The sequence below is a fragment of the Oceanisphaera submarina genome, assembly GCF_046521305.1.
GTDB classification, from domain to species: domain Bacteria; phylum Pseudomonadota; class Gammaproteobacteria; order Enterobacterales; family Aeromonadaceae; genus Oceanimonas; species Oceanimonas submarina.
On sequence record NZ_JBKGFN010000011.1, the window covers coordinates 113,748 to 156,840 of the forward strand.

General features: G+C 56.8%; 36 protein-coding genes and 8 tRNA genes (1 of these 44 running past the window's edge). 22 read left to right on the plus strand and 22 right to left on the minus strand.

Going from position 1 to position 43,093, the window contains the following annotated elements:
- Positions 1–761: the 3' portion of an LPS export ABC transporter permease LptG gene (gene lptG / locus ACLEIV_RS11930; protein ID WP_410456866.1), read on the plus strand. Its footprint begins 310 nt before the window's first position; 761 of the gene's 1,071 nt are visible here — the last part of the coding sequence; its start codon lies beyond the left edge, outside the window; it ends in the stop codon at positions 759–761.
- Between the two features lie 59 nt (positions 762–820).
- Here the strand turns inward: lptG and ACLEIV_RS11935 are convergent, their stop codons facing one another.
- Positions 821–1,318, minus strand: coding sequence for an RDD family protein (locus tag ACLEIV_RS11935; RefSeq protein ID WP_410456867.1), 498 nt, complete (start codon positions 1,316–1,318; stop codon positions 821–823).
- 173 nt (positions 1,319–1,491) lie between these two features.
- Here ACLEIV_RS11935 and ACLEIV_RS11940 point away from each other — a divergent pair.
- The 3 genes from ACLEIV_RS11940 (at position 1,492) to ACLEIV_RS11950 (ending at position 3,300) form a co-directional block, all read left to right on the plus strand.
- Positions 1,492–1,576 (plus strand) — tRNA-Leu (locus ACLEIV_RS11940).
- Positions 1,577–1,690: 114 nt separating this feature from the next.
- The gene (rlmD, locus tag ACLEIV_RS11945; protein WP_410456868.1) at positions 1,691–3,028 is read left to right on the plus strand and encodes a 23S rRNA (uracil(1939)-C(5))-methyltransferase RlmD; all 1,338 of its coding nucleotides are present in this window, start codon (positions 1,691–1,693) and stop codon (positions 3,026–3,028) included.
- Between the two features lie 71 nt (positions 3,029–3,099).
- Positions 3,100–3,300 carry a hypothetical protein gene (locus tag ACLEIV_RS11950; RefSeq protein ID WP_410456869.1) on the plus strand — a complete coding sequence of 67 codons (201 nt, stop codon included), beginning with the start codon at positions 3,100–3,102 and terminating at the stop codon, positions 3,298–3,300.
- Between the two features lie 39 nt (positions 3,301–3,339).
- Here ACLEIV_RS11950 and ACLEIV_RS11955 read toward each other — a convergent pair whose 3' ends face one another.
- The 6 genes from ACLEIV_RS11955 to rsmC all read right to left on the minus strand — a co-directional run bounded on the left by ACLEIV_RS11955 (position 3,340) and on the right by rsmC (position 6,074).
- Entirely contained in the window at positions 3,340–3,900 is a 561-nt protein-coding gene (locus tag ACLEIV_RS11955) for a CBS domain-containing protein (protein ID WP_410456870.1), read from the minus strand.
- 97 nt (positions 3,901–3,997) lie between these two features.
- On the minus strand, positions 3,998–4,291 hold the full coding sequence (locus tag ACLEIV_RS11960; RefSeq protein ID WP_410456871.1) for a hypothetical protein: 294 nt from the start codon (positions 4,289–4,291) through the stop codon (positions 3,998–4,000).
- Positions 4,292–4,452: 161 nt separating this feature from the next.
- Positions 4,453–4,538 (minus strand) — tRNA-Leu (locus ACLEIV_RS11965).
- Between the two features lie 73 nt (positions 4,539–4,611).
- Positions 4,612–4,697: transfer RNA gene (locus ACLEIV_RS11970), tRNA-Leu, on the minus strand.
- Between the two features lie 71 nt (positions 4,698–4,768).
- Positions 4,769–4,854 (minus strand) — tRNA-Leu (locus tag ACLEIV_RS11975).
- Between the two features lie 200 nt (positions 4,855–5,054).
- On the minus strand, positions 5,055–6,074 hold the full coding sequence (gene rsmC, locus ACLEIV_RS11980; RefSeq protein WP_410456872.1) for a 16S rRNA (guanine(1207)-N(2))-methyltransferase RsmC: 1,020 nt from the start codon (positions 6,072–6,074) through the stop codon (positions 5,055–5,057).
- Between the two features lie 293 nt (positions 6,075–6,367).
- On the opposite strand from rsmC, the gene dapA reads away from it, so the two are divergent.
- Entirely contained in the window at positions 6,368–7,240 is an 873-nt protein-coding gene (gene dapA, locus ACLEIV_RS11985) for a 4-hydroxy-tetrahydrodipicolinate synthase (protein WP_410456873.1), read from the plus strand.
- A gap of 126 nt (positions 7,241–7,366) precedes the next feature.
- Here the strand turns inward: dapA and hfq are convergent, their stop codons facing one another.
- Positions 7,367–7,744 (minus strand): RNA chaperone Hfq, encoded by a 378-nt coding sequence (hfq, locus tag ACLEIV_RS11990; protein WP_410456874.1) that lies wholly within the window; start codon positions 7,742–7,744, stop codon positions 7,367–7,369.
- 144 nt (positions 7,745–7,888) lie between these two features.
- On the opposite strand from hfq, the gene ACLEIV_RS11995 reads away from it, so the two are divergent.
- A complete protein-coding gene (locus ACLEIV_RS11995) occupies positions 7,889–9,061 on the plus strand; it encodes a Bcr/CflA family efflux MFS transporter (RefSeq protein WP_410456875.1) in 1,173 nt (390 codons plus the stop codon).
- A 164-nt stretch (positions 9,062–9,225) separates the two neighbouring features.
- On the opposite strand, the gene ACLEIV_RS12000 is transcribed toward ACLEIV_RS11995, so the two are convergent.
- Positions 9,226–9,435, minus strand: a complete 210-nt coding sequence (locus tag ACLEIV_RS12000) for a cold-shock protein (RefSeq protein ID WP_071472183.1) — start codon at positions 9,433–9,435, stop codon at positions 9,226–9,228.
- Positions 9,436–9,728: 293 nt separating this feature from the next.
- On the opposite strand from ACLEIV_RS12000, the gene ACLEIV_RS12005 reads away from it, so the two are divergent.
- Positions 9,729–10,040, plus strand: a complete 312-nt coding sequence (locus ACLEIV_RS12005; protein ID WP_410456876.1) for a putative quinol monooxygenase — start codon at positions 9,729–9,731, stop codon at positions 10,038–10,040.
- Positions 10,041–10,052: 12 nt separating this feature from the next.
- On the opposite strand, the gene ACLEIV_RS12010 is transcribed toward ACLEIV_RS12005, so the two are convergent.
- From ACLEIV_RS12010 to mutY, 7 genes are all read right to left on the minus strand, one after another.
- Positions 10,053–11,039, minus strand: coding sequence for a hypothetical protein (locus tag ACLEIV_RS12010; protein WP_410456877.1), 987 nt, complete (start codon positions 11,037–11,039; stop codon positions 10,053–10,055).
- 207 nt (positions 11,040–11,246) lie between these two features.
- Positions 11,247–11,322: transfer RNA gene (locus ACLEIV_RS12015), tRNA-Thr, on the minus strand.
- 20 nt (positions 11,323–11,342) lie between these two features.
- Positions 11,343–11,418, minus strand: a tRNA-Phe gene (locus tag ACLEIV_RS12020).
- 29 nt (positions 11,419–11,447) lie between these two features.
- Positions 11,448–11,523 (minus strand) — tRNA-Phe (locus tag ACLEIV_RS12025).
- A gap of 59 nt (positions 11,524–11,582) precedes the next feature.
- Positions 11,583–11,658: transfer RNA gene (locus tag ACLEIV_RS12030), tRNA-Phe, on the minus strand.
- Positions 11,659–11,752: 94 nt separating this feature from the next.
- Positions 11,753–12,028, minus strand: coding sequence for an oxidative damage protection protein (locus tag ACLEIV_RS12035; protein ID WP_204795295.1), 276 nt, complete (start codon positions 12,026–12,028; stop codon positions 11,753–11,755).
- The gene (gene mutY / locus ACLEIV_RS12040) at positions 12,025–13,083 is read right to left on the minus strand and encodes an A/G-specific adenine glycosylase (RefSeq protein ID WP_410456878.1); all 1,059 of its coding nucleotides are present in this window, start codon (positions 13,081–13,083) and stop codon (positions 12,025–12,027) included. Before mutY ends, ACLEIV_RS12035 begins: the two co-directional genes overlap by 4 nt.
- 206 nt (positions 13,084–13,289) lie before the next feature.
- On the opposite strand from mutY, the gene ACLEIV_RS12045 reads away from it, so the two are divergent.
- From ACLEIV_RS12045 to ACLEIV_RS12070, 6 genes are all read left to right on the plus strand, one after another.
- Positions 13,290–14,468, plus strand: a complete 1,179-nt coding sequence (locus tag ACLEIV_RS12045; protein ID WP_410456879.1) for an aminotransferase-like domain-containing protein — start codon at positions 13,290–13,292, stop codon at positions 14,466–14,468.
- A gap of 416 nt (positions 14,469–14,884) precedes the next feature.
- The gene (gene trmB, locus ACLEIV_RS12050) at positions 14,885–15,601 is read left to right on the plus strand and encodes a tRNA (guanosine(46)-N7)-methyltransferase TrmB (RefSeq protein WP_410456880.1); all 717 of its coding nucleotides are present in this window, start codon (positions 14,885–14,887) and stop codon (positions 15,599–15,601) included.
- Positions 15,602–15,857: 256 nt separating this feature from the next.
- The gene (locus tag ACLEIV_RS12055) at positions 15,858–17,228 is read left to right on the plus strand and encodes a COG3014 family protein (protein ID WP_410456881.1); all 1,371 of its coding nucleotides are present in this window, start codon (positions 15,858–15,860) and stop codon (positions 17,226–17,228) included.
- A gap of 11 nt (positions 17,229–17,239) precedes the next feature.
- A complete protein-coding gene (gene lpoB, locus ACLEIV_RS12060) occupies positions 17,240–17,851 on the plus strand; it encodes a penicillin-binding protein activator LpoB (RefSeq protein WP_410456882.1) in 612 nt (203 codons plus the stop codon).
- A gap of 49 nt (positions 17,852–17,900) precedes the next feature.
- Positions 17,901–19,316, plus strand: coding sequence for a DUF6844 domain-containing protein (locus tag ACLEIV_RS12065; RefSeq protein ID WP_410456883.1), 1,416 nt, complete (start codon positions 17,901–17,903; stop codon positions 19,314–19,316).
- A gap of 10 nt (positions 19,317–19,326) precedes the next feature.
- Positions 19,327–20,511 carry a CsgG/HfaB family protein gene (locus tag ACLEIV_RS12070; protein WP_410456884.1) on the plus strand — a complete coding sequence of 395 codons (1,185 nt, stop codon included), beginning with the start codon at positions 19,327–19,329 and terminating at the stop codon, positions 20,509–20,511.
- 69 nt (positions 20,512–20,580) lie between these two features.
- Here ACLEIV_RS12070 and coaE read toward each other — a convergent pair whose 3' ends face one another.
- From coaE to ampD, 6 genes are all read right to left on the minus strand, one after another.
- Positions 20,581–21,183: a dephospho-CoA kinase gene (coaE, locus tag ACLEIV_RS12075; RefSeq protein WP_410456885.1), complete on the minus strand. Its 603-nt coding sequence runs from the start codon at positions 21,181–21,183 to the stop codon at positions 20,581–20,583.
- Positions 21,180–22,046 carry a prepilin peptidase gene (locus tag ACLEIV_RS12080; RefSeq protein ID WP_410456886.1) on the minus strand — a complete coding sequence of 289 codons (867 nt, stop codon included), beginning with the start codon at positions 22,044–22,046 and terminating at the stop codon, positions 21,180–21,182. The genes coaE and ACLEIV_RS12080 overlap by 4 nt, the downstream gene beginning before the upstream one ends.
- A gap of 47 nt (positions 22,047–22,093) precedes the next feature.
- Positions 22,094–23,320 (minus strand): type II secretion system F family protein, encoded by a 1,227-nt coding sequence (locus ACLEIV_RS12085; protein WP_410456887.1) that lies wholly within the window; start codon positions 23,318–23,320, stop codon positions 22,094–22,096.
- A gap of 38 nt (positions 23,321–23,358) precedes the next feature.
- On the minus strand, positions 23,359–25,071 hold the full coding sequence (pilB, locus tag ACLEIV_RS12090; protein ID WP_410456902.1) for a type IV-A pilus assembly ATPase PilB: 1,713 nt from the start codon (positions 25,069–25,071) through the stop codon (positions 23,359–23,361).
- Between the two features lie 7 nt (positions 25,072–25,078).
- Positions 25,079–25,522: a pilin gene (locus ACLEIV_RS12095; protein ID WP_410456888.1), complete on the minus strand. Its 444-nt coding sequence runs from the start codon at positions 25,520–25,522 to the stop codon at positions 25,079–25,081.
- Between the two features lie 207 nt (positions 25,523–25,729).
- Positions 25,730–26,332 (minus strand): 1,6-anhydro-N-acetylmuramyl-L-alanine amidase AmpD, encoded by a 603-nt coding sequence (ampD, locus tag ACLEIV_RS12100; RefSeq protein ID WP_410456889.1) that lies wholly within the window; start codon positions 26,330–26,332, stop codon positions 25,730–25,732.
- Between the two features lie 77 nt (positions 26,333–26,409).
- Here ampD and ACLEIV_RS12105 point away from each other — a divergent pair, with 77 nt between their 5' ends.
- The 9 genes from ACLEIV_RS12105 (at position 26,410) to acnB (ending at position 42,867) form a co-directional block, all read left to right on the plus strand.
- Positions 26,410–26,913 (plus strand): retropepsin-like aspartic protease family protein, encoded by a 504-nt coding sequence (locus tag ACLEIV_RS12105; RefSeq protein ID WP_410456890.1) that lies wholly within the window; start codon positions 26,410–26,412, stop codon positions 26,911–26,913.
- Between the two features lie 370 nt (positions 26,914–27,283).
- Positions 27,284–28,126: a carboxylating nicotinate-nucleotide diphosphorylase gene (nadC, locus tag ACLEIV_RS12110; protein ID WP_410456903.1), complete on the plus strand. Its 843-nt coding sequence runs from the start codon at positions 27,284–27,286 to the stop codon at positions 28,124–28,126.
- A 411-nt stretch (positions 28,127–28,537) separates the two neighbouring features.
- Positions 28,538–29,299, plus strand: a complete 762-nt coding sequence (gene pdhR, locus ACLEIV_RS12115; RefSeq protein ID WP_410456891.1) for a pyruvate dehydrogenase complex transcriptional repressor PdhR — start codon at positions 28,538–28,540, stop codon at positions 29,297–29,299.
- Positions 29,300–29,360: 61 nt separating this feature from the next.
- Positions 29,361–32,021 (plus strand): pyruvate dehydrogenase (acetyl-transferring), homodimeric type, encoded by a 2,661-nt coding sequence (gene aceE, locus ACLEIV_RS12120; RefSeq protein WP_410456892.1) that lies wholly within the window; start codon positions 29,361–29,363, stop codon positions 32,019–32,021.
- 10 nt (positions 32,022–32,031) lie between these two features.
- Positions 32,032–33,924, plus strand: a complete 1,893-nt coding sequence (gene aceF, locus ACLEIV_RS12125) for a pyruvate dehydrogenase complex dihydrolipoyllysine-residue acetyltransferase (protein ID WP_410456893.1) — start codon at positions 32,032–32,034, stop codon at positions 33,922–33,924.
- A 163-nt stretch (positions 33,925–34,087) separates the two neighbouring features.
- Positions 34,088–35,515 carry a dihydrolipoyl dehydrogenase gene (lpdA, locus tag ACLEIV_RS12130; RefSeq protein WP_410456894.1) on the plus strand — a complete coding sequence of 476 codons (1,428 nt, stop codon included), beginning with the start codon at positions 34,088–34,090 and terminating at the stop codon, positions 35,513–35,515.
- Between the two features lie 212 nt (positions 35,516–35,727).
- Positions 35,728–37,602: a methyl-accepting chemotaxis protein gene (locus ACLEIV_RS12135; RefSeq protein ID WP_410456895.1), complete on the plus strand. Its 1,875-nt coding sequence runs from the start codon at positions 35,728–35,730 to the stop codon at positions 37,600–37,602.
- 172 nt (positions 37,603–37,774) lie between these two features.
- A complete protein-coding gene (locus ACLEIV_RS12140; protein WP_410456896.1) occupies positions 37,775–40,042 on the plus strand; it encodes a patatin-like phospholipase family protein in 2,268 nt (755 codons plus the stop codon).
- A gap of 227 nt (positions 40,043–40,269) precedes the next feature.
- Positions 40,270–42,867, plus strand: a complete 2,598-nt coding sequence (acnB, locus tag ACLEIV_RS12145) for a bifunctional aconitate hydratase 2/2-methylisocitrate dehydratase (RefSeq protein ID WP_410456897.1) — start codon at positions 40,270–40,272, stop codon at positions 42,865–42,867.
- The last annotated feature ends 226 nt before the right edge of the window (positions 42,868–43,093 follow it).

Below are 43,093 nucleotides of genomic sequence, written 5' to 3' on the forward strand. Positions count from 1 at the left end.
CCCTTAAAACGGCCTTGCCGCTGATGCTGATCATCATGTTGATTGGTGAATATGCGGTGCCGGCCACCAAGCTGGCGGCAGACGATCTGCGGACCGAGTCCCGCTCCAATGGGCAGGTGGTGCTGTCGGTCAACGGCGTCTGGGCCAAGGACAACGAATCCTATATCAATATCGGACAGGCCCGGCGTGATGGCACCCTGAACAACATTACCCTCTATTACTTCGACGATGACATGCAGCTCAGCCGTATCACCCAGGCGGCCAGTGCCGAATACCGGGATCAGCAATGGCAGCTGAGCAATGTGACCGACACCCAGTTCACCCCCGGTGTATCCATCGAGACCGGACAGGAAGCCAGCCGAATCTGGCACTCCAGCCTGACCCCGGAAAAACTGGGGGTGGTGGCCATAGATCCGGACGAATTGTCGATGCGTGGCCTGTGGGAATACCGGGGCTATCTGAAAGATAACGGTCAGGACAGCAGCCTCTATGAACTGGCATTCTGGCGTAAGGCGCTGCAGCCGGTGATGGTGATTGCCATGATGTTGCTGGCCTCCTCCTTCGTGTTTGGCGCCCTGCGCAGCGTGACCATGGGAGCCCGCTTGTTGCTGGGTATTCTGTTTGGTTTCGGCTTTTATGTGGCCAACGAGGTCTTCGGTCCCATCAGCCTGGTCTATGAGGTGCCGCCGGTGCTGGGTGCCCTGGGCCCCAGCGGGCTGTTTATCGGCGTGGCGCTGTTCCTGCTTAATCGCAGGGCCTGAAAGTGGTGATTAGGGAGTGGGGAGTGGATGAATCCCGAGCCCCCAGTCCCGAATCCCGGTTACTGTTTATCCAGCAACCGCTTGTTCTGTTCTTTGCTCAGCACCACCATTTCGCAGTCGGCGATTTTATCCTGCAGCGCCAGCCTGGTGCGCGGATTCAGCCAGATCCAGACGTTGCCAAGCCCCAACAGGGCCGTAGCGGCGCGGATAATACACTGGGACAGTCTCAGGCGGCTGCCGTCGGTGTTCTGCACTCGCAGGCGCCAGGCACGCATACCTATGGTCTGGCCGCTGGTACGCCAGAACCAGCAATAAAAGCCAAGGGCCACCGTCAGCAGGCACAGTTGGTACAGTCGGTTGGCGCTGAGCAGCTCGGCGGTGTCCTGATAGGAGCCCAGCGTTATCCAGCCCTGGCTCAGGGCCAGCGCGGTCAGGCCGAAGAAGATAAACCCGGCCACCATCAGCAGTGATATCACCACCAGTAAATCATAAAGCCAGGCCCCCAGTCGCCGCATTACCCCAGCTCTGGGCAGCCCCGTATAAGAATTCACCAACATTATCCGCCGTTCACTGAAAAGTTGCCGTATTCTATCAAAAGCAGTGGCTCGGGGTAATCGCCATCCGGGTGTATGATTAATGCGCAGTCATCACGGCCGGTGTCATAATCTGCTTGCGGGGGGCGGAGGGATACGTATAATGCAAACCGCTCACCTAGGTGACGCTATCAAGTGGCAGTGTGATGGAATTGGTAGACATGAGTGATTCAAAATCACTTGCCTTCGGGCGTGCCGGTTCGAGTCCGGCCTCTGCTACCACTTGATAATCAAAACCACCCTCGAGGTGGTTTTTTGCTTTCTGGCTGTCGGCTTTCCCGCTCGATGCTTCTCAGAATGCCCTGTTTTTTGCTCCTTCGTATAGAGTGTATCCCCATGTTAAAACCCGGCCTGCTGGTTACCGTCTCCGTTCATAGCCTTACCGAGAAAGGAGATGGCATCGCCACTCTGGAAGGACGCCCCTTGTATATCGAAGGCGCCTTGCCCGACGAGCAGGTTGAGGTACAGCTGAACCTGGTCAAGCCCAATTTCTGTCAGGGTACTCTGGTACGGGTATTGCGCCCCTCGGCAGCTCGTCGTGAGGACTTTTGCCGTTATACCGCCTGTGGCGGCTGTCAGCTGCGGGTGATGAGTGACCAGGCCCAACTCGAACTGAAGCGCCAGTTGCTGGTCGATGTCTTGCAGGCGAGAGGGCTGGGCTGTCCGGTGGCGAATACCCTGGGTATGAATGAACCCTTCCATTATCGCAACAAGGCCCAGTATGCGGTAAAGCCCGGATCTGAAATCGGCTTTTATGCCAAGCACAGCCATCAGCTGGTGGAGGTCGACGAGTGTCGGGTACAGGCGCCGGCCACCACCGAGGTGGTGCAGCGGGTCAGAGCCTGGATGCGCCGCTGCACGGTGTCGGCCTATAACGAGATCACTCACAGCGGCAGCGTTCGCCATATCATGGTGCGTGACGGCATTCACAGCGGTGAACTGATGGTGGTGCTGGTGGTGGCCGAAGCTCCCTCGAATGAGGCGTTGGTCCAGCTGGTGGGCGAGTTCGAGTCCGTTGTCGGACTGGTCAGCCTGATGCTGAATATCAATGCCGCCATTGGCAATCGGGTGCTGGGGCCGGAAAGCCGGCTGCTGTGGGGTAAAGAGTTGATCGTCGATAGCCTGGACGGACTGGAGTTTGCCATTTCTCCGTTGTCTTTCTATCAGGTCAACCCCCGCCAGACCGAGGTGCTGTACCGGGAGGCGATGCGACTGGCCAACCTGCAGGGTCATGAGACGGTGTTTGACCTTTACTGCGGTATCGGCACCATCAGCCTGTTTATGGCCCGTCATGCCAGACAGGTGATCGGCATCGAGCTGGTGCCCGAGGCCATTGTCGACGCGCGCGCCAATGCCGAGCTGAACGGCATCACCAATATCGAATTCCATCAGGGGGCGGCAGAGCAGCTGGTGCCCCGGCTGTATGCCGAGGGTGTGACCGCCGATGTGGTGGTGGTGGACCCGCCGCGCAAGGGCTGTGATACGGCGTTGCTGGCGACTCTGGCCGAGATGCAGCCCGATCGACTGGTGTATGTTTCCTGCAACCCCAAGACACTGGCCCGGGACCTGGCCTGGTTGTGTGAGCATGGCTTCACGCTGGAGCAGGCCACGCCGGTGGACATGTTTCCCCATACCATGCATGTGGAAACGGTGGCGCTGCTGACCCGGGTGTAGAGCAAATAAGATATTGCAATCAACCTTAATGATAATTATTATCAATTTCGTGTTTGGAGGGAGGAAATCCCATGGTGTTGTTATTGGTATCGGCTTGGTTGTTGTTGCTGTGGTGGGTACCGAATTCGGCACTTACCCTGTGGCTTAGTGCAGGTTTTGCCCTGTTTGCGCTGCTGCTGGCGGTGCCCTCGGTCAGCCGTCACTGGTACTGGTTGCCTGTCGGCGGACTGGCCGGTTTGGGAGTGGTGCTGTTGCCGGCTTTCGGTGGGTGAAAATAGCCGGTCTCGTCAGGCAGGACCGGCTGTTCTGTATCAGGACGACAGAGAATCGAATATATTCAGAAACGTGGGCGCCTTGTTGATATTCAATGGTATATGTAATCGTTCGGCAATATCTTCGGCCGAGATCACTCCCCGGATCTGATGGCTGTGCCGTTCGACAATCAGACAATAAGACTCACCACTGTGTTGCAGGGTGGCAACCACATCGGCAATAGTACAATTCTGTAACTGTTGATAAGCCAGAGCCTTAAGCTGCTCACGGGGGCGCATCAGATCGGAAACCAGGATCTCGTGGCGCAGGTCGCCATTGGCTATCCTGCGCATAATGGTCTGACCGGACAACTGCTCAAGCCCGATTAATCCCACCAGTCCTCCTTTGTTATCCACCACCAGTTTCAGCCGACTGTGTTCGTGTTGCATCATGGTCAGCATATCGGATGCCGGCGTGTCGGCATCGATGATGGCGGGGGCACTATGTTTGAAATCATTCACCAGCTCAAGAGCCGGTGTATTCAGATTGGCACCGTTGAAGTCGCTTGGCAGTACCAGATGATCGGTGTTTTCAACCGCGTAGAGTGGCAGGGTTTTCATATTTATTCCTCGCTTTCACACAGGATTCGTTGTGTGCCTGATGAATTTCAATAAGTTACCGAAATAGACGGGCAGCAATAGCTGACGCCGGAATGGTTCAGGCGAAGAAGGTATAAGGAGGTCCACGAGGTTGGAAAGCTTGGTTGGCACCGAGAGGGAGAATGTAGTTCTTACTGTTGATCCTCTGTTCCCGAGCCGGTGATGAATGGCTGAGGGCGGGCAGCGGTTGCTCTGAGTCGGGATCGTCTTCAAGAGAAAACGATGGTGGCAGTCCTGTATCGCTGCTGTGGGGAGCCAGCATTGCCTGGATCTTGTCTGTGGCGGCAACATCGGCAGTGAAAGCCGTTTGCATCAACAGTAGCAGGCACATCACGCAGCACAGGTTACGCATAAACCACCAGAAACAATTCGTTAACATCTGGTGCGATAATGTCGCCGGCAGGGCAGTATTGCAATAGTGCAAGTATGGATTTTGTGATCGGTCGCAGAGAGTGAAGAAAATAAACTGAATAGAGATATAGAAGAGAAGTACTGGAGAAATATCAACAATCGTGGTGCGAAGGGGGGGACTTGAACCCCCACGTCCATAGGACACTAACACCTGAAGCTAGCGCGTCTACCAATTCCGCCACCCTCGCATACCTGATTGTTTGGCTATTTGAGATGAGCCACCATCTTTTTATTTGAGTATCTTATCAGACCTTGGGAGTCTGGTGCGAAGGGGGGGACTTGAACCCCCACATCCATAGGACACTAACACCTGAAGCTAGCGCGTCTACCAATTCCGCCACCCTCGCATACTCAAATTGTCCGGCTGTTTTAGATGAGGCCGTCATCGTTTCCTGGCGTCAGCTACTTTGCAGTAACTTGGTGCGAAGGGGGGGACTTGAACCCCCACATCCATAGGACACTAACACCTGAAGCTAGCGCGTCTACCAATTCCGCCACCCTCGCGTTGCCAAGGACTGCGAATTCTATAGATTTTTTGTCGTCCGTCAATATGCAGATTCCGAGAAAAGTTAAAAAAACCGGCGCTAATGGCCGGTCGGTTAAAAAAAGTGCTGAGCACTAGGGGCTATTGGCTTTTCGAGGTTAAATTTTGTTCGAGTTAAACGCGTTTTTATCGTGAAAGGTCAACAGACCCTAGAGTCTGATCAGCGTCTGGCCCGGTAGATCTTGAACTTGCCGGTGGCGGCGAGGGTCTCGCAATGGCCGAAACTCTTTTCTATCAGTTCCGGGTAGGGCAGGAAGGCGTTGGCCACCAGGATCAGGGATCCGCCCGGCAGCAGATAATCGGCGGCCGAGCTCAGCAGCGTTTCGGTGGTGTGATAGAAGGTTCTCAGGCCGGCATGAAAGGGCGGATTGGTGATGATGTGATTGAACTTGCCGCTCACCTGGCTCAGGCCATCGGAGGCATAGACCTTGGCCTCAAGCCGGTTTTCTGCCAGAGTCGTCCGGCTGGCTTCCAATGCCAGGGCGTTGATGTCGATGCATTCCAGCGTCATGTCGGGGTGACGCTTCAGCAGGCTGGCGCCGATGACACCGGCGCCGCAACCGAAGTCGAGCACTCGGCCCTTGAGAGAGGCAATGGTTTTCAGCAGCAGACGAGAGCCGGAGTCCAGATGTGCGGCACTGAATACGCCGGGCAGGGCGCAGATCTGCAGTTGTTCCTCTGCCAGCGGATAGCGGCTGATCCAGTCGGCCAGAGCAAAGGGAGCTGGCAAGGTGGTCAGTTCGGCCTGGTACAGGCTGGCGCGCCGTGCGCTGTCCAGCTTGTTGATCTGTGCGCAATAGGGTGCCAGCAATTTTGGGGCAGACTTGACGCCTCCCTTGTTGTCACCGGCGATAAAAACCGGGGCACCGGCCGCCAGCAGCGGCAGGCAGGCGGCCAGCAGGTACTCGGCCTCGGCCTTGGCCTTGGGCATCAGCAACAGCAGGCCGGCAGCTGTACGGGGAGCGGGGCTGGTACCAAATTCGATATCGGCAAGGCCCTGGTCCTGCTGCCACTGGAAGTAGCGAAAATCGGTGGTAAACACCCGGGGCGCAGGGCCGGCCTCGGCCAGCAGGCTTGGCAGCCTGTCTTCGAGCAGGCCGCATACCAGCAATGGCTGACGACTCAGAATATCCAGATTACGGGTCAGCATTTCGCTGACCGGGGTCAAGGCCTCAAACATCTCGGGCTCCGCGGTAAATAAATCAATTGGGCATTATACATGCCACCGGTACTCTTGACATTTGTCGGTCATTAGCAAAAGATGCTGTTCAAGGTCTTTTCAGGTGTAAATCATGATTTTTATCGTTAAACGTAAACCGGGAAAACCGCTTAAACGAAAAGCGGCAGCCTCTGTTGCGTGACCGACGCCTGATTCTCATCAAGACAAGATGTCCTCAAACCCCGGTGATGCAACAGCGACCGGGGTTTTTTATTTTAAATCTTTAAATCCTCTATCCAGGAGAAGGAGCTTCCATGTTTCGCGGTTCTTTAGTTGCCCTGCTGACCCCCTTTGACGGCGATCGACTCGACGAGGCGGCGTTGCGCCGGCTGGTTGACTGGCACATCGAGGAGGGTACCCATGGCATTGTACCGGTTGGTACCACCGGAGAAAGCCCGACCCTGACGCACGACGAGCATTGCCGCGTGATTGAAATTGTGGCGGAACAGGCCGCAGGGCGGGTACCGGTTATTGCCGGTGCCGGCTCCAATAACCCGGTAGAGGCCATAGAATACAGCAACTGTGCCCAGAAGGTGGGTGCCGACGCTACCCTGCATGTGGCCGGTTATTACAACAGGCCGAGTCAGGATGGTCTCTATGCGCATTTCAAGATGCTGCACGATGCCACCGAACTGCCGATTATTGTCTACAACATTCCGCCCCGGGCCGTGGTCGACATTCAGCCCGAGACAATGGCGCGCATCGCCGAGTTGCCGCGTATCGTCGGTGTTAAGGATGCCACCGGTGATCTGGTACGGCCCTGGGCCGAACGCCAGCTGATCAAGAAGCCGTTTGCCTGGTTGTCCGGTGAAGACGGTACCGCCGTGTCTTACAACGTGGCCGGTGGCCAGGGCTGTATTTCGGTGACCGCCAACGTGGCACCGCGCCTCTGTGCCCAACTGCAGGAACTGACCCTGGCCGGCAAGTGGGAAGAAGCCCGCGCATTGCAGGACCGATTGCTGCCGTTGCATCAGGTGATGTTTGCCGAGCCTAATCCTGCCTGCCCCAAGTACGGTCTGTCACTACTGGGGCTGGCCAGCGAAAACTGCCGCATCCCCGTGGTGCCTCTGCAGGAGAGCACCAAGGCGCGTATTCGTCGGGTAATGGAAGATCTGGAACTGATTTAACGCTCGATGGCCGCGCAAGCGGCCATCTTGTTGGCGTCGTCTCATCAATGGCGGTGGCAGCATGAGCGTATAACGATAAAAGGCCAGCCCAAGGGCTGACCTTTTATCGTTATGGCGGCTTGAAAGTTAGCCCTGATCATCGTCGTTGGGAGGATCGTATTGATCATCCCGGCGATGATTATCTTCCCGCGGAGTGTGATGACTTTCGTAACGGGGGCGGCGGGGTTTGTTGATAATGACCCCGGTACGCGGCGGCCGGCGGGTAGCCGGAGAAATAGTGGAAATTTTGGCTTTATAAATCAGCTGCTGCTGGCCACGGGGGTCGGACAGCAGAATACTGTATTGATCAAAGGCACTGATCATCCCTTCCAGCTTGATGCCATTGGTGAGGAAGATGGCGCAATGAGTCTGATTCTTGCGCAGCCAGTTCAGTGCCGCATCCTGTCCGTTACCCAATGAAAAAGCTTGTTGAAGCGATTGGGGATTTGCTGATTGGGCAGTCATGTAGGCAGTCCTGTTTGTTATTTTTCAACCTTGATTGTGCTTAATGAATGCCCGACTTGTCAAAGTAAAGCTCACTTTAATCCAGTAGCCCTGATCTCATGGCCCTAATCCCATAACTCTAATCTCCTGACCTGAGGAAGATGCGTGGCAACATCCACTTCTACTACCCATACCCTTATCCTGGCTTGTCTTATTGTCAGCATGGGGCAATTGAGCATTGGTCTGCTGCTACCCGTGCTGCCGGCCATCAGTCAGGCCCTGGCCGAAGATCCCAGTCGGACACAGTGGCTGATTTCTGTCTATCTGTTTGCTTTTGGTCCGGTACAGCTGCTGTATGGCCCCTTGAGCGATGCCCGAGGGCGCCGCCCTGTGCTGCTGGCGGGACTGGCGCTGGCGTTGCTGGGGGTTGGTCTGTGTCTGTTGCCCGGGGCATCATTTGAGTGGCTATTGCTGGGTCGGCTGCTGCAGGGGCTGGGAGCCGGCTGTGGCGCCGTGGTTTCCCGTGCCATGCTGCGGGACCGCTTCGAGGGACCCTTGCTGCGTAATGCGCTGTCTTATGTGGCTATGGCGGCGGCCTTTACGCCTGTTGTAGCGCCGGCGGTGGGCGGCATGCTCGGTCACCACCTGGGGTGGGAAAGCGTGTTTGTGGCCATGTTTATTTACCTGCTGAGTCTTTGGATACTGTTGCTGGCCGGTTTCAAGGAGACCCTCAACGGTGAACGCCGTTCGATGCAGCTGGCGAGTATTGTCGGCAATTATCGTCGATTGCTGGAGCAGCGCCATTTCCTCGGCCACGGCGGCATGCTGTGGGGACAGTTTTCGCTGATGATGGTGTCGGTGTCGGTGATGCCTTATGTGATGCAGCGGCAAATTGGCATGAGTGCGGCAGAATATGGCAGCTGGGCACTGATCCCGGCTCTGGGATTATTGCTGGGAGGGATTATTAACAATCGTGTTCAACATCGGGTATCGGCCGAAGATATGCTGCGTTTGAGCCCTGTGGTTCAGATGGCCGCCGGCGCCTGGATGCTGGTCATGCCACTGCAGCCGGTATGGATGATCAGCGCTATCTTTGTTCAGGCGCTCGGCAATGGCATGGCCTTTCCCAATGCCATGAGCCGTTTGCTGGAGCCCTATCGGGATCTGGCCGGCGCCGCCGCGGCGCTTTCTGGCGCACTGCAAATGCTTATTGCCAGTCTGCTGACGATAGGACTGGCCTATTATGGTGTCGATACGGCATTCAGTCTCGGGCTCTGTATCTTGAGCGGGGCCGTATTACTCAAGTTACTGTCCTGGTATGCGACCGGCCGGTTTTAACCGTAATGGGGAGGAAATAATATGGCGATATGACTGCGGTGAGCAGTTATCGGTTAGCGATAGCAGCCTTCACGAGAAAGGTGGAAACAGGGCTGGGCGAAAAACCGGCAATAAAAAAGCCGCGCCCGGAGGCACGGCTTAGGAATTCTTGGTGAGGTAGTCTCTTACAGAGGAACTACGTTCTCAGCCTGAGGACCTTTCTGACCTTGAGCTACAGTGAACTGTACTGCTTGGCCTTCGGCCAGAGTTTTGAAACCCTGGCTTTGGATGGCGCTGAAGTGTACGAACACGTCAGGACCTTGCTCTTGCTCGATGAAACCAAAACCTTTGGACTCATTGAAGAACTTTACTTTACCTTTAACGATATTAGACATACCTAAATCCTGTAAACAAATCTACCATAAATAAACGAGCTTGGAAAAATACAGATTTAACTTATGAAACACAGGACGAGGTACTACTAGAACATCGTAACAAGAACATAAATATAGCCGTATTTTTCGAGCTGCGGTCACTCTAACCGGTTACCCGATAAGGGTCAACAGGTATTTAGTGTGTATATCCAATTCAGAGTGTCTAGTATGCGGAGGCACTGTCACACGGGCGAGGGCTGTTCAGACCGGGGAGGTATGTATTAGCATAACGACTTTATTCGTACCGAGAGCCGATGATGTCAGATTTATATTGTGTTGCCCGTTTTAACGCCAAGCCGGGCAAAGCCCAGGAATTGCAGCAGGCGCTGAAAAGTCTGATCTCCAATACCCACAGGGAAGAGGGATGTCTGCTGTACCAACTGACCGAAGAAGTGCCTTATGCGGGTGCCAACGGCGAGCCCTGGGATTGTGTTTTTATCGAGCAGTGGGCCAGTAGAGAAGCGTTTGAAGCTCACTGTGCCCAACCCTACATCAAGGATTATTTCGAACAGCTGGCCCCGGCTTTGGTAGCCGATGCCGATGTTCGCTTGTTTCGGCCTCTGTAAGCCTGTTCTTATTCAGCGCCGAAAAGCCAGGTCACCCTTGAACATGACTTCCAACCGGAGAGTAATGCCGAACTGGGCTTCATAACCCTGATCCCGGGGGAAATGCAACTCCGGGATCAAGTCCACAAACAGAATCTCCCGGTGCAGATTACGTCTGTAGTGGCTGTACAGATAATAATCATGCAGCCTGGGGTCCGAGGTGCTTCTTCCTATCGCCGCGATGGCGTAGCGCATGACGCTGCGCTTGCCCAGTATCTGGTTGAGCTCCACTGCTTCGGAATATTCCAGGGTATCGACTTCTTCCTGCCACTGAAAATTGGTGATAAAGCGCAGGTGATGGTTTTCGTCCAGCGGCCGGCCGAGATCCCACCTGCTGCGTATGGAGTAGCCTTCCTCGTTGAACCAGGAGGCGCGATTGTAGGACTCCAGCTGCCAGGGTGACTCCAGCTGCCACAGCCGTTCTCCGGTAAAGCGTATATAAGGATCCGGCGGCCAGCGAACCTTGACGCCGGCCCCGGCCTGCAGGTTCCAGGCTTCTCTCTTATCCCTCTTTCCCAGTCTGCTCAGGCCGACAATGGTGCCGGCGAGGCTGCGCTGATCGGTGCGCAGCCGATTTGAGCCCTGTTCGGCGAGGGTGCCTTCGGATTCTTCCGGGTCGCTTTCTATAATAAAACGCAGTCGCTCTTTGGTGGTAGGCAGGTCGAGACGGAAACGCGCCGCCGTTTCGGCGCTGAACTTTTCCTCATCACTCCACTCCAGTTCCTGACTCAGGCGGAGGTAGGAGCCGTTTTCAATATGCAGGCTGTCGTCGGTACCGAAAAAGCCGTCGATGTTTCGGGAGCTGTTGGTGACCCAGTGAGAAACGCTGTCGTGCATGGGGGTGATCTTCTCCACGGCCCAGGCCGGCAAGTCGGTGTCGTCTGCGATTTCTATTTCTGATTCTGTCTCGGCGGCGGCACTAGCTGCGGCCAGCAAGGCAATCAAGCATATCGTCTTCATGTTCATGGCAGCATCCTTTTGCCTTTTGCTTAAGACTATGTAGATCACAACCAAAATGCCAACTCCGGCGACAGGAGCATCAAAACAGGTTTCGCTCACAAGAAGAGGCGTTGATGAAGACTGGCAAGGGGAGGTCTGGCATGGAAGAGATGCATAGCAGCAGACAAAACGCAGATACAAAAAAACCAGCGCTTAGGCTGGTTTAAATGGTGCCGGCACCAAGAGTCGAACTCGGGACCTACTGATTACAAGTCAGTTGCTCTACCAACTGAGCTATGCCGGCGTTTGGCACTTGCTTTAAAATGGTGCCCAGAGACGGAATCGAACCGCCGACACGGGGATTTTCAATCCCCTGCTCTACCGACTGAGCTATCTGGGCTTTGGGCTTTATATAAAAAGCACCGAAAATGGTGCCCAGAGACGGAATCGAACCGCCGACACGGGGATTTTCAATCCCCTGCTCTACCGACTGAGCTATCTGGGCTTTAGGCAATCTTTTACAAGAGCACCTGAAACTTGTATTTGAACTTACTGCTTAAAATATGGTGCCCAGAGACGGAATCGAACCGCCGACACGGGGATTTTCAATCCCCTGCTCTACCGACTGAGCTATCTGGGCAACGGGGCGTAATTAGATAAGATTGCCCCATTCAAGTCAACCGCTTTTTAAAAGGCTCAAGCGTGTTCGCTCAAGCCTTGAACAAAGCGGTGATTTAGTCTGCGGAAGGGGGCGTGTAGCCATCAACTTTCACTTCGGCGCCTTCAAACAGGTAGGCGACCATTTCTTGCTCAAGTAATTGACGGTGCTCGGCATTCATCATGTTGAGCTTCTTCTCGTTGATCAGCATGGTTTGCTTCTGCTGCCAGCCGGCCCAGGCTTCCTTGGAGATATTTTCATAGATGCGCTTACCCAGATCTCCCGGGTAGAGTTGAAAGTCCAGCCCTTCGGCCTCTTTCTGTAAACGTTGGCAAAAAATAGTACGGCTCATAAATTCCTCTCTTGCAGTTGCGGGTAGGCGAGCAGCTTCTTGGTGGCAGCCGCCAGGCCGACCGACGCCGGTTGCTGCAAGTTATACCAAAGTCGTTCCGATCCGGCCATGACCTCGTCCGGTATCCGGGGTAATTCTACCAGCCAGGGCGCTATATCCAGGTGAAAATGGCTGAAGGTATGGCGAAAGCCGGGCAGGGGGCGGGGGGCGGATGCTTCCGGATAGCGCTTGAGCCAGGTTCTGAGTTCCTGTTCGTCATGAAATTCGGGAAAACAATAGAGGCCACCCCAAAGTCCCTGAGGAGGGCGCTGCACCAGCAGCATGTGACAGCCCTGTTTGAGCAGCAGAAAACAGGACTGTTTTTCCGGCTGCACATTTTTTTTCGGCTTGGAATGGGGAAAGTCGGCCGGGGTGCCCAGCAGCCGTGCCTGGCAGTCGTCTTGTAGCGGGCATTGCTCGCACTTGGGTTTGGATCGGGTGCAAATGGTGGCGCCCAGGTCCATCATCGCCTGATTATACTGGGTCACCCCCTGCCGGGGCGTCAGTTTATCTACCTGTTGCCAGAGCGTGTTTTCCACTTCTTTTTTACCGGGCCAGCCTTCCTGCGCCAGCCAGCGGGCCAGCACTCGCTTGACGTTGCCGTCGAGAATGCCGTGATGCTGCCCGAGCGAGAGTGATAATACGGCCCCGGCGGTGGATCTACCTATGCCCGGCAGGCCCAGTACCTCTTCGAAACGCTCGGGGAAACTCCCCTGATAATGGTCGCGAATTACCTGGGCGGCCTTGTGCAGATTACGGGCGCGGGCATAGTAGCCCAGACCGGTCCACAGGTGCAGCACCTCGTCCTGTACGGCGTCGGCCAGGCTCACCACATCGGGAAAGCGGGTCATAAAACGTTGATAATAGGGGATGACAGTGGTCACCTGGGTTTGCTGCAGCATGATCTCGGATACCCAGACCCGATAAGGGGTTTTATCCTGCTGCCAGGGCAGGGTTTTACGACCATGCTGCTCGTACCAGGCCAGCACGCGTTCGGAAAAAGAAGCTGTGTTCACAATATTGACTGCATAAAAATGAATGGCGGGATCAGAACACAGCGCGGCAGGCAGTGCAAACCGGCCGGCATCGGTGTGGGGGGCCAGCAGATGGCGGCGCGGTTCAAGGCACTCTTTTGCGGTTGACGGTTTGTTATTTGGCTGTTTTCTGATACAAAAGAAGAGTTTTATTGGCGCCCGCCAAGCCCGTTTTTAGAGAGACTCCTATGCAGCCCTTTTTTGCCCAGCGCTTTGCCAAGGTAGAGCCGTCCTTCATCCGTGAAATTCTCAAGGTCGCGGTTAACCCGGAAGTGATCTCCTTTGCCGGTGGTTTGCCCAACCCGGCTTTTTTCCCCAATGAAGAGCTGGCCGTCGCCAGCGCCCAGGTGCTGCAGAACAAGGGCAATGGCGCCCTGCAATATTCCGCCACCGAAGGCTTTACCCCACTGCGGGAATATATTGCCGAGCGGTACTTCCGGCAACATGGCATGCGGGTGTCGTCCGACAATATCCTGATCACCAACGGCTCCCAGCAGGCGCTGGACCTGTTGGGCAAGGTATTGGTAAACGAAGGTGACAAGCTGATCATCGAAGAACCGGGCTATCTGGGGGCCATTCAGGCGCTGTCGGTTTATCAACCCGAGTTTCAAGGGGTGGCGTTGAATGACGACGGTCTGGATCTGGGCGAGCTGGATGCCTTGCTGGCCCAGCCCGACCATGCCCGCCTGCTTTACGGGGTGACCAACTTCCAGAATCCGACCGGCCTTAGCTACAGCCGTGAAAATCGTCAGGCGGTTGCCGAGCGACTGATCAAGCACAATGTGCTGATGATCGAAGACAACCCGTATGGCGAGCTGCGTTTCGAAGGCGTTCACCTGCCACCGGTTGCCAAGCTGGCACCGGAAAACGTGGTGCTGATGGGCTCCTTCTCCAAGGTGGTGGTGCCTTCGTTCCGTCTGGGCTGGATGCTGGTACCGGACTGGCTGCGCCAGAAGCTTACCATCGCCAAGCAAGCCGCGGATCTGCATACCAACGGCTTCGTGCAGCAGGTACTGCATTCGTATCTGCAGGAAAACAATCTGGATGATCATATCGACCGTATCCGTACCGTTTATGGTCGCCAGAAGGTCGCGATGGAACAGGCATTGCTGAAGCACTGCCCGGGTATCGATTTTACCCGCCCCGAAGGCGGCATGTTCCTGTGGCTGAAGTTGCCGCCGCATATCGATGCTATGGCGCTGTTCAATCTGGCCATCAAGGAAAACGTGGCCTTCGTGCCCGGCCAGCCCTTCTATGTGCGTCCGGATATATTGAATACCGCCCGCCTGAGCTACGCCGGTGCCGACGAAGCCACCATAGAAGAAGGCATCAGCCGCCTGGGCCGGGTGATCCGACAAGTACTGTAATCCATAGCTGCAAACCTGCCCCTTAGTCACACGTTGTGTTGATTTCTGGTGACAAGTCACCGTAGAAAATCGGACAAAGGGCCCGCACCGCCGACTCGTCGTAAATACATCCCTGTAGGCTTTACCGCGCCATCCGTGGCGCGGCCGAGAAGTGCTCCTGCTATGTTGGCATTCCCGCCGTCCTTAGCGGTCAGATGGTCGGCTGAGCAGATCCCTCTGTCCTCCTTGAAGCTTCGGCGTCTCCTGCTTGTGGTGCCAACAGTTAACTCGGGCGTCAAGAGGAGGCAACCCCGTTACCTTTTTATCCCGCAAACCGATTTGTGGCTAAAGAGACAAACGAACCGCTTTCTTTTTAAACTTGCACCTTGGGCCGAACTTTGGATAATTCGCCTTCCCAAGCCCGCCGGAGAAAGAAAATGACAGACGAACACCAGCCCGATCAAACCGAAAACGAACTGCGCAAGCGCAAAATCCGCAGCTTTGTGCGTCGTGAAGGCCGTTTGACCAAGGGGCAGGAAAAAGCCATGGCCGAGCAGTGGCCGGTGATGGGCATCGAGTACAGTGCACAACTGCTCGATCTGGATGCGGTATTCGGTAGAGCTGCTCCCCGGGTGCTGGAAATCGGCTTCGGCATGGGCGCTTCGCTGGTGGAAATGGCTCGCGTGGCCCCGGAACAGGACTTTATCGGCATCGAAGTGCATACCCCGGGCGTGGGGGCCTGCCTGATGGGCGCGGCCGAGGCCGGTCTGACCAACCTGCGGGTCATGTGTCACGATGCGGTGGAAGTGTTCGAACGGATGCTGCCCGAACAGAGTCTGGACCGGGTACAGCTGTTTTTCCCCGATCCCTGGCACAAGACCCGCCATCACAAGCGTCGCATCGTGCAGCCGGCCTTCGTGGAAATGCTGCGCAGCAAACTGAAAATCGGCGGTGAATTCCATATGGCCACCGACTGGGAAAATTACGCCGAGCATATGCTGGAAGTGATGAATGCGGCTCCCGGTTATAGTAATGCCACGGTGGAAGGCGATTACATGCCCAGACCCGATTATCGACCGCTGACCAAATTCGAGCAACGCGGCCACCGCCTTGGCCACGGCGTCTGGGATTTGATTTTTACCCGTACCGCCTGACATTTTTATTGAGTCGTTTTTCTATTATTGTGCGCCGTTCTGGTAACGAGCGCACAATTATTGTGCTATTCCCGTTGTTCTGAAGCCTCCCGCCTGCGTAACGCCTTCATTTTATCCAATTAGACCAATTAATGATTCAATCAGGTCTTGTTTTTGTGTCTAATAGTGCTGCGACTATTTATGTCGCAGTCGCATGACTAATAAACTGAACACATGGAAAGTAATGACGATGACTTTTTTATCAGGAAAATACCCAATGGTATTAGCCGGGCTGCTGCTTTTGTCCGGCTGTACTTCCATTCAGCAAAAGAACAAATTCGGTGATTTTGAACAGGCGATAGTGGATGGGCGTACACTGGATGCCATGGCCCTGGCAGAGCTTGGTGCCGACATCGATGAAACAACGGGCGAAGCCGATGACCTGCTCTGGTCTCTACAGGCCGCCGCGTTAATGCGACAGGAAAAAATATACAGCAAGTCTAACCGGTTATTTGATTCGGCCGAAGCCAAGATGAAAGGCGAAGACACCAAGCATCTGTTATTACAGGGTGCCGAATTGGCCGGCTCCATGCTGTTGAATGACAGTATTACCAGCTATCAGCAAAGCCAGTACGACGGCGTTATGGTCAATACCTACAAGGCTCTCAACTTCATGGCCGAAGGGGATTATGCCAATGCACGCATAGAGTGGAATCGTACCGAAGATCGTCAGCGTCGTGCCGCCGAGCATTTCGCCAAAAAGATTACAGCACAGCAAGAAGAGCTGGCAAAAGAAGAAGAGAAGGTCGATCAGGAGAATATCAACCGCAGCCTGGAAGCCGCTTCGCCGTTGTTACAGGAGCAGGGGGTTGATTTATCGCAATGGAATGCCTACGAGGGTTATGTCAATCCATTCGCCACCTACCTGCATGGCCTGTATTTCATGTTGAAAGCGCAGGATAAAAGCGATTACAGCAAGGCCAGAGACAGCTTCAAGCGCGTATATGGATTAACCCGAAATGCAGATGTCAAGGTCGACATGAATATGGCCAACAGCCTGCTCCAGGGGCGTAATATAAACAAACACAAGCCGGCGGTCTGGGTGGTATTCGAGAATGGTCTGGGTGCCAAGAAAGAGGAATTTCGCATCGATCTGCCGTTGTTTGTGCTGACCTCCAATGTCAGCTACAGCGGCATTGCCCTTCCCAAGCTGGTAGAAAGATCCCCCGCTTACAGCAACCTGCAAATTGGCCGAATCAAGACCCGTCCCCTGGCCAATATGGACCGTATTATCCAGGCCGAATTCAAATCCGAGTTTCCCTATATTCTCAGCCGGGAAGTCATTCGAGCCACCCTGAAAACCGTGGCCCAGAAGCAGGTGCAGGATAAGAGTCCGTTATTGGGCATGGTGGCTGGCATCGCCCAGGCCGCCTCTACCGGTGCCGATATTCGCGGCTGGACCACACTCCCCAAAGAGTGGCAACTGGCCAGGATTAACCGCCCGAACAACGGCAAGCTGAAAATTACCGCTCCCGAGCTGAGCCTGCCGCTGGAAGTCGAGCTGGACGCGAATAGTCGTTTCCACCTGGTTTATGTGAAAGCGGCGGCCCCGCTGCAGCAACCTGAAATCGAAGTTATCAACCTGTAAGAGAGAGCATCATGAAATCAACCATATTCCCGGCAATACTTCTGCTGGCCACTCTGTCCGGCTGTGCCACCACGGCTCATTATGTTAATCCCGATCAGGATCAGACGGTGGTGATGGGGCTGGATTACAAGGATTTTGAAAACGCCGCCGGCCAGGCCATCGACGAAATGATGGCCAGCCCCTTGCTGGTTCACCCTCAGGCATCCCAGGGCGGGCGCTACGTAATGGCGGTATCGACCATGATCAACGATACCACCCAGCGTATCGATACCGATCAGCTCACCAAGAAGATACGGGTACGGCTGCTGCAAAGTGGCAAGTTCATTACCACCACGGCCTTTGGTGCCAACGGCCCCGAAGATGCCATGACCCAGCAGGTGCGCCAGCTGAGCAAGTCGTCGCTGGTTAAGCGCAGCAGCGTCAAGAAAAACGGCACCGTTATCGCGCCCGATTACAGCCTGAGCGGCAAAATCATTCAGCGCAACAACCGGGTCGACCGCCGTACTCAGCAGGCGGACTATTACTTTCAGCTGACGCTGACCAACCTGGAAAACGGCCTGGCCTACTGGGAAGGGGAATACCCCATCATCAAGCGCGGCGATAACAGAACCGTTACCTGGTAATGACGGCGGGGCTCACAGAGCCCCGTTTGAAAATTCAAGGACCAATAATATGAACAAGCATTTGTATTGGGCTGTGCTGCTGGGGCTTTCTTCTGCTCGCGTTGTTGCGCAGGAAGGGCCGACTCCGGCCTCGTTGCCGCAGCCGGCGGCGGTAACCGTCGACGAAGCGGCTCAGGCGCCGGCGCAGACCGAAATTGAAATCATCAAGGCCGCCGAGTCCGGCATCGGCAACGCTCATCAGTATGTTGCCGAGCGGGCAGAAGACTACGTAAGCAAGCGCCGTCAGGCCTATCGCCAGCAGGGCCGAAACAACGAGGTGTTTCTGCAGTACGGCGTGGCGGATATCGGTTTGCGTCCAACGGCTCCAGACTGGGGGGATGCCCGTACCATCGCCTACCTGCAGGCACAAACCAAGGCGCGGGAAGCACTGATGCGCGAGTTGTACCTGGATCTCGGTACCGAAGTGGCGCGCGAGTCTTTTCGCACCAATAAAGAGCCCGAATTCACCCGGGAAGAATTGCAGACCGAAAGCAAGATGGACGCCATGCTGGGCAAGCTGGTGGCCTTTGCCGATGCCTCGCTCAGCAAGCAGTTGAACGAGCTGGGTGTCGACGCCGAGGAATTTGACGCCGCTCCCCTGTCCAAGCGAAAGGTGATGATGCGCAAGGCCATCAGCCGTACGGTGGAAAGCCGTTCTCGCGGCGAAATCGGTGGCGCCATGATCATCAAGACCTTCGAGGTGACCGACGACAATGGCAACACCTCGGTGGCGGTGGTGCTGTCTACCTCCAACAAGATGAAAAACCTGCTGGCCTCGCTCCAAAACAGCAAGGGGCAGGTCGTACCAGAGCCAGGCAAGCCGGGGGTGAATCTCGATAACTTCCTCGCGTCCAACAAGGCCAACCTGATGTACGAATACGGCGTCAAGATGATGCGTGACGAGCAGGGGTATCCCATGCTGGTGTCGTTCGGCATGGCGGGCAATGACTGCAACCCGGTCGATTACGAAGAGTGTAACGACAATCGGGACTTCGCCTTTATCGAGGCCCAGCAAGAGGCCTATGCCCATATCTCCGAGGCCTACAATCTGTATGGCAGTATGCGTTCCAGCTCCAGCAAGGGCTCTCAGCGGGAACGGGTACAGACCCTGACCCAAGCCGGTGATGGGGAAGAAAGCCTGCAGGAAACCACCACCAAGTTGCTGAAAGAAACCCGTGAAATGTCGAAGATGAGCTCTTCGGTCAAAGGGCTGGTCGGTCTGGCCGTGGCCAAGCGCTGGACCCACAAGCACCCGACTTCCGGCCGCGAGATCAATGGCGTGGTCGTCGCCTGGCATCCGCAGAAAGAACAGGCCATGCGTACCTTCAAGGCCGGCAAGGTACCGGGCCAGCCGGGGCAGAATGGCTATCAGTCAGGCAGTAACCAGGGTGCGAGTCTGGATCTGATGGATATCTCTGACTTTTAAGGAAGCATGAATGAAAACATGGATAGGCTATTTGTTTCTGCCTCTGCTGGTGGCAGTCTGGCCCGCCCTGGCTGCCGTCACGCCGGTACAGGTGAGCGGCTTCGGGGTGACCGAAAGCCTGGCGGTAGAAAATGCGCTGATTGAAGCGGTGCGTCAGGTCAACGGGGTCGATATCAACAGCTCGCAGCAGGTAGAGCAGTACCTGCACAAGGAAAACGGCAATACCGAAACCTTGACCCACACTCAGCGCGACGGCCGCATGGCCGCCAAGGGCATGGTCGACAGTTATAACCTGCTGTCCAAACACTGCGATACCGAGGGGTGTCAGGTTGAATTGCACGTCAATGTGATCCGTTACAAGGCGGCCGGCCTGTCGGCCGACAGCCGTCGCAAGCTGGCGGTATTGCCGTTTACCGGGCGCCATGGCGCCACCTTCAGCAGCGAGCTGCAAGATCTCTATACCCAAAGCCGTCGCTTTGCGGTGCTGGATCGTAGCCAGAATCAGGCGTACCGCCAGGAGCAGAAGCTGTGGGAAAGCGACGATACCGCCTTGAGTGAAAAGGCACGCATGGGACAGGTGCTGGGGCTGGATTATATTCTGGTCGGCAATATCGAGCGGGCCGGCACACGCCGCTGGTCGGAAAATATCGCCCTCACCGGTGAGGTAAAGCATTATGCCAGCAGCTCATTGCGCGTACGTTACCAGCTTATCGAGGTGCCGACCCGACAAGTCAAATGGTCGGACAGCATCAGCCTGAATGCCGGCAACGGCAATTTGAATGCGCTGATCAATCAGGCGGTACAGGGGATTTTTCGGCAAACGATGGGCAACATCTATCCCCTGCGGCTGATCAGCGTGCAGGGCAAGAGGGTGATTATCAACCAGGGTGGTAAAACACTGAAAACCGGCAGTTATTTCACCGTGTTCAGTCTGGGCGAAAAGCTGGTAGACCCCTATACCGGCGAAGTGCTGGGCCAGGATGAATCGGCCATCGGCAAGATACGCATTACCGAGGTCAAGCCGAAAATGGCCTATGCCGAGCTGGTTCAGGGGGATGGCGGCCTGCTGCAGAAAGGGCAGATAGTACGACCTGCCAGCGCGCCGGCGAACAAGGTGAGCCGACCGGCGGCCCGCAGCAAGGCCCCGCCGAGAGAAACCACCCAGAGCGGTGACGGCGGCGGAGTGATTCTGTGATTCCCTCTCGGTAATACTTTGCGCCAGTCAGCGGCCCGTCTCGAGACAAGTTCGATACGGGTCGTTTTTTCAGCCGAGACTCAGGCCCAGATATTGCCGGTGCAGCCTGTTGACCTCGGCCTTGATGTGATCGAGATCGGGGCCGTTGTTGTCGATCACGTCGTCGGCGGCGGCCAGGCGCTGTTCCCGGCTGGCCTGGGCGGCCATGATGGCGCGGATCTGGGCCTCATCGGCCCTATCGCGCCGGGTGGTACGGGTTAGTTGTTGTTCGGGGGATACATCCACCACCAGCACCCGCTGGCACAGGGTCGTCAGATTGTTCTCCACCAGTAGCGGCACCACCAGCAGGCAATAGGGGGAACGGGCGGCGGCGCAGGCCGATATCATGCGCTCACGGATCAGCGGATGCAGCAGGGCGTTGAGCCAGTCTTTCTCCGACGGGTTGCCGAACACCCGCCGGCGCAGCTCACGCCGGTCGAGATGGCTGTTTTCCGCTATTACCTCGGATCCGAAGTGGGCGGCAATGGCGGCCAGCGCCGGCTCGCCCGGGGCCACCACCTCGCGGGCTATGATGTCCGCATCCACCACCGCCACGCCGAGCTCGGCAAAAAAGTCGGCTATCGTGCTCTTGCCGCTGCCGATACCGCCGGTCAGCCCCACGATATAAGTCACAGCGCCATGCTCCAGTACCACCCCATCATTTGCTCACCCCACAGCAGGTAGAGCCAGCCCGCCAGCGCCAGCGCGGGGCCGAAGGGCAGTACCCTGTCTGCGCCCAGCCGCTTGCTGGCCATCAGGGCCAGCCCCAGCAAGGAGCCAGTCAGAGAGGCCAGCAACAGCACCGGCAGCAGCGCCTGCCAGCCAAACCAGGCACCGATGGCGGCCAGCAGCTTGAAGTCGCCGTAGCCCATGCCTTCCTTGCCGGTGGCCAGCTTGAACAGCCAGTACAGGCTCCACAGTATGCCGTAGCCGAGGGCGGCCCCCAGCACGGCAGAGGGCAGGGATACGAACAGTGTCTTGATGTTCAGCAGCAGCCCCAGCCACAGCAACGGCAGGGTCAGGTTGTCGGGCAGCAGCAGGTGATCGATGTCGATCAGCGTCATGCACAGCAAGGCCCAGCCGAACAAGAGGGCCGCCAGCAATTGCGGGCTGGCGCCGAAACGCCACAGGGCCAATGCCGCCAATGCTGCCGAGGCAAGTTCCACCAGGGGGTAACGTTTGCTGACACCGGCCTGGCAATAACGGCAGCGGCCGCGCAGCCACAGCCAACTGAGCAGGGGAATATTGTCGAGCGCGCTCAGTTGATGCTGGCATTGGGGGCAGCGGGAGCGGGGAGTGCAGAGGTTGAAGGGCGGTGATTCGACCGGCGGCTGGCCGTTAAGCTCGGCGCACTCCTGCTGCCAGTCGCGTTGCAGCATCATCGGCAGCCGGTGGATCACCACATTCAGAAAGCTGCCTATCAGCAGGCCAGACAGAGTCACGATAATGTAGAGCGCAGAAGGCTCAGTGGTTAGCCAGTGGCTCAGCGCAATCATTCAGGTTCCTTGTGATACGGGTGGATACGGTTTGTATTGGACTGTGGTTATTTGACCACTTTGCCCAGCTCAAAGATGGGAAGATACATGGCAATGACCAGGCCGCCAACCAGAATACCCAGCACCACCATGATCAGCGGCTCAATCAGGCTGGTGAGGCCGTCTACCGCATCATCCACCTCCCGTTCGTAAATAACGGCCACCTTGTTCATCATGTCGTCGATGGTGCCGGACTCTTCGCCAATCATCACCATTTGTACCACCATGTCCGGGAACAGCTGGGTCGAACGCAACGCCAGGTTCATCTGCATACCGGTCATCACCTCGCTGCGAACCTGCATCACCGCCTGGCGATAGACCACGTTACCGCTGGCGCCGGCGGAAGAGACCAGCCCCTCCACCAGGGGAATACCGGCAGAAAAGGTGGTGGCCAGGGTGCGGGCAAAGCGGGCCAGGGCGGCCTTGTGCAGAATATTGCCCACCACCGGCAGACGCAGTACAAAGCGGTCGGTGGCATTGCGTACCTTTTCCGAATGACGCCAGGCGCGCACATAGGCGAATACCGCGGCTATGGTGGCGACCAGAATATAGAGCCAGTAGTCCTGCATCCAACGGGACAGCTTGATGACCATCTGGGTAAAAATAGGCAGGGTGGCGCCGAAGCCGGCGAAAATTTCTTCAAACTGCGGTATGACGAACAGCAGCAGGATAGAGGTAACGACAACGGCCACCAGTATTACCATGGTCGGATAGAACATGGCCTTTTTAATTTTCGACTTGAGGGCTTCGGCCTTTTCCCGATAGATGGCAATCTGATCGAAGATATGATCCAGGGCCCCGGTCTGCTCGCCGGAATGCACCAAGTCGCAATAGAGTTCGTCAAACTGGCGGGGAAACTTATTCAGTGCTTCGGACAGCGGGGTACCCCCTTCCACATCCGACGCTATCACCCCGGTCAGTTCGCGAATGCTGCTTTTCTGGGAAGAGCGGGAAATGATCTGCAGGGTTTGCACCAGGGGTACCCCGGCACCGAGCATGGTGGCTACCTGACGGGTGATGACGGCGATGTCCATCGGCTTGATGATATTCTTGCGTCGGGAAAACAGGCTCTCCCGCTTGCGCTTTACTTTGGTAGTACTGACACCCTGTCGTTGCAAGTCGCGTTTGACCGCCTGCACACTGATCGCCTGAATAAAGCCGGAGACCTTCTGCCCGCGCCGGTTGAATCCTTCCCATTTGTAGGGGTGCACGCTGCTGTTTTTTCCTGCTGCCATGACTCGTCCTTAGCTTCCCGGCTGATGCGAAGCGTCTGTTAGAGGGTGATACGGCCGACTTCCGTCAGACTGATAATACCGAGCCGGGCCTTTTCCAGCGCCGCCTGACGTAAACTGATCATGCCGGACTCTTCCGCAGCTCTGGCCAGAGTCAGCGAATTGGCGCCGTCCATGATCAGGTTGGCCAGGGTGTCGTTCATCGGCAGCACCTCATAGATGCCGATACGGCCTTTGTAGCCTTCGGTGCAGTAATTGCAGCCAACGGCCTTGTACAGCGTCGGTGGTGTGTGCAGCTGGCTGGTACTGAAACCGAGCTCAAGCAGTTGCTCTCTGGGAATGTGCTCTTCTTCCTTGCACTGGGGACAGAGTTTTCGCGCCAGTCGCTGGGCCATGATCAGGGTGACCGAGGAAGCTATGTTGTAGGCGGGCAGCCCCATGTTGCCGAGTCGGGTCAGAGTCTCGGCGGCGGAGTTGGTGTGAAGGGTTGAGAGTACCAGGTGGCCGGTCTGGGCTGCCTTGACCGCAATTTCGGCGGTTTCCAGATCCCGAATTTCCCCCACCATGATGATATCCGGGTCCTGACGCAGAAAGGCGCGCAGGGCATGGGCGAAGCTGAGTCCGGACTTGGGGTTGATTTGTACCTGATTCACCCCGGGCAGGGTGATTTCGACCGGGTCTTCGGCGGTGGAAATGTTGGCGCTGACGGTATTCAGTATGCTCAGGCCCGTATATAAAGAGACGGTTTTGCCCGAGCCGGTGGGGCCGGTAACCAGTATCATGCCCTGAGGTTTTTTCAGAGCCTTGAGATACAGTTGCTTCTGGTGTTCGTCGTAGCCGAGCTGGTCGATATCCAGCTTGGCGGCGGAGCTGTCGAGAATACGGATAACGATTTTCTCGCCCCACTGGGTGGGCAGGCTGTTGACCCTCATGTCGACCGACTTGGTGCGGCTCAGCTTGAGCTTGATGCGACCATCCTGCGGCAATCGGCGCTCGGCGATATCCAGCCGCGCCATTACCTTGAGCCGGGCCGCGAAGCGGGTACCCAGGTTGGCCGGAGGAGAGACGATTTCGTGCAGCATGCCGTCGATTCGAAAACGAATGCGATAGAAACGTTCATAGGGTTCGAAGTGCAGATCCGAGGCTTCGCGGCGCACCGCATCCAGCATGATCTTGTTGATGTAGCGCACTATGGGGGCATCGTCATCGGTATTGCCCAGATCGTCGTTGATGCGCTCGGCGGGATCTTCTCCCAGCTCGAGATCGGCAATCTCGGTATCTTCGATATGATCCAGGTCGAGTGTGTCGCCGGCCTGTTGCAGGCGGGCAAGTAGCTGCTGCAGCTTGTCTTCCTCTACCAGGCGCGCGTCGGTAACCAGATTGAAGCGAAAGCCGAAGTCTTCCAGCGCCGCTACATCGGTAGGGTCCGACATGGCCAGATACAGCACCTTGCCCTGCAGCAGGATGGGGACCACATGGTGACGCTCAAGCAGGTCCATGCACAGAAACTGGGGCGGGATCTGCTCCGGTTCGATTTCATCCAGATCCGTCAGTGGCATCCCGTATTCCCGCTCGCAGAAGCAAGCCAGCTGGGTGCTGGTCAGAAACTGATGTTCCACCAGCACGGTACTGAACGGCTTGCCTTGCTGTCGGACAAGAGTGAGAGCCTGGTCCAGCTGGTCGGCGGTCAAGATGGAAGAAGCGGCCAGGCTTCTGGCCAGGCCGCTTTGGGTGGTATTGATGGGGATGGTCATGGCGTTGTTAGCAGAGGCCGCCAGCAAGACAGGTTCCCGTATTTCTAGACCATGTTAAGTTAGATCCAGCTGAAACAGTACTTAGAGCTGGTGATGGGGCTAGCACAAAGGTGAGGCTATCGACTTCTGTTGTCCCTGTGGCAACAATACTTCCCCCGGATACTGCTACCGACTGGACTACCCCATAAGGTAAGCCTGTTGGTACAGAGCCATTTCCAGCAGAGGCGCAGTCGTCTGCTAGAGAGCTGCCCGAATAGGTTTGTACACATACTTCTATCGAGGTTTTAACCGGTCCAACAGCCGCTATCACCTCGCTGAACTTGGCTCGCTTGGTATAGGTCTGATATGCCGGCAGTGCCACGGCGGCCAAGATGGCGACGATCGCCACCACTATCATCAATTCAATCAGGGTAAAGCCGCCCTGGGGGCGTTTAATGGAACGCTGGTTCATATCGTCATCCTTGATCCAATAAAAACGGTTGTTGCTTGTTGTTAACTCTTCTTGTCGCTGAGCTGCCTTACTGCTTGCTCGATTGACTGCGATTAACCGGGGCCTTGATTGAAACCCTGCTCATACCTATAGCAACTACCGTTCGCTTTGCCCAATGAATGTATAGAAAATTTGGGTCGAAACGGCGAAAAATACCCGATAATACGTCTATTTTTTAGTCTGGTTTTTTTTCTTTTTTGTTCTAGCGCTTTTCGTCCCTAATTGCTCGATAAAGCCCCACTCGAAGCCGGTGCCGGGGTCGGTCTTGCGCCCCTGGGCTATGTCGCTGTGGCCGACGATGCGTTCGGGGATGATGGTCGGGTAGGCGGCCAGCAACAGCCGGCTGACGGCGGTCAGTTGTCGATATTGTTCATCGGTAAATTCGTCGGTGTCGGTACCTTCCAGCTCGATACCTATCGAAAAGTCGTTGCATCGCTCCCGCCCCCCGAAGCAGGACTGGCCCGCGTGCCAGGCCCGTTTGGTGAAGGGCACATACTGTACCAGTTCGCCGGTGCGACGGATCAGGCAGTGGGCCGAGACCCGCAGTTGATGGATGCCGGCAAAGTAGGGATCTTCATCCGGGTTCAGGGTGCCGAGAAACAGCTGGTCGATATATGGGCCGCCAAATCGCCCCGGCGGCAGGCTGATGCTGTGTACTACCAACAACGAGATTTCGTCCGCCGGGCGGTCATCACAATGGGGTGATGGGCAGTGACGGGCGGGGCTCAGCCAGCCGTCGGCGTTCAGGTTCAGGGGGGGGCTCAAAGTCATCTCCGCACAGAATAGAAGGAAGCTTGGCGATATACTAAAAGCCTGAACGTCACAGTAGCAAGCCCGGGGATGGTTGCATGAATAAAGAAACCAGAGATCAGCGCAGGCTGGGCCGCATCATGTGGCTGCTGGTGTGGGGGCTGGGAATGGCGCTGCTGACCTGGTTTTTTCAGCAAAAGTTGGCTCAGGATTACAACCCGAACCAACAGCTGCAACAGCTGGACGCCCGCACCATAGTACTGGAACAGAACCGGCAGGGACATTATCTGGCCGGTGGCAGCATCAATGGTGAGCCGGTGGTGTTTTTGCTGGATACCGGCGCCACCCAGGTGGCCATTCCTCAGGCGGTAGCGGCCAGGTTGGGGCTGGAAGTCGGTCAGGAGCTTCGGCTGAGCACGGCGGCGGGGGCGGTTAGTGGTTATCGCACCCGACTGAAAACCCTGTCTTTGGGTCCCTTCACCCTGTACGATCTGAATGCTGTCATCATGCCCGCCGACAGCGACGAGATTTTGCTGGGCATGAACGCCTTGCGTCAGTTTGAGCTGATCCAGCGGGACGGGCAGATGACATTGAGACGATAAGGAAAGCGTTAAGCCGTCAGCGGCAAGCCAAACAAGTATGGTGATGAGTCCGAAGTGTTTCTGTAGCCGCCACTTTAGCTGGCGGAGCAGACGACGCCGGATTTTTGTCCTCTTCGAAGAGACAATCCCCGCTGCCTCTTCTTGAACACCTGGTTGTCCGAAGATGCTGCCTGCCGATAACTCTGCAGCATCAAGGAGGGCAAGGGAACCTGCTCCACCGACTGCCACATGGATGCTGAAGCGGGTCGGAGGAGCGGGTCCTTTACCCGACGTGTACACCAAGATGAAATAGATTATTTGTTTGGTGGGATTGGTATAAACAGACAAGACAATACAGTTGGATAAAAGGCTGAACAAGATGCTGAATTCTATGCAGGAACAAGAAATTCGTTTTAACGTGACCACGGCTCTGACCGAAGACCTGGGCGGCACCCTGGATCCCGCTCAGGATATTACCGCCCAGCTGCTGCCCGAGCATCAGCAGGTGATGGCACACCTGATCACCCGGGAAGACGGGATCTTCTGTGGCAAGGCCTTTGCCGACGAAACCTTCGTACAGCTGGGTGGTGAAGTCAGGCTGGAGTGGTTTGTCGCCGACGGCGATCGGATCACCGCCGGCCAACGCTTGCTGACCCTGAGCGGCCCGGCCCGGGCGCTGATGACCGGCGAACGCACAGCCTTGAATTTTATCCAGACCCTCTCTGCGGTGGCGACCGTTACCCGCCGCTATGTGGACCAGTTGTCCGGTACCCGATGTCGCCTGCTGGATACCCGCAAGACGGTACCGGGCCTGCGCCAGGCGCTGAAATACGCGGTTACCTGCGGTGGAGGCCACAACCATCGCATGGGGCTGTATGACGCTTTCCTGATAAAGGAAAACCATATCTTCGCCTGCGGCGGTATCGACAAGGCGGTGGCCGAGGCGCGTCGCCTGCAGCCGGAAAAGCCGGTCGAGGTCGAAGTGGAATCCCTGGCCGAGCTGGAGCTGGCGCTGAACGCCGGTGCCGATATCATCATGCTCGACAACTTCACAACCGACGATATGCGCCTCGCGGTGGCCACCAGTGCCGGTCGCGCCCAACTGGAAGTGTCCGGCAACGTCACCCTGGACAGCATTGCCGATTATGCCGCTACCGGCGTCGACTTTATCTCTGTTGGTGCCCTGACCAAGCATGTGCAGGCGCTGGACCTGTCGATGCGGGTGCAAGCCTGAAGGCAGTTGTCAGCTTCAAGCCGACAGTGATAAGAAAAACCACATCTAGAACACAAAGCCGTCGAACGACAAAACAGGCACTCCCATGCTCGGCGTGGGAGTGCCTGTTGCTGGTGCCGGTTTATTCGGTGCAAGTGGTCAGATGCACCAAGATTGACCAGCCTCATTAAATCCAGACTCACTGACAGGAGTGTTTTACGGCTTATGGCCTGCTTCTGTTTTCCGGTCTTACCAATTAATTTTCTGGTGTTTTTCGAGCCTTGGTCTAGCTTTAGGTGTCGGCGGCTTGTTGCTGGTTATTTCCCCCCCTATTGTGTGCAATCCGGATTAATTTATTGGACATTTTATCTCCGCTCTGATACCTTTTTTTAACAGTGTTAATTGGTCTTACCAATTCTTGAGCCGGACTCGATGTCATACCAGCGTATCAAACAGCCTAAACTCGCCGACACCATCGCCGCCAAAATCGAGCAGATGATAGTGGAAGGCAGCCTGCAGCCCGGGCAACGCTTGTTGCCGGAGCGGGAGCTGGCCGAGCAGTTCGCCGTGTCGCGACCCTCGGTGCGAGAGGCCATTCAACAGCTGGAAGCGCGTGGTCTGGTATCCCGGCGTCAGGGGGGCGGCACCTATGTGCAGAACGCCCTGACCAAGGGGCTGGCCGATCCCCTGTTTCAACTGCTGGCCGAACACCCCGAGTCACAATACGACCTGCTGGAGTTTCGTCACACCATGGAGGGAATTTCCGCCTTTTATGCCGCCATGCGCGGTACCGAGGCCGACTTCGATACCATCCGTGATGCCCAGCAGGCCATAGTGCAGGCTCAGGAGAAGGGCGATCTGCCGGCCGAAGCCGCTGCGGCTGCCGAATTTTATATCGCGGTGGCGGCGGCGGCCCACAACGTGGTGCTGCTGCATCTGTTGCGGGCCATTCAGCCGATGCTGGAAACCAGTATCTTGCGCAACATCAAAATTCTTAACCGGCGCGCCGGTATGGTGGAGAAGATTCGCGTTCATCGCGCCAATCTGATCCAGAGCATATTGTCTCGCGAGCCGGAACAGGCCAGGGATGCTTGTCATGAGCACCTGGCCTTTATTGAAGAAACCCTGCTCGACATTCAGCGTGAAGAAAGCCGTATTCAGCGTTCTTTACGCCGTCATCGACAGCAGGAATAACAATGCCTTCGGCAACGACGAAACCCATGGGCAGGTGCCCCAAACGAGATAGGAAACAGCCATGTCTGATATCCTGAACAACGATGTGGATTCAATAGAAACTCAGGAGTGGCTTGATGCCCTCGAGTCATTGATCCGTCAAGAAGGACCTGAGCGCGCCCAGTATATTTATGAGCGCCTCACCACCAAAGCCATCAAATCCGGTGTGGCTGTGGCCAGAAATGCCCACGCAGATTACGTCAACAGCATCAAGTCTGAAGACGAGCCTGAGTACCCGGGTAACTGGGATCTGGAACGTCGTATCCGCGCTATTATCCGCTGGAACTCGGTGATGATCGTACTGCGCGGCTCCAAGAAAGATCTGGATCTGGGCGGGCACATGTCTTCCTTCTCTTCCAGTGCCACCATGTATGAAGTGGCGTTCAACCACTTCTATCGCGCCCGTAACGAAAAAGACGGCGGCGATCTGGTGTTCTTCCAGGGCCATATCTCGCCCGGCATCTATGCCCGTGCCTTTGCCGAAGGTCGTCTGACCGCGGCTCAGTTGGACATGTTCCGTCAGGAAGTAGATGGCAAGGGTATTCCTTCTTACCCGCATCCCAAGTTGATGCCCGATTTCTGGCAGTTCCCGACCGTCTCCATGGGGCTGGGTCCGATCAACGCCATCTATCAGGCACGTTTCCTCAAGTACCTGACCAACCGTGGCCTGAAAGACTGCTCCGAGCAGCGTGTATACGCCTACCTGGGCGACGGCGAGATGGACGAGCCGGAATCCAAGGGTGCCATCACCATCGCCGCCCGCGAAAAGCTGGACAACCTGTGCTTCGTTATCAACTGTAACCTGCAGCGTCTGGATGGTCCCGTTATCGGTAACGGCAAGATCATCGACGAGCTGGACGGTGTCTTCAACGGTGCCGGCTGGAACGTGGTTAAGGTTATCTGGGGTCGTCGCTGGGACGAGCTGATCGCCAAAGACAAGAGCGGCAAGCTGGTTCAGCTGATGAACGAAACCGTGGATGGTGATTATCAGACCTTCAAGTCCAAAGACGGTGCCTATGTGCGTGAGCACTTCTTCGGTAAATATCCCGAGACCCTGGAACTGGTCAAGGACATGTCCGACGAAGAAATCTTCGCCCTCAACCGTGGTGGTCACGATCCTGCCAAGATGTACGCCGCATACAAAAATGCCGCGGACACCAAGGGCAAGCCGACCGTTATTCTGGCCAAGACCATCAAGGGTTACGGCATGGGCGACGCGGCCGAAGGCAAGAACATTGCCCACCAGGTCAAGAAGATGGACATGTCTTCGCTCAAGCACTTCCGCGACCGCTTCAACATCGAAGTGAGCGACGAAGAGCTGCCGAACCTGCCTTACATCGAAATCAAGGAAGGCACTCGCGAGCACGAATACCTGCACGCCCGTCGTCAGGCGCTGAAAGGCTACGTGCCGACTCGTCTGGAACAAACCACCGACAAGCTGCAGATCCCCGAGCTGGCCGAATTCCAGCCACTGCTGGAAGAGCAGAAGCGTGAAGTGTCCACCACCATGGCCTTCGTTCGCGCCCTGAACATCATGCTCAAGAACAAGTCCATCGGTGAGCGTATCGTGCCGATCCTGGCCGATGAAGCCCGTACCTTCGGTATGGAAGGTCTGTTCCGCCAGATTGGCATCTACAGCCCCAACGGTCAGACTTATATCCCGCAGGATCGTGAGCAGGTTGCCTACTACAAAGAGGACATCAAGGGTCAGGTACTGCAGGAAGGTATCAACGAGTTGGGCGCCACGTCTTCCTGGCTGGCTGCCGCTACCTCCTACAGCACCAACGACTTCCCGATGATTCCGTTCTACATCTACTACTCGATGTTCGGTTTCCAGCGGGTTGGCGATCTATGCTGGGCGGCCGGTGACCAACAGGCTCGCGGCTTCATGATCGGCGGAACTTCCGGCCGTACTACCCTGAACGGTGAAGGTCTGCAGCACGAAGATGGCCACAGCCACATTCAGGCGAACGTGATCCCCAACTGTATTACCTACGATCCGACTTACGTTTACGAAGTCGCGGTGATCGTACAGGACGGTCTGCGTCGCATGTATGGCGACAAGCCGGAAAACATTTACTACTACCTGACCACCCTGAACGAGAACTACCATCAGCCTGCGATGCCGGAAGGCGCCGAGGAAGGTATCCGCAAGGGTATCTACAAGCTGGATACCGTTGCCGGCGACAAGGGCAAGGTTCAGCTGATGGGCTCCGGCACCATTTTGAACGACGTGCGTGAAGCGGCCAAGCTTCTGTCCGAGGAATATGGTATCGGCTCCGACGTGTACAGCGTACCGTCCTTCAACGAATTGACCCGCGACGGTCAGGATGTCGAGCGCTGGAACATGCTGCACCCGACTTCAGAGCCGCGTGTGCCTTACATCGCTCAGGTCATGGGTAAAGAGCCGGCCATCGCCGCGACCGATTACATGAAGAACTATGCCGACCAGGTTCGTGCCTTCATGCCGTCCGTCAGCTACAAGGTGCTGGGTACCGATGGTTACGGTCGTTCCGACAGCCGTGAAAACCTGCGTCGTCACTTCGAAGTCAACAAGCACTATGTGGTGATTGCTGCACTGACCGAGCTGGCCAAGCAAGGCACCGTAGACAAGCAGGTTGTGGCCGATGCCATCACCAAATACGGCATCGATGCCGACAAGATCAACCCGCTGTACGCATAAGGGGTAATACATGTCTAAAGATATTCTGGTGCCGGATATCGGCGCAGACGAGGTTGAAGTAACCGAGATCCTGGTGGCCGTAGGCGACAAGGTCGAGGAAGAGCAGTCAATCCTCGCCGTGGAAGGTGACAAGGCCTCCATGGAAGTACCAGCCCCCGCCGCCGGTGTGGTCAAGGAAATCAAGATTGCCGTGGGCGACAAGGTCAACACCGGTTCGCTGGTCATGGTATTCGAAGCAGAGGGCGGCGCCGCCGCCCCGGCTGAAGCGGCTCCTGCCGCCGCGGCCCCGGCAGAGGCCCCTGCGGCCGCTGCTGCGTCGGCCCTGAAAGAAGTGCAGGTTCCGGACATCGGTGGTGATGAAGTCGAAGTGACCGAAATCACAGTAGCAGTGGGTGACACCGTCACCGAAGAGCAGACCCTGATCGCGGTAGAAGGCGACAAGGCTTCCATGGAAGTCCCAGCTCCGTTCGGCGGCAAGGTCGTCGAAATCAAGATTGCCGTGGGCGACAAGGTCAACACCGGCTCTCTGATCATGGTGTTCGAAGTGGCTGGTGAGGCCGCTCCGGCAGCCACTGCCCCTGCGGCGTCTGCCCCGGCTGCGGCTCCTGCAGCCCCCGCTGCGGCCGCGGCCAAAGACGTGAATGTGCCGGACATCGGTGGTGATGAAGTCGAAGTCACCGAAGTGATGGTAGCGGTAGGCGACAAGGTTGCAGCCGAACAGTCCATCCTGACCGTGGAAGGTGACAAGGCCTCCATGGAAGTGCCTGCGCCGTTCGCCGGTGTGGTCAAGGAAATCAAGATTGCCACCGGTGACAAGGTGTCTACCGGCTCCCTGGTGATGGTGTTTGAAGTGGAAGGTTCCGTTCCCGCAGCGGCCCCTGCCGCCGCGCCGGCTGCTCCGGCTGCCAAGGCCGAAGCGCCTAAAGCCGCACCTGCTGCAGTGCCTGCCGCCAAGGCCGAGTTCGTCGAGAACAATGCCTACGTGCACGCCACGCCGGTAGTTCGCCGCCTGGCCCGCGAGTTTGGTGTCGACCTGTCCAAGGTTGCCGCTACCGGTCCCAAGAGCCGCATTCTGAAAGAAGACGTGCAGACCTACGTCAAGGGCATCATCAAGCAGGTTGCCGGTCAACCTGCCGGTGTGGCCGTTGCCGGTGGCGGCATGGAAGTGCTGGCATGGCCGAAGGTCGATTTCGCCAAGTTCGGTGAAGTTGAAGAAGTGGCCCTGACCCGCATTCAGAAGATCTCCGGTCCCAACCTGCACCGCAACTGGGTCAAGATTCCGCATGTGACCCAGTTTGACGAGACAGACATCACCGAGCTGGAAGACTTCCGCAAGACCGAGAATGCCATCGCCGACAAGCAGAAGCTGGGTTACAAGATTTCCCCGCTGATTTTCATCATGAAGGCGGCTGCCAAGGCGCTGGAAGCCTATCCCAAGTTCTGCTCTTCACTGTCACAAGACGGCCAGTCTCTGGTGATGAAGAAGTACATCCACATCGGTGTGGCGGTAGATACCCCCAATGGCCTGGTGGTTCCGGTTGTTCGCGATGTGAACAAGAAAGGTATTCGCGAACTGGCACTGGAACTGGGAGAAATATCCAAGAAGGCCCGCGCCGGCAAGCTGACTGCAGCCGATATGCAGGGCGGTTGTTTCACCATCTCGTCTCTGGGCGGTATCGGTGGTACCCAGTTCACACCTATCGTGAATGCGCCGGAAGTGGCCATTCTGGGTGTGTCCAAGTCCAGCATCAAGCCGGTGTGGAACGGTAAAGAGTTCGAGCCCCGACTGATGCAGCCGCTGGCGCTGTCTTATGACCACCGGGTGATTGACGGCGCCGACGGTGCCCGTTTCATCACCATGATGAGTGGTGTGTTGAGCGACCTTCGTCGTTTAGCCCTTTAATGTGACAAGGCAGGCATTCGCCTGCCTTTTTACTTTCTTTTTAGTAACAGAACAGTAAACTTTGGCCCGTTTCACCTGTAGTGGTCATATCGAGTCTGGACTTTTCAGCGGCCCTTGCTCGACCATTGCTTGAACGGAGCTAAAAATCATAATAGAGGTCACCATGAGTCAAGAAGTCAAAGCTCAGGTTGTGGTATTGGGCGCGGGCCCTGCTGGCTATTCTGCCGCTTTCCGTGCTGCCGATCTGGGTCTGGAAACCGTAATCGTTGAGCGCTACTCAACTCTGGGCGGCGTGTGTCTGAACGTTGGCTGTATTCCCTCCAAAGCGTTGCTGCATATCGCCAAGGTCATCGAAGAATCCAAGATGATGGCCAGCCATGGCGTGACGTTTGGCGAGCCCAACATCGATCTGGACCAGGTTCGTGCACATAAAGAAAAAGTGATCGGTCAGCTGACTCAGGGTCTGGGTGGCATGGCCAAGATGCGCAAGGTCAAGGTCGTTAACGGCTTTGCCAAGTTCACCGGTGCCAACACCATGGTAGTGGAAGGCGAGGGTGGCAATACCACCATCAACTTCGACAACGCCATCATCGCCGCCGGATCTCGTCCGATCAAGCTGCCGTTCATTCCGCACGAGGATCCTCGTGTGTGGGATTCTACCGACGCCCTCGAGCTGAAAGAAGTGCCCGAGAAGCTGCTGGTCATGGGTGGTGGTATTATCGGTCTGGAAATGGGTACCGTGTATTACTCACTGGGCTCCAAGATCGACGTGGTCGAGATGTTCGACCAGGTTATCCCGGCTGCCGATAAAGATCTCATCAAGATCTATACCAAGCAGGTGAAAAACAAGTTCAACCTGATGCTGGAAACCAAGGTCACCAAAGTGGAAGCCAAAGACGACGGCATTCACGTGACCATGGAAGACAAGAAAGGCGAGAGCAAGACCTTCACCTATGACGCCGTGCTGGTGGCCATTGGCCGTAGCCCTAACGGCAAGTCGCTGGATGCCGAAAAAGCCGGTGTCAACGTGGACGAGCGTGGCTTCATCAACGTCGACAAGCAGCTGCGTACCAATGTGCCGCACATCTATGCTATCGGCGACATCGTCGGGCAGCCGATGCTGGCCCACAAGGGGGTGCACGAAGGTCACGTGGCGGCGGAAGTCATCGCCGGCATGAAGCACTACTTCGATCCCAAGGTGATTCCGTCCATCGCCTATACCGAGCCGGAAGTGGCCTGGGTAGGTATCACCGAGAAAGAAGCGAAGGAAAAAGGCCTGAGTGTTGAAGTAGCCAGCTTCCCGTGGGCGGCTTCCGGCCGTGCCATCGCCTCCGACTCTTCCTACGGCATGACCAAGCTGATTTTCGACAAGGAAACTCATCGGGTGCTGGGTGGTGCCACTATCGGTACCAACGCCGGCGAGCTGCTGGGTGAAATCGGTCTGGCGATCGAAATGGGTGCCGATGCCGAAGATATCGCGTTGACCATTCACGCTCACCCGACTCTGCACGAGTCCGTGGGTATGGCAGCCGAAGTCTTCGAAGGCTCCATTACCGATATGCCAAACCCCAAGGCCAAAAAGAAGAAGTAAGCTTCTCTCTTTATTATTGGTTAATGAAACGCCCGGCCCGTGCCGGGCGTTTTTGTTGGGTGCCGCTGTGAAGGCCGGGCGGCGCTATTCATTGCATTTGTGTCCGGGATCACCTTTCGCGACGAAAGACTTCACATCTTTGCCGTGTGGCCGATTATGGTGGGTGACCATAATAAAAAAACAATCATGCCGACCAAGTAAAGGAATACGATATGCTCTCCAAATTAGGACATCTGAGTGTCAGGGTGAAGCTGACACTGGGCTTTGCGCTGGTGTTGCTGGCGACCCTGACTACCGCAGCGATCAGTTTTTACAGTCTGTCTTCCGTACTTGAGCGGTCAGGAAAGCTGGAGCAGGCCGGCTCCATCGACCTGTTGTTCAACAAGGCCCGCCAGTTTGAAAAAAATTATCTGCTGAATGACGATGCCGAGCAGTTGAGTCTGGCCAGGGAAATAGTGGCACAAGCCTACTCCCAGGCGGAAGCACTGCAAGGGGTACTGGTCGAGCCCGAGGAGCGGCTGTTAGTCGAACAGATCCTGGGCGGTACCCGAGCCTATGAAACAGAGCTTGAGCAAATTGCCATGCTGAATGAAGAGGTTCAGCGTCAGATCTTCGATCTGAACGGTCTGGGTTTTTCCGCTCAGCAAAGAGCCGAATATCTCGGTGCCAATGACACCAGTGCCATGAGCTGGCTGGTACGCCTGGTGGGTATTCGGCTGACCCAGAAAGACTTTGCCCTGAGCCGGGATGAGGTCGATGCCATGCAATTGTCTTCCCGTCTGCGGGGCCTGCTGGTGACACTGGAAAACCGGCTGCATATGCGGGAGGATGCCGATGTCAGGGAATTGTATGACTTGCTCAAGCAGTTCCAGCAACAGCAAGAAGGCTTTATTGCGGCGATTAACGGTCTGGTGGAGGTCGAGAGGCGCATCGATACCGCGGCCGGCACCATTGCAGGCAGCATCGAAGCCTTGCTGGCCAGGCAGCAGACGAGCATGCACAGTGACAGCAATGCCGCCAAGTTGATTATTCTGGCGGTGACCCTGGCGGCGATGGTGATGGGGGGGCTGTTTGCCTGGTTGATCACCCGCGGTATCGTCCAGCCGCTGACCTTGCTGGTGTCCCATGCCAACCGTATCGCCGAAGGCGATCTCAGCCAGGACATCAAGCACCAGCGCAAGGACGAGCTGGGTCGCTTGATGGATCGGATGCAAACCATGACCCTGAATCTGCGTCAGCTGGTGAGCGAACTCAACCAGAGTGCCTCTCATATTGCTACCTCGGCAGAGGAGCTGTCGTCGGTATCGGAGCAGAGCCGGGCCGGGGTCAACCAGCAGCGGCTGGAACTGGAGCAGGTCTCTACCGCCATGAACGAAATGGCCGCCACGGTGCAGGAAGTGGCCCGCCATGCGGAAACCGCCTTCGGCTCTGCCCGTACCGCTGATACCGACGCCAGTGCCGGCGATCATAAAGTCGGCCTGACCATCAGCCAGATCAACAACCTGGCCGGTGAAATTCGCCATTCGCTCGACACCATCAATCAGCTGGAAAACGAGAGCCTGAATATCGGCAGCATCCTCGATGTGATCAAGGGCGTAGCGGAGCAGACCAATCTGTTGGCACTGAATGCGGCGATAGAAGCGGCCCGGGCCGGAGAGCAGGGACGGGGCTTTGCGGTGGTGGCCGATGAGGTTCGCGCCCTGGCCCAGCGAACTCAGCAGGCAACCGCACAGATTGAAACCCTGATTCAGGGACTGCAGAGCAAAGCCCAGGAATCGGTGAGCATGATGGGCCGAAGCACCACCATGGCCAGCGAGACGGTCACGGTTGCCAACGAGGCCGGCGTCTCCATTCATGCCATCACCCGCTCGGTATCGGATATTCAGCAGATGAACAGCCAGATTGCCACCGCCTCCGAGCAACAAAGCTCGGTGGCGGAAGAGATTAACCGCTCGGTATTCAGCATTCGGGAATTGTCGGATCATTCCGCCGCTGCCACCGAACAAACCGCCGCCAGCAGCACCGAGCTGGCGCGATTGAGCGCCGAACTGCAAAGACTGGTTGGTCGCTTTCGACTGCCTGTCTGAATTCGTCGTGTCGAGGCACCGTCCACCGGCGGTAGCCTCGACTTAGATGCCTCCGATATGCCTGAGCATAGCCCCTGGCGGTGTTCAGGCGTTTTTCTCTGCCGTTTTCTCGCTTCCTGCCGCTGTGGTCACGACCTACAATGGCTGTACCTTGCTGTCTCGAGATAATCCTATGCGCCCTTGTCTATTGCTTCTGCTGTTGTTACTGAGCACCTTTGCGGCCCATTCCCAGGGCACGGTTCAGCCCCAGCACGAACGACCCAGAATCGCGCTGGTGCTCAGCGGCGGCGGTGCCAAGGGGGCCGCCCACATCGGGGTAATAAAAATGCTGGAGCAGCAGCGTATCCCGATAGATATCGTCACCGGCACCAGCATGGGCGCCTATGTGGCCGGCATGTATGCCCTGGGACTGGACGCCACCGAGCTGGAGCAGCAACTGCTGGCGCTGGACTGGAATCAGGGCTACCAGGACAAGGTGGGACGGGATGAACTGTCGCTCCGGCGCAAACGCCAGAACGACGAATTTTTGCTGCGTACCGATATCGGCATCGACCAGAACTGGCAGCTGAGCCTGCCCGGTGGTTTCTTTCAGGGTCAGGCCATGGGGGCGCTGCTGCGAAAGAGTACCCTCAATCTGCCGGGCCTGCACAGCTTCGACGACCTGCCTATCCCTTTCCGCGCCGTGGCCACCGACATGGAAACCGTGACCCCGGTGATATTGGCAGAGGGGCACCTGGCGACGGCAATGCAGGCCTCCATGTCGGTACCCGGGGTGTTGCAGCCGGTGGAAATCGGCGGTCATCTGCTGGCAGATGGGGGGGTGGTCAACAACATGCCGGTGGATGTGGCACATTCGCTTGGCGCCGACATAGTGATCGCGGTGGATATCGGCGATGCCATGCTGTCCCGAAAACAACTGGACGGCGCCCTGGCCATGATAAGCCAGCTCACCAACTACCTGACCCGTTCCAGCACCGAGCGCCAGATTGGCCTGATGTCGGACGAAGATATTCTGATCACCCCCGCCATCGAAGGCATCGGCGTCGGCGACTTCGAACTGATGCCCGAGGCTATCCGCCGGGGCGAAGCGGCGGCACAGGCCTTGCTGCCCCGGTTGCAGGAGCTGGCGCTGAGCGAAGAAGATTACTATGCCTACCAGTCCGGCAAACTCGACAGGCGTGCGCAGCTGCAACGTTCCGACGCCGTGTATCTGGACCGGATCGAAGTCAGAAATCGCTCCAAGCTCAGCGAGAAGGTGATTCGCGATGTGCTTGGAGTGGTGCCGGGTCGGTTCCATCAGACGGAGGATCTGGAGGACGGGGTGCGCCGGCTCTACGCCCTCGATGCCTTCGAACGGGTCAGCTATCGCATCGAAGAAGAGGGGGGCGAGCAGGTGCTGACGGTGCAGACCAGCGAAAAAGGGTGGGGGCCGGGCTTTGTCGACCTGAAATTTTCCCTGGAAGACGACTTCTCCAATCAATCAAACTACGAAATCGGGGCCCAGTTCCGGCGTACCAATATCAACATGCTGGGCGGCGAATGGCTGGTGGAGACCACGTTCGGCAGTAACAAGCGACTGGCGTCCGAAATCTACACCCCGATCGTGACCGACTACGATGCGTTCTGGAAGCTGCGGGGTGAGTATGAACAGCGCCGGCGCAACTTCTTCTTCGATCCGAGCGATCCTCAATCCGAGTTGTTCCGGCCGCTGACCAACCTGGAGTTCGATTATTCGACCTGGCGCCTGAATACCGAACTGGGCTACAACCTGCGCCCCTGGAGCGAGTTGGCGCTGGGCGTACAGGGGCTGGTGGGCGATATAGAGGCGCGCAATATCGATCAACGGCTGAAGGTGGACTCGATAGGGCCCTACCTGCGCTTCGGTTACGATACCCTGGATAATGTATTTTTCCCCACCCGCGGCGCGGCGGTGGAATTACAGCTGGGTTATTATCGTAACAGCCTGGAAGTCGACGGCGGCAGAGAGAGCATCACAGGCCTGGATTACGAGCTGGAGTTACTCAGGCCCTACCAGCGTGATCGACATACCCTTATCGGCAAGCTGGCCTTCGGCGGTTCCAGTGCCGAACAGGCAGTACCGGTGTTTGCCCGCAGCCTGGGTGGCTTGTTCAATCTGTCCGGTTATCAACGCGATCAGCTCAACGGACGGTACAGCGGTTTTGGCGGCCTGCTTTATCACTATCGCTGGTTTGACAACGACTTCGGCGCCTTCCGTTCGCCGGTCTATCTGGGCGGTTCGCTCGAACGGGGCGGGGTCTGGAATACCGGCGCCGAGGTCAGCTGGGAATCGGCGCTGACGGCAGCCAGTGTTTTCATCGGCGTCGACACCAATTGGGGTCCCTTGTATCTGGCTTATGGCCAGGGTGAAGGAGATAAAAGCAGTGTTTATCTGTATTTCGGCAACCTGTTCAGCTTCTGATGTTAATGGCTTGTTTTTAATTCGAGCGAGTTTGAATAAGTTGATAATTATTTTAAATACATCGGCTTAGTCTCGTATTAGCTCAAAGGGTCGGGGGGCTCGATTTTAATTTACGGTTAAAACTTATATACTGCTGCGGCATCCGCAAGGGACTAGCCCCCAGCAAGGACGCTCCCAACAAGGATATTTCCGCCCTAGGTGGCGAATGATAATAAGAGGATACAGTCGTGCTTGAAGCCTATCGTAAACACGTCGAAGAACGTGCCGCCGAGGGAGTGGTTGCCAAACCCCTCGACGCAGAGCAAGTTGCCGCCCTGGTTGAATTACTCAAGAATCCCCCCGCCGGCGAAGAATCTTTCCTTTATGAATTACTGTCTAACCGTATCCCCCCGGGTGTTGATGAAGCCGCTTATGTAAAAGCCGGTTTTCTGGCGGCGGTGGCCAAGGGTGAAGTGAGTTCACCTGTGGTGTCTGCCGAGCAGGCGACACAACTGCTCGGCACCATGCAGGGCGGTTACAACATAGCGCCCCTGGTCGAGCTGCTGGACGTCGATGCCCTGGCGCCGATTGCCGCCAAGGCCCTGAGCCACACCTTGCTGATGTTCGACGCTTTCCACGACGTGGACGAAAAAGCCAAGGCCGGCAATGCCTTCGCCAAACAGGTGATGCAGTCCTGGGCCGAGGCCGAATGGTTCCTGGAGCGGGCGCCGCTGGCCGACAAGATCACCATGACCGTATTCAAGGTGCCGGGCGAAACCAACACCGATGACTTGTCTCCGGCGCAGGACGCCTGGTCCCGCCCGGATATCCCATTGCACGCGCAGGCGATGCTGAAGAACGCCCGTCCCGGTATCGAACCGGACGAAGAAGGCGTTATCGGCCCGATCAAGGCCATCGAAGCCCTGAAAGAAAAAGGCTTCCCGCTGGTGTACGTGGGGGATGTGGTAGGCACCGGCTCCAGCCGCAAGTCCGCCACCAACTCGGTGCTGTGGCACATGGGCGACGATATTCCCTTCGTGCCCAACAAGCGCGCCGGCGGCATCTGTATCGGCAGTAAAATCGCACCCATCTTCTTCAATACCATGGAAGACGCCGGTGCCCTGCCCATCGAATGCGATGTTACCGGGCTGAACACCGGCGACGTGATCGACATCTACCCTTACGAGGGCAAAATTTGCCGTCAGGGTACCGATGAAGTGGTCAGCACCTTCACGCTGAAGACCGACGTGTTGCTGGACGAAGTTCGCGCCGGCGGCCGTATTCCGTTGATCATCGGTCGGGGTCTGACCGACAAGGCCCGCGAAGCACTGGGCATGGAAGCCTCCACCGTGTTCAAGCGTTCGGCTGCGGTAGTCGCCTCCAACAAGGGCTTTACCCTGGCCCAGAAGATGGTCGGCAAGGCCTGCGGCGTGAAAGGCGTACGCCCGAATCAGTACTGCGAGCCCAAGATGACCACGGTCGGCTCTCAGGACACCACGGGCCCCATGACCCGGGACGAGCTGAAAGATCTGGCCTGTCTGGGCTTCTCTGCCGATCTGACCATGCAGTCGTTCTGTCATACCGCCGCCTATCCCAAGCCGATAGACGTGACCACTCACCACACCTTGCCGGACTTCATCATGAACCGGGGCGGCGTGTCGTTGCGTCCGGGCGACGGTGTTATCCACTCCTGGCTGAACCGCATGCTGCTGCCCGACACCGTGGGTACCGGCGGTGACTCCCACACCCGTTTCCCTATCGGTATTTCCTTCCCGGCGGGCTCCGGTCTGGTGGCCTTCGCCGCCGCCACCGGCGTGATGCCGCTGGACATGCCGGAATCGGTACTGGTGCGCTTCAAGGGTGAAATGCAGCCCGGTATCACACTGCGTGATCTGGTGCATGCCATCCCTTACTACGGCATCCAGAACGGCCTGTTGACCGTGGCCAAAGAAGGCAAGATCAACGAGTTCTCCGGCCGCGTCGTGGAAATCGAGGGTCTGCCCCAGCTGAAAGTCGAGCAGGCGTTCGAGCTGGCCGATGCCACCGCCGAGCGCTCTGCCGCCGGTTGTACCATCAAGCTGGACAAGGAGCCGGTTGCCGAATATCTCAGCTCCAACATAGTGATGCTGAAGTGGATGATGTCCGAAGGCTACGGCGATCCCCGTACCCTGGAGCGCCGCATCAAGGGCATGGAAGAATGGCTGGCCAATCCCGAGCTGATGGAAGCCGATGCCGATGCCGAGTATGCCCATGTGCTGGAAATCGACATGAGCGAGATCAAGGAGCCCATTCTGTGTGCGCCCAACGATCCGGACGATGCCCGTTTGCTGTCCGACGTGACCGGCGAGCATATCGATGAGGTGTTCATCGGCTCCTGCATGACCAACATCGGTCACTTCCGTGCCGCCGGCAAGCTGCTCGACAAGTACAAGGGCCAGTTGCCGACCCGTCTGTGGGTGGCTCCGCCCACCAAGATGGACAAGGATCAGCTGACGGCCGAGGGATATTACGGCATCTTCGGCCGGGTCGGTGCCCGCATCGAAATCCCGGGCTGTTCCCTGTGCATGGGTAACCAGGCGCGAGTAGGCGACAATACCACTGTGGTGTCTACCTCTACCCGTAACTTCCCCAACCGTCTGGGCAAGGGCGCCAACGTGTATCTGGCATCTGCCGAGCTGGCAGCCGTGGCCGCCATTCACGGCAAGCTGCCGACGGTCGAGGAATATCAGGCCTATGCCAAGGAGTTGAACGCCACCGCGGCCGACACCTACCGTTACCTGAACTTCGACGAGCTGGACAGCTATGTGGAAAAAGCCGACACGGTGATTTTCCAGCAGGCAATCTAAGTCGGTAAAGTAATATCATGGACGTCAAAGCCAGCCTTCGGGCTGGCTTTTCTGTTAGGGTCTGTTGACCTTTCGAGATGATTTTTGCAGCAGTTTGTGGGGTCTTGGTACAAGGCAGCGCTTATGCCATGTAGTCACTCTACATAAATAAGCGATAACGCAGTAGCAATACCCCACAAGCGCTGCCCTGCGGGTTCGGCTAAACGCGTTTTTCTCTTTGTTGAGA

Bases quoted from the DNA above. Each gene is read 5' to 3' on its own strand.
- pilB (WP_410456902.1), bottom strand. From the start codon at position 25,071: ATGACCATCCCCATCAATACCACCCAAAGCGGCCTGGCCAGAAGCCTG.
- ACLEIV_RS11955 (WP_410456870.1), bottom strand. From the start codon at position 3,900: ATGAAAACCCTGCCACTCTACGCGGTTGAAAACACCGATCATCTGGTA.
- ACLEIV_RS12105 (WP_410456890.1), top strand. From the start codon at position 26,410: ATGAATAAAGAAACCAGAGATCAGCGCAGGCTGGGCCGCATCATGTGG.
- ACLEIV_RS12070 (WP_410456884.1), top strand. From the start codon at position 19,327: ATGAAAACATGGATAGGCTATTTGTTTCTGCCTCTGCTGGTGGCAGTC.
- aceE (WP_410456892.1), top strand. From the start codon at position 29,361: ATGTCTGATATCCTGAACAACGATGTGGATTCAATAGAAACTCAGGAG.
- ACLEIV_RS12035 (WP_204795295.1), bottom strand. From the start codon at position 12,028: ATGAGCCGTACTATTTTTTGCCAACGTTTACAGAAAGAGGCCGAAGGG.
- ampD (WP_410456889.1), bottom strand. From the start codon at position 26,332: ATGACTTTGAGCCCCCCCCTGAACCTGAACGCCGACGGCTGGCTGAGC.
- dapA (WP_410456873.1), top strand. From the start codon at position 6,368: ATGTTTCGCGGTTCTTTAGTTGCCCTGCTGACCCCCTTTGACGGCGAT.
- hfq (WP_410456874.1), bottom strand. From the start codon at position 7,744: ATGACTGCCCAATCAGCAAATCCCCAATCGCTTCAACAAGCTTTTTCA.
- trmB (WP_410456880.1), top strand. From the start codon at position 14,885: ATGACAGACGAACACCAGCCCGATCAAACCGAAAACGAACTGCGCAAG.
- ACLEIV_RS12065 (WP_410456883.1), top strand. From the start codon at position 17,901: ATGAACAAGCATTTGTATTGGGCTGTGCTGCTGGGGCTTTCTTCTGCT.
- rsmC (WP_410456872.1), bottom strand. From the start codon at position 6,074: ATGTTTGAGGCCTTGACCCCGGTCAGCGAAATGCTGACCCGTAATCTG.
- nadC (WP_410456903.1), top strand. From the start codon at position 27,284: ATGCAGGAACAAGAAATTCGTTTTAACGTGACCACGGCTCTGACCGAA.
- aceF (WP_410456893.1), top strand. From the start codon at position 32,032: ATGTCTAAAGATATTCTGGTGCCGGATATCGGCGCAGACGAGGTTGAA.
- lpoB (WP_410456882.1), top strand. From the start codon at position 17,240: ATGAAATCAACCATATTCCCGGCAATACTTCTGCTGGCCACTCTGTCC.
- ACLEIV_RS12045 (WP_410456879.1), top strand. From the start codon at position 13,290: ATGCAGCCCTTTTTTGCCCAGCGCTTTGCCAAGGTAGAGCCGTCCTTC.
- pdhR (WP_410456891.1), top strand. From the start codon at position 28,538: ATGTCATACCAGCGTATCAAACAGCCTAAACTCGCCGACACCATCGCC.
- ACLEIV_RS12140 (WP_410456896.1), top strand. From the start codon at position 37,775: ATGCGCCCTTGTCTATTGCTTCTGCTGTTGTTACTGAGCACCTTTGCG.
- ACLEIV_RS12005 (WP_410456876.1), top strand. From the start codon at position 9,729: ATGATGTCAGATTTATATTGTGTTGCCCGTTTTAACGCCAAGCCGGGC.
- ACLEIV_RS12055 (WP_410456881.1), top strand. From the start codon at position 15,858: ATGGTATTAGCCGGGCTGCTGCTTTTGTCCGGCTGTACTTCCATTCAG.
- ACLEIV_RS11935 (WP_410456867.1), bottom strand. From the start codon at position 1,318: ATGTTGGTGAATTCTTATACGGGGCTGCCCAGAGCTGGGGTAATGCGG.
- ACLEIV_RS12000 (WP_071472183.1), bottom strand. From the start codon at position 9,435: ATGTCTAATATCGTTAAAGGTAAAGTAAAGTTCTTCAATGAGTCCAAA.
- ACLEIV_RS12085 (WP_410456887.1), bottom strand. From the start codon at position 23,320: ATGGCAGCAGGAAAAAACAGCAGCGTGCACCCCTACAAATGGGAAGGA.
- ACLEIV_RS12080 (WP_410456886.1), bottom strand. From the start codon at position 22,046: ATGATTGCGCTGAGCCACTGGCTAACCACTGAGCCTTCTGCGCTCTAC.
- ACLEIV_RS11950 (WP_410456869.1), top strand. From the start codon at position 3,100: ATGGTGTTGTTATTGGTATCGGCTTGGTTGTTGTTGCTGTGGTGGGTA.
- ACLEIV_RS11960 (WP_410456871.1), bottom strand. From the start codon at position 4,291: ATGCGTAACCTGTGCTGCGTGATGTGCCTGCTACTGTTGATGCAAACG.
- ACLEIV_RS12010 (WP_410456877.1), bottom strand. From the start codon at position 11,039: ATGAAGACGATATGCTTGATTGCCTTGCTGGCCGCAGCTAGTGCCGCC.
- rlmD (WP_410456868.1), top strand. From the start codon at position 1,691: ATGTTAAAACCCGGCCTGCTGGTTACCGTCTCCGTTCATAGCCTTACC.
- lpdA (WP_410456894.1), top strand. From the start codon at position 34,088: ATGAGTCAAGAAGTCAAAGCTCAGGTTGTGGTATTGGGCGCGGGCCCT.
- ACLEIV_RS12135 (WP_410456895.1), top strand. From the start codon at position 35,728: ATGCTCTCCAAATTAGGACATCTGAGTGTCAGGGTGAAGCTGACACTG.
- ACLEIV_RS12095 (WP_410456888.1), bottom strand. From the start codon at position 25,522: ATGAACCAGCGTTCCATTAAACGCCCCCAGGGCGGCTTTACCCTGATT.